Here is a 54,691-nt window from a genome sequence, read left to right as displayed (position 1 = left end):
GTGATCGGCGCGAGGTTGAGCACGAGGTCGACCGGCTCGCCCACCGCCTCGACCACCTCGGTGGCGGTGTGGTCGACGACCTCGTCGGCCCCCCAGTCCCGGACGCTCTTGCCGCTGCGCGGACTGGCCGTGGCGATCACGTGCGCACCGGCCCACTTGGCCAGCTGCACCGCGTAGCCGCCGACCGCGCCGCCCGCGCCGTTGATCAGCACGCGCTGCCCGGCCGCCAGCCCGCCGTGGTCGAACAGCGCCTGCCACGCGGTCAGGCCCACCAACGGCAGCGCGGCGGCGTCGGCCAGCGGGACGCGCTTCGGCGCAGGCGTCAGGAGTTCGGCCGACATCACGATGTGCTCCGCGGCAGCGCCGTCCTCCATCATCGGCAGGAAGCCGACGACCTGGTCACCCACTTCCAGGCCGTGCACGCCCTCGCCCAGCGCGTCGACCGCGCCCGCCACGTCGCGACCGGGGGTGTGCGGCAGGGCCACCGGCATGACGTCGCGCCTGCTGCCCGCGCGAACACCGGCGTCGATGGGGTTGAACGACGTCGCGGCCACGCGGATGCGGACCTGCCCGGCACCGGGGGCGGGCTGCTCGGCGTCCTCGAAGCGCAGGACCTCGGGCTCGCCGTACTCGTGGAAGCGCACTGCCTTCATCTCGGGGCTCGCTCTCGTTCTCGGGGGAAGTTGCTTCGAATTTGAAGCAACTGGGACTACTGTAATCTTGCTTCGAATTTGAAGCAAGTGATGCCGGTCACCTCCGCGCGCGACCAGCACCGACGACCCTGCGCCACACCACTGCTCGATCCCCGCGCCCTGTGGTGCTCACCCGCGCTCAACACTGCCCGCACCGCGCGCCACCGCCCGGTCCGTGAACGCCCGCGCCGAGCGCGCCCGGCTGGGCCGGGGCGGGCGCTCGCGGGCACAGGTGGGCACTGCCGCTGCCCGTGCTCTCCGGAACCAGAGACCTCGCCCTCCTGCGAAGGTCTACATCTCCGGTGCGTCCTCGGGTGTCTTCGACGAGGTCGGCGGAGAAGGCGCGAGCGCCTCGACCTGCCGCCGCAGCAACTGCTCGACGAGCCGTTGCCTGGCCAGCGCCAGGTGGCGCCGGTAGGTGCCGTAGGGCACCCCGAGCCGTCGGGCGGCTGCCTTTTGGGTGCGGGACGCCGAGATGTAGGTGGTGGTGAGCGCTTCGTAGGCCTTGACGCCCGCGGGATCGACCCGCAGGGCGTCGAGGGCGGTCGTGATGGTGCCGCGCAGGTCCGCGACCGGGTCGGCCGAACCCCGCGGCACCAGGCGCGAGCGCAGCAGGACGCTGGTCGCGAACTCGCGGGGAGCGCGCCACGTGCGCAGCGCCTCGACCACGCCCGCCTCGAACGCCGAACGCGGCAGCTCGTCACCGGGGGCGGCGGACGCGGACCACGCGACCACGGGCGCGGTCGCGGCGCGGGCCCGGTGCTCCACCCACTGCTCCACCGTCTGCCGCCGCCAGTCCCGACCGAAGACGTGCTGCTCGCGCCCGTCGAGATGCACCGCGACGATCTCGTGCAGCCCGGCGTCGGCGAGGTAGCGGCGCCACCGCTCGGCGTCCTGGAACACGGTGAAGGTCAGCGCGCGCCCGCGGGTCCTCATCTCCTCCGCGATGGTGCGCCTGCTGATGAGGTCCATCAGGGGTGAGGGACGCTGGTGCCAACCCGGTTGCACCGCGAAGCGGCGGATGCCCAGGTGTTCGCCCTGCCTCAGCGCGCCGCTCGCCCCCACGTGCTCCCACAGCCGCGCGATCACCGGGTCCGCGGCCCGGTCCTCGGGCAGCGGCGCCTCCAGCCGCAGCATCGCCATGAACGCCACCGGCGCGGACGAACCCGCGTAGCGGTAGACGCGGAAGGCCCCCGGCTGGCGGCGCGCCCAGTGCGCGACCGCGACCGCCGACGTCGGCCCCTCCGCCTCCTCGGCCATGCGCAGGACGTCGGGCACGTCGCCGGGTCGCAGCGGGGTGTCCTCGACGTGGGGATGCGCCCGCCAGTCGTACAGGGCGTCCGGGCCGTCGCGGTCGCGGAAGAGGAACATCCACTCCGCGACACGCGGCAGCGCATCCTCCTCGGAGGCGCGGCGCACCGCCTGCAAGCACGCGACCGAGACGCGCACGCGCACGTCGTCGTAGCGCTCGGGGTCGCGCCAGCGCAGGTCGGCCTCCAGGGTCGCCCGCACCGCGTCGTGCGGCTGCAGCCCTTCAGGGGTGGCCTCGATGTAGGGCAGCCGGCGCAGCCAGGGGAACACCGCCGCGCTGTCCTCATCGCCCAGCACCGCGCGCAGCAGTGGTTCGCGCGTGACGTAGGACTGGGCGACGACCTCCAGGGCGCGCCGGTGCGCGGCGCTCGGCAGGTCCCCCACCAACCGCTGCACCAGGGTCGTCAGCGCGTCCCCGGTGGGCCCCCACGGCGCGCCCGGTGTCGCCGGGGGCGCGGACGCGGCGAGGGAGAGCGCGAGCGGGCTGCCCCCGGCGAAGGCCACGAAGGCGGCCCGCTGCTCGGCGGCGACACCGCGGGCGGCGAGCAGGGCGTCGGCCTCGGCGGGGTCGAGGGGGCGCAGTGCCAGGTCGGCGAACAGCCGCGCCCAGCCGGGGTCCAGCGACCAGTCGGCGTCGGGGGCGCCCCGCCCCGCGAGCACGACCAGCGCGCCCTCGGCGAGCCGGAGCAGGAAGGTGTCGCGCAGCCACGGCTCGAGTCGCCCGCCCTGCTCGAAGGAGTCCACGAGCAGAGCCGTGCCGGGCTCGACGCAGGCCAGGGCGGCGGCTTCCTCCAGATGCCGCGGGTTCCCGTCGAGGAAGCGAGCGTCGACGTGCACCACGCTGCGGCCCGCGAGTTCCGCCTGCCGCGCGGCGTAGCGCACCAGCGAGGACTTGCCGATGCCGCCGGGGCCGTGCAGGTAGGCCACCACCGGGGCGTCCGCCGCTCCCGACACCATCCGGTCGAGCACCGCCCGCTCCGGCCCCCTGCCCACCAGCGCGACGGCCCGCGCCGCCGCCAACCGGTCCGCCAGCCCGGTCCTGCCCAATGCGCACTCCTCCTGCCCGCTCGGCTCGCCGCCGATGATCCGACGGGTGCTCAGAGGATTGCTCCCACCGGCTCAGTCAGCCTGGGCCGGCTTGGCCCACCCTGATGACGGGCTGCTCGTCGGAGGCGCTGACGACCTCGCCCAGCCGCGCCGCGTCGGCCGAGCCCGGTGCCGCGGTGAGGACCACCAGCATCAGGTCGTCCTCCGGCACTTCGAGCAGGTTGCCGTCCAGCGTGATGGCTTCGCCGTCCGGATGGCGGAACACGGCGCGGTTGTCGTAGCCCGCGACCGGTCTGGAGGCGCGCCACAGGGCGTCGAACGGCCTGCTCTCGCTCCGCAGCTCGTCAACGAGTTCGGCGAGTCGCTGGTCAGCGGGATAGCGCAAGGACGTGTCGCGCAGCCGGGCGGCGAGCATCGCCTGGAAACCCACCGCGTGCTCCTCGGTCCGGCTGATCCCGCCGAGCGGGTTGCGGAACGTGCGCCACGCGATGTTCCAGTCCAGGGCGTGCCCGGTCGGCGCTCCGCAGCCCAGCGCTGCCCACGTGGCGTTGACCGCGACCGCGTTCCACGCCGCGTCGACCAGGAACGCGGGGGTGTCCGCGAACCGCTCCAGCAGCCGCAGCGCGGCCACCCCGGCCTCGCTCGGCACCTGTCCGTCGGCCGCGGCGTACCCGGCCAGGGCGCACAGCCGCTCGTACTCCGCCCGCTCCAACCGCAGCGCGCGGGCGATGGCGTTCACCACGCCGGCGGACGGGTGCCTGCGCCCCTGCTCCAACCGCCGCACGTAGTCCGCCGACACCCCGGCCAGCTCGGCGAGCTCCTCCCGCCGCAACCCGCGGACCCGCCGTCCACCGCCCGGCAGTCCGATCGCGCTGGGCTCCGCGTTCTCGCGCAACCTGCGCACCGCCGCCCCAAGATCGTGCAACATCACGGCGCAAGTGTGCCCGACGTGGAACATCCGCTTTCGCGTGTCGATTCGCGGGCGCTGGATGTCGCCGGGACTACTCGCGGACCTGGGCGTTCACCGCCTGCTGCACGTCACCGCTGTCCGCCCCCAGGCTCGCGAGCAGACGCAGCCCGTCCTCGGCGGGGCTGCCGGGAGGCGCGGACAGCACGACCAGTTCCACGCCCGATTCATCCGGCAGCGCGAAGTTCTCCTGGTGCAGTTCCAGCCGCCCGACCAACGGGTGCCGGTAGCGCTTGCGGCCGTGCGTGCGAGCGCGGACGTCCGCGCGCGCCCAGAGGCGGCGGAAGCGCTCGCTGCCCATGGCCAGCTCGCCGACGAGCGAGGTGAGCCGGGGGTCCTCGGGGTACTTGCCCGCGGCCAGGCGCAGGTGCCCGACCGCGTCGAGGGTGCAGTGCTCCCAGTCCGCGTAGAGGCCGTGCGGGCCCTCTTCGAGGAAGACGTGCCGGGCGATGTTCAGGCCCGGTATCGGCTTGCCGAACAGCAGGCGGGCCATGTGGTTGCCCGCGAGCACCTGCAAGCGGTAGTCCATGATCATCGCGGGTGCGCCCGCGACCAGGTCGAGCACGCGCAGCAGCTCCGGCCTGACTCGTCCGCTCGGCACCTTTGCGCGGCGGTGGCGCTGCCGGGAGAGCCGGTGCAGGTGCTCGCGTTCGGTCTCGTCGAGACCGAGAACGCCTGCCAGCGCGTCGAGGACCTGCTCGGAGGGCTGGGTCGCGCGGCCCTGCTCCAAGCGCACGTAGTAGTCGACGCTGACACCGGACAGGTGCGCGACCTCCTCGCGGCGCAGCCCCGCGACCCGGCGACGCCGGTCGGTGGGGATGCCGACCGTCGCCGGGTCGACCCGTGAACGCCTGGTCCGCAGGAAGCCCGCGAGATCGTCCATGCCCACCAGTATGGCCCCGGTGGCGCGGGCGAAGGTGGTCCTGCCATTACCAGGAAGTCCCGTCCGACGGTGGAAGCGTCCCTGAACACCGGGTGCCGCGACGCCCAGGATCGGGAGCACCCGATCTTGAGGAGTTCCCATGAAGGTGCTGATCGTCTACGCCCACCCCGAGCCGAAGTCGCTCAACGGCTCGTTGAAGGACCTCGCGGTGTCCACACTGGAGTCCGCCGGGCACGAGGTGCGGGTGAGCGATCTGTACGCGATGAACTGGAAGGCGGTCGTGGACGCCGCGGACTACGGTCCCTACGCTTCGAGCCCGTTGAAGATCAACAGCGACTCGGGCCGGGCCTTCGACGCCGGGGCGCTCACCCCGGACGTGCTCGCCGAGCAGGAGAAGCTGCTGTGGGCCGACACGATCATCCTCCAGTTCCCGCTGTGGTGGTACACGATGCCCGCGATCCTCAAGGGCTGGGTGGACCGGGTGTTCACCTGCCACTTCGCCTACGGCGTCGGCGAGCACAGCGACACCCGGTACGGCGAGCGCTTCGGCGAAGGCACCCTGGCGGGTCGGCGGGGCATGCTGGTGGTGACCACCGGCGGCCCGGAGGCGCACTACGCCCCTCGCGGGATCAACGGCCCCATCGACGACCTGCTGTTCCCGATCCAGCACGGCATCCTCTACCACCCCGGCATCGAGGTGCTGCCGCCGTTCGTCCTCTACGCCGTGGACCGGATGACCGCCGACGAGTACGCCGACGCGGCCAAGGCGTGGGAGCAGCGCCTGCTCACCCTGGAGTCGACCGAGCCGATCGCGTTCCGGCGGCAGAACTCCGGTGACTACGAGATCCCCTCGCTGCAGCTGAAGGAGGGGCTGGAGCCCGCGGGCCGCACGGGTTTCAGGCTGCACGTGCGCGACTGACCGCAGGAGCAGCAGGGAGATCCGGGGTGTCCCGGCGGCGGGTGGTGCCCGCCGCCGGAACCCCGGTCAGCAGGGCTTGCGGAGGATGGCCCCGGAGGTGCCCGCCAGCGAGACCGAGGAGACCGTCGCGCCGCGCTCGTCGACCTGCCCCTGCTCCAGCCGCACGGTGGTCGGCGGGCTGTCCGTGCGGTTGGCGTTGACCAGGACCGTGCCGCAGGAGAAGTCGCGGCGGAAGACGTTCGCGGCCACCGACCGGTAGGGCCCGGTCGGCGTGCCGAGGTCCCAGTCGTACTCGGCGTGCCACGGCGAGGGGTCGCCGTAGCCGTCGGTCCGCTCCACGCCGGCGATCGCGGTCCGGTCACCGGCGGCCATCAGGTAGCTGGCCAGCGCGTACCGGCGGGGCCGCTCCGCGCCCGCGCTGTGGTGGGGCTGCACCCAGGTGATCTTGCCGCGGGCCTCGTTGGCGGCGATCTGGTCGACCTGCCTGCTCCAGCCCTCGGGGTACTCCGAGAGCAGGTTGGTGTCGTCGAAGGTCAGCCACCACTCGTCGAACCCGCCGTCGAGGTGCTCGGTGTAGGCGTCCCAGGCGCCCGCGTGCAGCCGGGCGTTGGACAGGTTGGCCACCGTCTTCAACCCGGCCGCGGTGAACCGGTCGCGGGTGCCCGCCAGCATCGACTCGTAGGCGTCCTGGAAGGCCGCGTCGGTCGGGTACTTCGCCGGGCAGACCCCTTCGTGGTAGGCGTCGCACGGGAACAGCGCGTTGTCCATCAGCACGCCGTCGAACCCGGCGGCCTTGCTGCTGCCGACCACGTTGGCGGCCCAGGCGTCCTGGTAGGCGGGGTTGCCGACGTCCATCTGCCAGTGCCCGGCGTAGCCGCTGTACTCGAACCGGCGACCGCCCTGGTCGAGCAGGAACCACTCGGGGTGCTCCCGCTCGGCCTGGCAGTACCCGACGCCGGTGGGCAGCTGCGCGTCGTCCACGCCGCCGCGGCAGGCGTAGCTGCGCGTGGAGGACAGGTCCTTGTAGACGAACACCTGGACTTCCGGGTTCGCCGCCTTCAGCTTCGGGACCAGCGCGCCTTCCCAGGCGTTGAGCACGATGTAGGCGCGCCTGCGCGCTTCGGTGGCCAGCACCTCGTCCGACACCGGGGTGCCGTTCCAGTGCAGCCAGAAGGACTTCACCGCTCCGCCTCCGCCCGCCGAGGACTCGACGGCGCTGGTCGCGCCCGACGGCGCGGCCAGCAGCGCCGCCGCGACACCGGCCACGACGCTGAGCAGTATGCCGCCCCGGCTGCGGCGCGCAAGCCGGTGGCGGACGCGGTGGCGGCGGTCGAACAGGGCCATTCCGGACTCCCCGGTTTACCGCAGGCGGCACCCACCGGTGCGCGCGACAAAGATGTCGAGCACAACGGGGAATGGGCGCGCCTGCCCTCGTACCATTAGCACGGAGATCACCTACCAGCCGGTAGGACAACGTGCGGAGGCAGTAAAACCGGCGCTCTTCAAATAAGTCAAGCAACGTGCGCCACACCACGCGGAAAATGCGCTCCCATATTGATCGAAATCATTCTTGTCAACCGCTGGAGCGATCAGGCGCGAGCCCGTCCCGTCCGGTGGGAGCCGGTCGCGCCGGGGGCTTGGGCGGGCGTCAACCCCGCAGGAAGTCGACGGCCGCGGCCCGGAAGGCCGGGCTGCCCACGACGCCGTGGTCTCCCGGCAGCAGGCGGAGGCGGGCGTCGGGGATGGCGTCGGCGAGGACGTGCGGGCGTTGCGCCAGCGGATCGACGTCACCGGCGATGACGAGGGTCGCAGCGGCGATGGCGGCCAGGTCGATGCGCCCCCGGTGCGCGGAGCGGGCCTGCGCGGCCAGGGAGGGCAGGTCGGCCCCCACCGTCTCGGCGAACGCGCGCATGGCCGCGACCTCGGGCGGCAGGGTGCCGGGGGCGTCGGCGAGGAGGGCCAGGGACAGCACGTCGTTGGGCAGCACGCGGGTGTCGACGCCGCCGAGTTCGACGACTCCGGCGCCGACGCCGCCGATGACCAGCCTGCGCACGGCGGGTTCCTCGGCGGCGGTCAGGAGGGCGACGACCGCGCCCATCGAGTAGCCGACGAGGTCCACGGCGGGCACGCCCAGAGCGGCGATGACCGCGCGCAGGTCGCGGGCCATGCGGCGCTCGCCGTAACGGGCCGGGTCGGGCGATTTCCCGGACCGGCCGTGGCCGCGGGCGTCGACCCCCACGACGCCGCGCCCGGCGGCGGTGAAGGCGGCCACCGTGCCGCGGTCGGCCCACTCGACCGCGGTGTTGGCGGCGAAGCCGTGCTGGAGCACGACCGGCACCGGGTCCGGGTCGGTGCCGGGGTCAGGCTCCCAGCGGTGGTAGGCGATCCCGGTGCCGTCGTCGACGACGAGCGTGGCGCTGAGCGGCTGGTCCACGGCGGCTACGGCTTGTCCGCGACCTTGATCGAGCCCTGGATGATCTGGGCCTTGAACCCTTCGAGGATGCCCTGCAGCTTCGCGTCGATCCTGCCACCGGAGGTGGCGTAGCCGACACCGTCGACCTTGAGGTCGAAGACCTTCGGCAGCGAAGCCAGGTCGTTCCTCGCGGCGGCCTTGAAGAAGTCGTAGACCGCCACGTCGACGCGCTTGAGGCTGGACGCGACGATGACGTCCCTGCTGTCCGCCAGCGACGGCTGGTTGTACTGGTCGGCGTCGCACCCGACCGCCAGCACGCCCGCCTGCTTCACCGCGGAGAAGACCCCGATGCCGGAAGCACCCGCGGCCGGGTAGAGGACGTCCGCGCCCTCGGCGATGAGCCCCTTCGCGGTCTCCAGGCCCTTCGCCGGGTCCTGGAAGCCGCTGAAGTCGGTGGCGGGCGTGATGTACTTCTTGTCGACCACGACCTTCGGCGCGGCGGCCCTCGCGCCCTGGGTGTAACCGGCCTCGAACTTCCGGATCAGCGGGATGTCGACGCCGCCGACGAAACCGACGTGGCACTTCTTGCTCTGGTACGCGGCCACGACGCCCGCCAGGAACGCCCCCTCCTGCTCGGCGAAGACCAGCGGCGTGACGTTGGCCGCGCCCTCCACCGCCGAGTCCACCAGACCGAACCGGACGTCGGGGAACTCCGGCGCGACGACCCGCAGCGCCTCGGTGTAGGCGAAACCGACGCCGACGATCGGGTCGAAGCCCTCGCGCGCGAGCTGGCGCAGCCGGGACTGCTTCACCGACTCGTCCTCGGCCGGGGCGGCGGAGACCTCGCGGGTGTTCTCCTTGCGCACCCCCATGTCCTGGATCGCCCGGTCGAACCCGGCGGCGGCGAGGTCGTTGAACGAGGCGTCACCACGACCACCGATGTCGTAGGCCAAGCCGATCTTCAGCGCGCTCCCGTCCACCTGCTCGCCCTCGGCCTCCCGGCGACCCGCGGCGCTGGTGGTCGCGGCGGCTGGCGCGGCGGGCGGGGTCGCGAACTCGCAACCGGCTCCGACGACGCCGGTCGCCGCGGTGGTGCCGCCGGAGTCCTTCGCGCAGGCGCTCAGCACCATGAGGCCGGTCAGCGCGAGCGCGGCGACAGCGGTGCCGGACACAGGACGACGCACAGTTGGTCTCCCTCCCTGCTCGTCGAGCAGACGACAGCTCCCCCGATGAGCCCCATCAGGGCTTGCGCGACGGACCGTACCTTCCGGCCGCGATCTTGCGTTTCGGCGTTCACCTGCTGGGAACCGGGGGAAACGCCCGCGCTCCGACCGCTCGGTTGAGCCGATCGGGCCGCCACCCCGAGCCGTGGCTCCGCGATGAACCGGTGAGCGCCTCCTGGGGCACAATGACCGGCCGTGGGTTCTGACTGGTGGTGGTCGTTGTCCCTGCCGCCCGGCTCGTTGACCGCCGACCTGGTCGAGACGGTGCTGGCGCTCGCGGGGAACGCGGGACTGTCACCGCACCGGCCGGACGGGGCGATCAACGGCTTCCAGCGGGAGGGCGACCTACTGCTGCTGGACCACCGCGAACTGGTCGCAGGGTTGGCCGCGGGGACGATCGCCACGAACCTGTGGAACTCCGAAGGGGTGGACATCTGGCTGGCGACGGACCCGGAGACGAGCGCCGTCGTCCTGTCGCTGGACTCCTGCTGGACCTGGCGGTCCCCCGTTCCCGAGGCGGAGCCCTACCGGCGGCTGCACGGCGGCCTGACCGAGTTGTGGGTGGCCGTCGCGGAGCGGACGGGAGCGCTGTTCGGGCGGGTCGAGGACGAGTGGTCGCTGGAGCAGGTGTACCCGTCGCTGACCAAGCCCGTCTCCGACGCTCCCCCACCACCCGGCCGCAGGCCCGAGCGGATGGGGTGGTGGACCTACGTCACCGCCGAGCTGTACCGGCGGATGCCGCCGTTGCCGCCGGGGATCGACGCGACGGTCCGCCGCACGGCCAGCGGCGCGGCGGTGATCGCCCTGCTCGACGATCCGGCCGCGGTCGACCCGTTGGCGTTCGAGCGCTTCCACCTGCACCACGGGACGCAGACCCGGCTCGCGGGCATCGACCCACCCGGCGGGTCCCGGCGGTGAGAGGCTTCTCGTTGTCCCGCAAGCCGATACTGCGCATCGGCGACGGCCGCGAGCAGTGCGGTTGCCCTCTGGTCGAACCGGTGACCATCCACCTCGGACGCACTAAGCTGTCGCTGTGGCGCAATCATCGTCGTTCGACCGGATCGCCAAGCAGTACGACAACTCGCGGGGCGGGTTGGAGCGCGGCCAGACCGCCGCGGCCATCATCGCCCGCCACCTGGTGCCCGGTGCGGTGCTGGAGGTCGGCATCGGCACCGGCGCCGTCGCGGCAGGGCTGCGGGAGTTCGGGCACCCCGTGGTCGGCGTCGACATCTCGGCCGAGATGCTGCGCGAAGCGGGCGACCGGTTCCCCGGCGCGGTGGCGCGCGCGGACGCCGTGGCGCTCCCGGTCGCGGACGGCTGCCTGCCCAACGTCGTGTGCGCCCACGTGCTGCACGTGGTGAGCGACATGGGTGCAGCGATCTCGGAGGCCGCCCGCGTGCTGCGCCCCGGCGGTCGGTTGGTCGCTCTGCACGGCAACACGGTCAGCGACCCCGACCCGGTGAGCGAGGCGATGGCTGCGCTGGAACCGCTGCGGGCGCGTCCGGACAGTCCCGAAGGCGTGGCCGCGGCGGCGGCGGCCGCGGGGTTGCGGGTGGTCGCGCAGTCGTGGGCCGGGCCGTACGAGACGGCGTTCAGCCCCGAGGACTTCGCGAAAGCGTTGACCGGCAAGCAGTACCCGTACCTGTGGCGGGTCGACGACGCCACCTGGGTCCGGGTGGTCGAGCCGGTCATCGCGGCGTTGCGGGCGCTGCCCGACCCCCAGCGGGCCAGGCAGCAGTCCTGGCGCGTGCCGCTCACCGTGCTGGTCAAGGGCTGAGGGTCAGCCCTTGACGGTGATCGCCCCCGAGGGGCACAGCGACGCCGCTTCGCGCACGGCGGCCCGCAGCTCCGGCGGCGGTTCCGCGACGAGGAGCACCACGGTGCCCTCCTGCTCGGACTGGGTGAACGCCCCGGCCGCGGCCACCACGCACTGACCGGACGCGACGCACCTGTTCACGTCGACCCGCACCCGCATGTCGTTCCTCCTCACCCGTCCGCGAACCGCACGCGCAGCACGCGCTTGAGCGGCTTGCCGTTGTCGCCCCGCGGCAGCGAGTCGACGACGAAGACGCGCACGGGCACCTCGGCGCCCGTGAGCTCCGACCGCGCGAAGTCCAGCAGGTCCCCCTCCGGCACCGGGGAGTCGAGCACCACCGCCGCGGCCACCAGGTGGCCCGCCTCGATGTCGGGGATGCCGAACGCCGCGGCTTCGACCACGTTCGGGTGCCACAGCAGGGCGTTCTCGACCCGCGCGGAGGACACCAGCGCGCCCGCGGTGCGGATCGCGTCGGGAATCCGGTCGAAGAAGTGGAGGTGGCCGTCCTCGTCCAGCGAGCCGTAGTCGCCCATCCTGGTCCACCCGTCCGCGAACACCTCCCGGTTGCGGTCGGGGTCGCCCAGGTACCAGCGCTGCGGTGCGGTGGTCCGCAGGCGGATCTCGCCGACGACGCCCGGCGGCACCGGTTCGCCGCGCTCGTCGACCACCGAGACCTCGGTGCCCGCCGCGGGCCTGCCCTGGGACGCGGTGCGCGGGAGCCGGTGGTAGGCCGGGTCCGCGTGCTCGTTCCAGGCGGCCAGCGCGTGGTGCACGGACGCGGGCACCGCCTCGGTCGACCCGTAGCCCAGGAGCACCCGCACGTCCGGCAGCGCGCGCGACAGGGCGCTGATCGTCGCCATCGGGACGGCGGTCGAGCCGAGCATCAGGACGCGCAGCGCGCCGAGGTCGCACCGGTTCGGCACGTCGTCGGCGAGCCAGCGCTGGATCGCCCACGGCGACACGACGGCGGCGCCGATCCGCGAGCGGGCGATGGCCCGCGCCGCCGAAGCCGGATCTGGATCGCTGAGCACGTGGGTCTCGCCGGAGGAGGTCAGCGCCAGCATGGTGGCGCTGTGCCCGGCGTTGGTCCCGATCGGCACGGCGCACAGCAGTCGCGGGTTGTCGCCGAGGAACGCGCCGCGCGCCCCGCGGCCGTGGGTCAGGTTGGCATGGCTGACCGCCACCGCCTTGGCCTGCCCGGTCGTGCCGGAGGTGTGCAGGATCTCCGCGATCTCGCGGGGGTCCACCTCGACCGGCAGGCCGATCGGCTCACCGTCCACTTCGGACGTCAGAGCGGTCCAACCGGGGGAGGTGGGCGGCTGGACCGCCGCGGTGTGGACCAGACCGGTCACGCCGCAGCGGTCAAGCCGCCGCGCCAGCTCCTCCTCCGGCAGGTCGGGTGACAGGGTGACCACCGCGCCGCCCGCGAGGTGCACGCCCATCACCGCCACCACGTGGTCGATCCAGTCGCCGTGCCCGCACAGCACGGCGATCCGGTCACCGGGGCGCACTCCCCTGGCGACCAGTCCGCCCGCGATCCGGGCGGCCCCGCTCGCCCACTGCCCCCTGGTCAGGGCGCGCTCGCCGTCGACGACCAGCGCGACCGAGTCGGGCTGCCGCGCGAGCAGCGAGTGGACGAGCCGGGACATGGTGGCCGTGGTCCGGGCGTGGGTCATCTCCGCTGTCCTCCCCGTCCGACTGGCTGGACGGGAACGACGCTAGGGAGACCGGAGCCGGGCCACCGCCCACAATTGCGCGCGGGTCAGGAGGTGCGGCGCCAGTACACGCCGAACTTGTCGACAGTGACGATCTCCTCGGTGATGCCGTGGGCGTCGCGGTAGTCGTGCACCGCTTCCGCGCACGTGCGCAGGCCGTAGTCGTCGATGATGACGTAACCGCCGACGGACAGCTTGGGGTACAGGTTCTCCAGGACGTCCATGGTGGACTCGTAGAGGTCGCCGTCCAAGCGCAGCACCGCGAGCCGCTCCACCGGGGCGGTGGGCATCGTGTCGCGGAACCAGCCCGGCAGGAACTTCACCGACTCGTCGAGCAGGTCGTAGCGCCGGAAGTTCTCCCGCACCTGCTCCAGGGGGATGCCCAGCACATCGTTGAACTCGTGCATCTTCATCCGGTGGTCGCGCGGCCTGCCCTCGGGGCCGACCTGCGGCATCCCCTGGAACGAGTCCGCCACCCACACCGTCCGGTCGTGCACCCCGTGCGCCTTGAGGACCCCGCGCATGAAGATGCACACGCCGCCGCGCCAGACCCCCGTTTCGATCAGATCGCCGGGCACGTTGTCCGCCAGCACCCGCTCCACGCACTCCTGGACGTTGTCCAACCGCTTCAGCCCCACCATGGTGTGCGCGGTCAGCGGCCAGTCCTCACCGCCTGCGCGGCGGGTCGGGTCGTAGTCCCCGTGCGGCCGCGGGTCGGCGGGCCCGGTGGGGTAGGCGGGGTTCGACGGGTCCTCGTAGATGACGTTGGTCAGCGTCTTCTTGAGCAGGTCCAGGTAGAGCTGCACCCCGTTGTCCATTGGTTTCCTTCCCACGTCGGCGCGCCGACCGCGGCTCGGGGCCGACACGCCGACGGCGGCTTGCTCACTTGCCGGGTTTGGGCGGCGCCTTGAGCGGCACCTCGCTGAGCAGCAGGGTGGCCACCAGGCCGATGGCGGTCAGCACGGCCCCGACCAGGAACACCTGGTGCATCGCGCCCGCCAGCTCGGCCGGTGGCACGGCGGTGGTCCCGTCGGCCTGGACACCGCTGCCCAGGAAGGCGCCGAGCACGGCGATGGACACCGGCGCCGCGACGGTCCGCCAGAACTGGACCAGGCTGGTGCCGACGCCGAGCCGCTCCGGGGGGACGGCGCTCTGCACCACCGTGGTCGCCAGCGGGAACGACACTCCGATGCCGATGCCCACCAGGACCATCGCGACCACCGGCAGCACTCCTCCGCTGCCGGGGTCCACCAGGGTCAGCAGCAGCAGCCCGCCGACCATCGCGGCGAAGGCCGCGGTGCCCAGGAAGCGGTACCTCGGCACCGACGGGAGCAGCTTGCCCACGACCGGCGGGACCAGCATCATCGCGGCCGCGATCGGGATCAGCAGGCCGCCGGACGCGGTGGCGCTGACCCCGAGCACGCCCTGGTAGAGCAGGGGGACGTAGAAGGTGGTGGCGGCCATCGCGAACGACGAGAAGAACGCCACCACCGACAGCACCGCGACCTGGTTGACCCGGAACAGGCTGAAGTCCAGCACCGGGTGGGTGGCCACGCGGGTCTCGACCAGGTAGAACAGCACGAGCACGAGCACACCCGCGACCAGCGGCACGAGCACTTCGGGCGCGCCCCAGGAACGCCCCTCCCCCGCCAGGGAGACCGCCGCCAGGAGCGGGCCGATGCCGCACAGCAGCGTGAGCACGCCGAGGAAGTCGATGTCGCGCCAACTGGCCGCCGACCGCGCCAGCGGTATCCCGAGCATGGCGACGAACGCCAGCGCGCACAGCGGGGCGTTGATGTAGAAGATCCACCGCCAGCCGAGGGCGTCGGTGAGCAGGCCGCCCAGCGGCGGCCCGATCACCATGCTGAACCCCGAGGCGCTGAAGAACACGCCCTGCACCTGCGCCCGCCGCTCGGCCGAGTACATCTCCCCCAGCAGGGCGAAGACGTTCGCGGTCAGCACGGCCGCGCCGACGCCCTGCAGGGTGCGGCCCGCGACGAGCACCCCCATGTCCCGCGCCACGGCGGCCAGCAGCGACGAGAGCACGAAGGCCAGCAGGCCCGCGAGGATGAACGGCTTGCGGCCGAACATGTCGCCGAGCTTGCCCGCCACCGGGATGAACGCCGCGGCCACCACGCCGTAGGACACCCCGACCCACGGGTACAGCTCCAGGCCGCCCAGCTCGTCGATGATGTCCGGCATGGCGGTGGCCACGATCATGACGTCCACTGAGGCGAGGACGACCGCGATCAGCGCGCCCGCGGTGGCCATCGAGCGCACCCGCGGCGACAGCGGCCCACCGACCCCCTCCGCTGTCGTGCCCGGTCCGGTCCGCCCCATCGACATCGCCTCCTCAACTGGTGCGCGGGCACGCGGTGCGAGCTTCGCGGCGGCCCCCACATGATCACTCAGAGTCACCGGATGGTATACCAGGGTGGTCACCCGGATGAGGAAGTCGGACCTCCTGCCGCGCCCGCGTTCGGCGCGAAGGCCTTTCTCGGGATGTACAAGGGGATTCCGCCGTCGAGGTTGACGCCCTTGTCGATGAAGGCGATGTTGCGGTACACGTGCAGCCCGGCGATGCCCGCCCCCTCGGCGAACCGCTCGCCGCGCAGGGCGGGCGGGTGCTCCTCGTGGTGCAGCGCGTCGACGAGCCGCTTGACCAGTCCCAGGCCGGTTCGCGGTCCGGCGGTGGTGGAGTCGTCGCCGCCGTAGCCCGACAGGTACGAGGTCCACAGATCCTCGATGACGTACAGGCCCCCGGTGCGCACGTGCGGGAACAGCGCGGCGAACGAGGTGAGGATGTGCTCGTTGACGTGGCTCCCGTCGTCGATGACCACGTCGAAGGGGCCGTGGCGGCGCGCGATCTCCGTCAGCGTGGCGGGGTCGTTCTGGTCTCCTCGCAGGGTCGTCACGCGCGGCCTGTCCAACGGCGACTTGTCGAACAGGTCCACGCCGAACACCAGGCCGCGCGCGAAGTAGCGCCGCCACATGTTCAGCGAACCCCCGCCGGACTCGGCCCCCTGGAAGCCCCCGATGCCGATCTCCAGCACCCGCACCGGCTCGTCGCGCAGGCCGCGCAGGTGCCGTTCGTAGTGGGGCGTGAACCAGTGCAGCCCGCCCCACTTGTCCGAGTAGTACCTGGCGGCCAGCGCCCCCAGGTCCGGTGGGCGGGAGTCGATGCCGCTCAGCACCGCCGCGGTGGCCTTCTGCATGGCCAGGACCGATTCCAGCGAGGGCCGGTTCTTGCCGGGGATGTTGGCCACCTCGAAGCGGGACTTGAGCGCCCGCCTGCTCGCGTAGTGCTCGCGCGCGCTGCCGAACAGCTCGCGGACCAGGTCCGCGCAGGAGTACGCGACGCTCTGGGCGATCCGGTCGCCGACCCCCTCCGACACCCGCACCGGCTCGTGCGGCCGCACCGTGAACGTGAACGAGGTCGTCGCGCCGCCGTGCTCGACGTCCAGGCCCACCTCGGTGAGCCGGTCCACGTCCGGCAGGTCGGCGCGGAAGGCGATCTCGTCGACCAGCACCCGGTTCACCCGGTCCGCGCCCAGCTCGGTCACCACCTCGTCCAGCGCGCGGTCCGGTCCGCCCGCGGCGGCGATGAGCCTCTCGAGCTCCTCGGTGTTCAGCAGATCGGTCACGCCGTTCCTCCCCGTACCGCTGTGCTCGCACCAGCCGACGTCCGGCAGGTTAGGCAGCGGTCGGGGGGCGGACTGCTCAAAGCTGAGCGGCGTCGGCACTGCGCCCGATTGAGCAGAACCGGAGCGGGAGCGCGGCGACCATCGCGGTCATGCGAATACTGCTGACCAGCTGGGCGTGGGCCACGCACATGTACCACATGGTGCCGCTGGGCTGGGCCTTCTGCGCGGCGGGCCACGAGGTCCGGGTGGCGAGCCAGCCCGCGCTCGTCGAGGCCATCCGCAGCACCGGCCTGACCGCGGTCGCGGTCGGCGAGGACGTGGACTTCCTGTCGGCGCGGGCCCGCGACCGGGTGCAGCCGGTCGACCAGCTGCCCCCGCCGGGGTCAGTGCCGGACTACCGGCGGATGTGGCGCAACACCACCACCCGGATCACCGATCTGGCCGACGCGATGGCTCCCGACCTGACCGACTTCTGCCGGGCGTGGCGACCGGACCTGGTCGTCTGGGACTGGATGACCTTCGGGGGCCCGATCGCGGCCCGGCTGACGGGGGTGCCCAGCGCGCGGTTCCTCTACGGCCCGGACCTGCTGACCCGGCTGGGGCGCGCCGCCGAGGAGGCCGACCCCGGCGGGCGCGACCGCTGGCTGTCCGACCTGTACGGCCGCTTCGGCGCCGAACCCGGCGGCGCGGGGGCCGAGTGGGGCGGGACGGCGCTGCTGGACACCTGCCCGCCGAGCGCGCAGCTGCCCGGCGTGGACGGGCTGCGGATGCGCTACATCCCCTACAACGGACCGGCCGAGGCTCCCCGGTGGACGGTCGAGCCGCCGCGGCGCCCCAGGGTCTGCGTCACCATGGGGCTGCTCACCCGCAACCTGCGCAACCAGGACTCGGTCCTGCTGCCCGAGCTGCTGCGCGAGCTGTCCGGCGCGGACGCCGAGGTGGTCGTCGCGGGCACGCCCGCGCAGCGCGCCGAGCTGACCGACCTGCCCGCCAACGCCCGGTTCGCCGAGCTGGTGCCGCTGCACGCGCTGCTGGGCGGCTGTTCGGCGATCGTGCACCAGGGCGGCGCGGGCACCGCGATGTCCGCCGCCTACTACGGGGTCCCGCAGGTGGTCGCCGCGGCGATCGCGGACCAGCCGTTCAACGCCGAGCGGTTCGCGCACACCGGCGCCGTCGTCCCGGTCCCCGCGGTGGCGGGCAGCGAGGGCGCGGTCCGGGCGGCGGTCGACGAGGTGCTCACCAAGCCGCAGTACCCCGCGGCGGCGCGGGCGCTGCGGGACGAGGTCATGGCCCAGCCGTCCCCCGCGGCGGCGGTCGAGGCGTTGAGGGAGGCGGTCCGATGATCCACGGCGATGTGCCGCACGTGCCGTTGAAGGTGTCGCGCTGCGTGCTGGGCACCTCGGGGTGCCGCGACGCCGGCGCGTACGCCCTGCTGGACGCGTACCTGGAGGCCGGGGGCAACTGCCTGGACAGCGCCCACGTCTACGGTGGCGGCCGGTCCGAGGTGACGGTCGGCGCGTGGCTCGCCGAGCGGGGCGTGCGCGAGGAGGTGGTGATCGTGGGCAAGGGGGCGCACCCGCCGGACTGCCGCCCCGAGGCGATCGGGCCGCAGCTCACCGAGTCCCTGGACCGCCTGGGCACCGACCACTTGGACGTCTACCTGCTGCACCGGGACGACCCGGAGGTGCCGGTGGACGAGTTCGTCGACGCGCTGGAAGCCGAGGTGCGTGCCGGGCGCATCCGCTGCTACGGCGGGTCGAACTGGAGCGTGGAGCGGGTGCGGGCGGCCGACGAGCACGCCGCCCGCGTGTCCGGGCAGGGCTTCACGGCGCTGAGCAACCACTTCTCGCTCGCCGAGCCCGTGGAGCCGCTGTACCCCGGCTGCGTCGCGGTGGACCGGGCGGGGCGGGAGCACCTCGCCGCCACCAGGACGGCGCTGTTCCCGTGGTCCTCGCAGGCGCGGGGATTCTTCTCCGGCGTGGACCCCGCGCTGCTGGACCCGAACATGGTGCGGTGCTGGGACACCCCCGCCAACCGCGAGCGGCGCGAGCGCGCGGCGGTCCTGGCCCGGCGCCACTCGGTCGAGGTCATCAACATCGCGTTGGCCTACGTGCTCGCGCAGCCGTTCCCGGCGTACCCGATCATCGGCCCGCGCTCGACCGACGAGCTGCGGACCGCGCTCGCGGGCGTGGAGGTGCGGTTGACCGCGGCCGAGTGCCGCTGGCTGGAGAGCGGGGCGGGAACGCCCTGATCCGCGAGCTTCCCGGTGCCCCGCCGCGCGGTGGGGCACCGGGAACCGGTCGGTCAGGCGCCCGAGGCGATCGTCCGCGCGATGGCCGAGACGATCGCCTCGACGTGCCGGTCGGTGATGGCGGGGTGCACCGGCAGCGAGAAGGCCTGCTCGGACAGCATGTCCGCCACCGGGAAGGAGTCGCTGGTGTTCACCACCTTGGCGAACACCGGCTGCCGGTGCAGCGGGATCGGGTAGCGCGGCAGCACCGGGTAGCCCTCGGCGAGCAGCCTGCCGGTGAACTCGGCCGCGGTCATCCCGGTCCGCTGGCGGTCGAGCACGCACGTGTACTTCCACCAGCAGGGGTCCGCGGCCGGGGACGGCTGCGGCAGCAGCACGCCCGGCACGTCGGCCAGCAGCCGCGCCAGCAGGTCGCTGTTGCGCCTGCGGCGCTCGTCGTACTCGGCGATGCGTCCCATCTGGACCGAGCCCACCGCGGCCTGCGGCGCGGTGAGCCGGTAGTTGTACCCCAGCACCGAGTGGTGGTAGAGCCGCCGGGGGCCCGCCACCGGCTCCTCCCCGTGGCTGCGCAGCAGCCGCACCGACTCGGCCAGCGCGTCGTCGTCGGTCAGCACCGCGCCGCCCTCGCCCGCGGTGGTGATGATCTTGTCCTGCCAGAAGCTGAGGCACCCCAGCGCGCCGAAGCCACCGACCGGCTTGCCGTCGTAGCGGGTGCAGTGCGCCTGGGCGGCGTCCTCGACCAGGGCGACGCCGCGGCGGTCGCAGACCTCGCGCAGTTCGGCCAGGGGGGCCGCGCAGCCGTTGAGGTGCACCGCCACCACGGCGCGGGTGCGCGGGGTCACCCGGCGCTCGACCTCTTCGGGGTCCAGGCAGTAGTCGGTGGCCCGGACGTCGGCGAACACCGGCGTGGCGCCCTGGTAGAGCACCGGGCTGGCCGATGCGACGAACGTGTGCGCGGGCACGATGACCTCGTCGCCCTCGCCGACCCCCAGCGATGCCAGGGCCAGGTGCACTGCGCTGGTGCCCGTGTTGACCGCCACGGCGTGCCGCACGCCGTGGTGCGCTGCGAGCTTCTCCTCGAACTCCTCGACGAGCCTGCGGCCGACCAGCTGGGACATCTGGTTGGCGGCGACCGCCTCGCGGGCGGCCTCCGCTTCCTCCGGCCCCATCTGCGGCCACGTCGGGAATTCGATCGCGGGTCGAACGTCTTCCTGAGCCATGGCCACGAGCTTGCTCGCGCGCCGGTTCCCGTGCTGCTCAACACTGATCAGGTGGGTCGCGGCCGCTCAGCCCGCGAGCACGACCTCGCGCTCGGCGCAGCCGGGGTGCAGGAACTCCAGCAGCCGCTCGCCCTGCGCGGTCAGCGCCCGGCGGTCGGCGGCCTTGACCGCGGCGAACGGGGTCAGCGTCAGCACCGCCGTGCGGCGCTTGGCCGTCGAGGACCACAGGCCCGCCACCACGCCGTCCAGCAGGAACGTCGGCTTGATCTGGAGGTTGGCCCGCACCGAGACCGCGTCGCGGTGCGCCTCGGGCAGGACGCGCTCGCGGCGCTGCGCGTGGTAGGCCAGCAGCGCGCTGTCGAACGCGGCCAGGAAACGGGGCCCGACGCGCACCCCCTCGTCGGGGCGCGGCGCGTCCACGAGGTCGTGCACCTGCCTGCCCGCCTCGTCGGTGAAGCGCACCAGGGTGTCCCCGAGCCGCTCCAGGGACTCGCGGACACCCGGTGTGCTCCAGCCCGTCCAGTACGCGACGTCCTCGACCGTGGCGGGCCCGAAGGCCCGCAGGTGGTGGCTCACCACGGCGTCCAGCGCGGCCTCGGTGGCGCGCTGCCCGACCGGTGGCGCCGCGCGGTAGTGCTTGGGCTCCTTGGCCCACCGGCCGTCACCGGGAACCCGCACCAGGAAGGGCCCGGTGCGCAGCGGTCGCCACTTGTGCTCGCGCTGGAACGCCAGCTCCTCCGCCCCCACGACACCCGGCCGGGCGGCGGCCCACTGCTCGGCGAAGGCCGAGATCTCCTCGACCGACCGCGGCTCGTCGGCGGCGAAGGCCGCCACCGCCGGGCGCAGGGCCGCCGAGTCGGGATGCGGCTCGCCCTTCGCCCGCCGCCAGTCGCACGCGCCGGACCGCTCGGCCACCACGGCGTAGTCCGGGTGCTGGGCGGCGCTGACCACGTGCAGGGTCGCGCGCAGCAGCGTGCCCGCGACCAGCTCGCCCCCGGCGAGGGCGGCGTGCAGGTCCTCCGCGCGGAAGCCCGCGAGCCGGGACCACAGCGCGACCGGCGGCGCGGCCCACGACTGGGCCTGGATGGCGCCGATCGCCTCGACGGCCGCCACGACCGGCAGCGCCAACGGCTCCAGCAGGCCCTGGCGGGCCAGCAGCGCCCGGTTGAGCGCGCGGGTGGTGATGGGCTTCCCGCTCACGGTGGGTGGCCTCCTCGACTGGACGTGGCCGTGGCCGTGGCGCGCCGGACGGCTCAGGCGATGTCGTACTCCAGGGTGATCGCGCCCACCCGCGTGCCCTCCGACCGGTACTCGCCCGATCCCGACAGCCCGCTCAGCTCGTTGGTGCCCGATCCGGAGACCACGGCGAGCTCGCCCTGCACCGCGCCCCCGCTGAAGGTCAGGTGGGCCCGCAGCACGAACGAGCCGAACCGGCCGCCGACGGCCCCGGTGACCCGGAACAGCCCGACGATCTCGGCCTCGGACTCGGTCGGGTGCGCCATGAGGAACTCCGCCATGGCCTCGCCGTCGACGTCACCGGTCAGCCGGTGGCGCGACGTGGTGCGGGTGACCATGACGCCGTCGCCGTCCAGCGGGTTCTGCTCCCACGTCAGCACCTCGAACCCGCTCTTCGCCTGTGTGCCCACCAGTCTCTCCTGACCTCGTGCGGTTCCGGTCGACTGGCAAGGTAGGGCGACCGCCGGAGGCGGGCAGCTCAACAGTGAGCACATCAACGGTGAGCACGCGACGACGAGCGCGCGGCCCGCCGCGCGGGGTCAGCTGCCGCCGAAGCGCGCCAGGCAGAACGGGTGCCCGGCCGGGTCCAGCATCACGCGCCAGCGCTCCGCGTTCGGCTGGGGCTCCGGCTTGGTGCCGCCCAGCTCCAGCACCTGCCGCTCCGCCTCGTCGAGGTCGGCGACGTCGATGTCGAGGTGGATCTGCTGCGGCACGTCCTGGGTGGGCCACTGCGGCGGGCGGTAGTCGGCCACCCGCTGGATGGCGATGGCCACCCCGCCCTCCGGCCCGGACAGGTAACACCCGTCGTCGTCGTTGTGCACGATCTCCAAGCCAGTCAGGCCGCGGTAGAAGGCCGCGAGGTTCTTGGCGTCGGCGCAGTCCAGGGTCACCGCGGCCAACCGCCCCACTGCAGTCATCGTAGAACTACCTCCAGTTACGTGTCGGATACCGAGCGGAACAGTACCAACAGAGTTCTGGAGGTACTACCCACCCGCACCGGGGATTGACTGCGGATGAGCGAACGTCGCAAACCGCCCAACGCGCGTCGGGTCGTTGACATCGGCCAATACGGAGTGGTAGCCATGGGGGAGCCCATTTTTGGGGAATCTACCGGAAAATTCTTGCAGACCAGGTTGCGAAATCGGTAGAGGTTCCGTCTGCCGTTGGCAACCTCATCTCCGCCGCACACATGGGGGAAATACCAGCGATGGAACCGCGATGTCTGCAGCAACAGCCCGGCCGGGAGGACCGCGACGGCGGCTTCCTGATGCACCTGCTCCCCGGCTCCAGGGGTACGACGGCCTCGCTCACCCTGGAGTCCTATCCGCAGAATTCCCTGCGGTGCGGCGACATGCACGTCGTCGGCCGACTCGACCACCTGGAGTCGTTCACCCCCGACCCGACTGACGACGGGACGCTCCCCGGCGTGCCGCTGCCCAGGGTGGCGCCCGAGCGGCTGGCCGGGTGCGCCCCCGCGCAACGACCGACGCGGACCCCCGCCGGGAGGTTGGCCGAACGACTGCGCGCCACGGGCCTGCCCACGCCGACGCTCCGACTGCCGCAGCACGACAGCCTCTACAACTGCGGCGAACCGGGCGATGCGCTCTACACCATCGAATCCGGGTGCGTCAAAACGATGACCTACTCCGCCGTCGGGAAATTCTGCCTGCTCGACATCCACACCGCGGGCGACTTGATCGGGGAGTCCTGCCTGCTCGGCCGCGGGCGAACCGAAACGGCCACCGCGATGTTGCCCACCGTGCTCCGCACGGTGCGCCGCGATCATTTCGTGGATTCACTGTCCGACGGCTCCCTGCGGGCGGAGGTGCTGCGCTACCTGGCCGACCGCATCGCCCAGCAACAGAAAACGATTTCCCTTTTCGTTACGCTGGACAGCGAGCGCAGGCTGGCGGCCACTCTGCTGCGCCTGGGCCGCAAGCTCGGCGTGCGGCGCGGCGAGCTGCTGCTGCTCCCCCACCGGATCACCCACGAGGAGCTGGGTGGCCTCGTCGGCACCACCCGCTCCAGGGTCGGCTACTTCCTCAAGCGGTTCCGCGACATCCGGCTGGTCGAGGCCACCGGTCCGTGGCCGCTGGCGGTGCACGAGCGCCGGATCGCCGACTACGTCGAGGACCCCGACCTCTGAGTGGGGACCGCGCGGACCCGTGAGCGCTTGTGCCGATCCCCGGCACAAGCGCTCACGTTTCACCGCGCGTAGAGCTCCAGGGCGATGGCGGGGCGGTCGCCGAACCTCTTCCCCACCTGCCGGGCGAACCCGGTCATCGGACCGCGCACGTCGGTGATCGGGGGGTTGAGCCCGGCGAGGTAGCTGCGGTGCGCCTCCAGCGAGGCGATGCCCGCCTCCAGGGTGTCGGTGACGTCAACCGCGTGGGTGGGGTGCGGCGACTGCGCGATGGCGACGTAGCGCACGTGCCACGGCGACGGGCCCGCGTCGGGGAACACCCACCGGTTGCCCGCGTCGCCCACCGCGTCGATCAGCGCGCGGCCCGCGTTGCGGTGGTCCGGCGAGTTCCACTTCCCGCTGATGGTCAGCTCGTGGTGGTTGAACCCGATGACCAGGTCCGGCCGGTGCTTGCGCAGCGCGGCGGTGATGTCGCGGCGCAGCGCCACCCCGTACTCCAGCACCCCGTCGGGGTGGTCGAGGAACTCCACGTCCTTGACCCCGACCAGTGCGGCGCTGGCGCGCTGCTCCTGCTCCCGCAGCCGGGCCGCCTCGGCGGGCTCGACCCCGTCGATGCCCGCCTCGCCCCTGGTCAGCAGCAAGTAGTGGACGGCCTTGCCCGCCTCCGTCCACGCCGCCACCGCGGCGGCCGCCCCGAACTCGATGTCGTCGGGGTGGGCCACCACCGCCAGGGCCCGCTCCCAGTCCTCCGGCATCGGCTGCAACTGGTCCGACATCTCTTCCTCCCGTGACGCCTGCGCGACTCACCCGGCCGGCCTGGTGAACACGACCGCCGAGTTGAACCCGCCGAAACCGAAACTGCTGGACAGAGCCACCTCGACCGGCATCGACCGGGCCACAGGGCCCGCGAACCGCACCTCCGGGTCGATCGGGTGGTCGAGGTTGGCGTTGGGATGGGCGAAACCCCCGTCGAGCTGCACGACCGCGGCCACCGCCTCCACCACGCCCGCGGCGGTCAGGCAGTGCCCGGTCAGCCCTTTGGTGGAGTTGACCACGGGCACGCGGAAATCCACCCCCAGGGCGGCCCTCAGCGCGCGGACCTCCGTCGCGTCGCCCAGCGGCGACGCCGAGCCGTGACCGTTCACATAGGACAGCTCGTGCGGTCGGACGCCCGCGCGCCGCAGCGCCCCTGCGATGACGGCCGCTTCGACCTCCTCGTCGGGATCGGCGAGGTTGTTGGCCGCCAAGCGGGTCACGCCGCCCGCGAAAGCGGCGACCGCCGCCACGCCGCGCCGCCGGGCGGTGGCGGCGGACTCCAGCACCAGGCAGGCGCTCCCCTCGCCTGGGACGAAACCGCGGCGGCCCGCGTCGAAGGGGCGGCACATCGCGGTCGGGTCGCCTCCCGGCGGCGCCATGGCGCCCAGCGCGGTCAGCGCCCGCCGCTCCAGAGGACCGAGTTCCAGCATCGCACCCACCACGAGGCAGGCGTCCACCTCGCCGGAGGACACCAGCCGCGCCCCCGCGACCAGGCCGACCGACCCCGACGCCGACGCCCCGCCCACGGTGCAGCCCTCGCCCGTGGTGCCCAGGACCGCGCTGAGCGTGCCGACGTGGTCGGTGTCCAGCGCGCGGAGGGCGAAGCTCGGGCGCAACCGCCCCGGCCGGGTGGCGCACTCGGCCTGGGCGTCGTGGCAGTACCGCGCGGTCAGGTTGCTGCCCGCCACCACCAGGCCGACCCGCTCCGGTGGCAGGGGGCGGTCGTGCAGCTCCGCCGACGCCCACGCCTGCAGCGCCGCGACGACCGCGACCCTCAGCGGCAGCGGCGACCGCGCGGCCACGCGGGTCGCGCGGTCGCGCAGCCGCGCGGGCAGCTCGCGCAGGCGGTGGACCTCGTCCGGGAAGGACCACCCGGTGATCCGCGCACCCGCCGGGTCGGTGATCCCGGTCCGGCCGCCGCGCAGCGCCTCGGTGAAGGACGGCACGTCCCGCCCGATCGCGCTGACCACGCCCATCCCGGTGACCACGACCCCCGGCGGCATCAGCAGTGCCTCACCAGCAGCCGGACCAGGTCGCCGATGTCGGCGACGCCGCCGAACTCGGCGACGGGCACGGTGATGCCGAGGTCGTCCACGGTCATCGCCGCCACGTCCGCCCGGTCGATGCTGTTGCAGCCGAGGTCGGCCAGGGACCGATCCGGCGTGATCAGCTCGGGGTCGAGGTCCGGCACGACCGCCAGGACGTTGCGCCTGACCGCCTCCAGGACCGCCGACTCGTCCACCGCGCCGCCCACCGCGCCTCCCCGATCAGCCGTTGGCCGCGCCCACACCGGACGCGCGCGTGGTGAACGGGTGCCCCAGCGTGGTGTGCGTGGCGATGCGGTTGTGCCCGTGGGTGTCCTGCCCGGACACCAGCACCGCGCCCCACTTCTCCAGCGACACCGAGCCGCCGTACTCCTCGACCACGTCCGTGTCCGGGTACACCCGCACCGAGGTCGGCACGTACCGCCCCGCGAAGCCCAGCCGCATCTCGTCGGTCTTGCCCGCGTGGGGCAGGGAGGCGTGCATGAGCGTGGACCAGAACATGATCGCCTGCCCTGGTCGCATCACCATGGACACCGCCTTGGACTCCTCCGGCTTCCAGTCCGGGTCGATCTGGAGGTCCCGGTAGTCGTAGCCGAAGAACCCGCGGCGAACCCCGTCCTTGTCCACCTTGTTGATCTTGTCCGGGTCGTAGTGCATCCGCTTGGTCTCGTCGTAGAACATGCTGCGGTGGGTGCCGGGGATGAACTGCAGGCAGCCGGTCTCCTCGTTCGCCTCGGTGAAGGCGGTCCACACCGTCAGCGTGCCGCCGAAGTCCTCGCCCTCGCCCGGCCACAGGATCTGCGGCTTGCCCGAGGCGTTGGCGAACGTGTCGGCCTGGTGCCAGTCGGTGCCCTCGTCGCCGGGGTACTTGGGGAAGAACTCGCTGCGCCAGCACAGCACGTCGGGGCCGAGCACGCTGGCCACCCGGTCGACGATCTCCGGCCTGACGATGTGGTCGGCCAGGAACGCGTTGTCCATGTGCCGGTCGTAGTTGGCGATGTTGGTGTTGCCGGACTCGGCGGCGTCGCCCTGGTAGATGGCGTGGCTGCGGTCCATCAGCCGCATCCGCTCGCGCCGCCAGCGCGCCTTCATCTCCTCGACCTCGTAGACCTGGAAGGGGCCGAAGTAGCCACGGCTGTGGAAGCTCGCCAGCTCCTCCGCGCTCAGCGCGAAGCTGTCACCGGACATGTCATCCTCCTACCTGTTGCAAGTCGGCCCGCCGGGTTCGCGCGGCAACGCAGCCGGCCAGGCAGGTGATCGTGGGCTCCTCCAGCTCCGCACCGGTCAGCCCGGCGCGGAACCGGTCGTTGACGGCGGCGATGATCCGCGCGAACGCCAGCGAGGTGACGCCGTGCTCGAACAGATCGTCGTCCGGGCCGATGGACGGGCGGCCGGTGATCTCCGCGACGATCGCGCGCACCACCGCCTCGTCACCGCTCGCGCCGTCGCCCGGCACCGCGCTCGCTCCGGTCGCCGCCGACCGCAGTGCCGCGCGGTCGAGCTTGCCCTGCGGGGTCAGCGGGAGGTCGGTGACGACCCGGTAGTCCGAGGGGCGCAGGTGGGCGGGCAGCCGGGCGGCGAGCCGGGCCAGCTCCCCGGCCAGGCGGTCGACGTCCCGGTCCGGCCGGTCGACCGCGGCCGCCACGACGGCCAGCAGGCGCACGTCGCCGTCGCCGTGGTCGTCGTCGACCACCACCGCGGCGGTGATCTCCGGGTGCTCCAGCAGCACCGCCTCCACCTCGGCGGGTTCGACCCGGTAGCCGCGCACCTTCAGCTGCCGGTCGGTCCGGCCGAGGTAGCGCAGCTCTCCGCCGACCCGGACGGCCAGGTCGCCCGAGCGGTACCAGCGCACGCCCCCCAGCTCGACGAAGCGCTCCGCGGTCAGCTCCGGCCTGCCGAGGTAGCCCGAGGCCACGCCCGGCCCGCTGACCAGGATCTCGCCCGGCGTGCCATCGGGGACGGGACGGCGGTCCTCGTCGAACAGCTCGACCCGCACCAGGGGCAGCGGCGCGCCGAGGGGGCTGACGTCGGGGTGGTCCAGGTCGGCGGCCTCGATGCGCCGCAGGGTGGCGTGCACCGTGACCTCGGTGATGCCGTACATGTTGACCAGCTGCGGCGACCGGTCGCCGTGCCGGGCGATCCACGGGCGCAGGACGCCCATGTCCAGCCGCTCACCGCCGAACACCACCAGCCTCAGGCTGTCCGCCCCGTCGACCTGGTCCACCAGTCTGCTGAACGCCGACGGGGTCTGGCTGAGCACGGTCACCCGCTCGGCCGCCAACAGCTCGGCGAAGCGGGCGGGTGTCCTGGCCACGTCGGTGTCGACGACGACCAGCCGCCCACCGTGCAGCAGGGCTCCCCACATCTCCCAGACGGAGAAGTCGAAGCTGATCGAGTGGAACAGCGTCCACACGTCCAGGTCGTCCAGCTCCAGCGCGGGGCCGGTCTGCTCGAACAGGCCGATCACCTGCTCGTGGGTGATGGGCACGCCCTTGGGCACACCGGTCGACCCCGACGTGTGGATCACGTAGGCCGGGTCCGCGGGCCCGGCGGGCTCGTCCTGGACGGGCTCGTCACCCGAGGGCCACTCCTCCTCGCGGTCGAGCAGCAGCACCCGGCGGCCGGGGCCGTCCACGGCGGACGCGACCGCGGACACCGAGACGATGAGGTCCACACCGGTGTCGCGGAGCAGGAAGTCGATCCGCTCGACCGGGTAGGCCGGGTCCAGCGGCACGTAGGCGCCGCCCGCCTTGAGGATCGCGAGCACGCCGACCACGAGGTCGGCCGAGCGGTCGACGCACAGGCCCACCAGCGAACCGCGGCGCACGCCCGCCCGGCGCAGCGCCGCTGCGGCCCGGTCGGCCGACGCGTTGAGCTCGCCGTAGGTCAGCTGCCGCTGTCCGCTGACGGTGACCGCCGCCCGGTCCGCGAAACGGGCGGCCTGGCGTTCGAAGAACGTGTGCAGGCATCGCGCAGTCATCTAGCACCTCTCTGTCGGGGCCGGGGTGCGGGCGACGCGGCGGACCGGGATCCCCTTGCGTCGTCAGGACGCTAACCACGTCCGGCGACCGCCTCTGCTCACTTTTATTCAGCGCCGGGAGGTCGCGCCGGGGCGCAGTGTTGAGCAGCACCCCGGCAGGCCGCCTCCTACGGTCCGGGCGACGGAGGAGGTGCGATGAGGGCGTGGCTGTACCCTGGGCAGGGCTCCCAGCACCGCGGGATGGGGGCGGGGCTGTTCGAGCGGCACCCCGATCTGGTGGCGGTCGCCGACGCCGTGCTCGGCCACTCGGTCACCGAGCTGTGCCTGGAAGACCCGCACGACCGGTTGGGCGACACCCGCTACGCGCAGCCCGCTCTGTTCGTGGTCGGGGTCCTGAGCCACCTCGCCATGGCCGAGGACGAACCGCCGCCGGACTTCCTGGCGGGGCACAGCCTCGGCGAGTACGTCGCGCTGTTCGCCGCGGGCAGCTTCGACTTCCCCACCGGTGTCGAGCTGGTGCGGCGGCGCGGTGAGCTGATGTCCCTGGCGACCGGGGGCGGCATGGTGGCCGTGGTCGGACCGACGGCCGGGACCGTGTCGGCACTGCTGGCCGAGGGCGGGTACGACGACGTCGACATCGCCAACCACAACGCGGCCGATCAGGTGGTGCTCTCGGGACCGCGGTCCTCGCTGGAGGCCCTGCGGCGGGAGATCCGCGCTCGCGGAGGGCGGTGCGTGCCGCTGAAGACCAGCGGCGCGTTCCACTCCCGCGCCATGCGGCCCGCCGCCGAGCAGTTCGCCCGGCACCTGGCCGGGGTGGCGGTGGCCGATCCCGCGCTGCCCGTGCTGTCCAACGTCACCGGGCTCCCCTACCCCCCTGGCTCGGTGCGCCGCCTGCTGGCCGAGCAGGTCCACCGCCCGGTCCAGTGGGCGCGGTGCATGGCGCACCTGCTCGACAGCGGGGTGACCGAGGTGGCGGAAGTCGGTCCCGGCACCGTGCTGACCGGCTTGTGGCGGTCCGCCCTGCGGTCCGCGCGCCGCCCCGCCCCGGTCGGCGACGCCGGGGGCGGCGGGGCGACCGCCGCGGCGCGCCCGGCCGCGAGCACCGCCGAACCCCGGCCCGAACAGCTCGGCTCGACCGCGTTCCGCGCCGACTACGGCCTGCGCTACGCCTACCTGGCGGGGTCGATGTACCACGGGATCTCCTCTACCGACCTGGTCATCAGGATGGGGAGGGCCGGGCTCATGGGCTTCTTCGGCGCGGGCGGCCTGCGCGTCGAGCGGGTCGACGAGGCGCTCGGCGAGATCCAGGCCGCCCTCGGGCGGGACGGCCGGTACGGCGCGAACCTGCTGTCCACACCGGACCGTCCGGACGCCGAGGAAGCCGTGGTGGACCTGTACCTGCGCCGCGGTGTCCGGCACGTGGAGGCCGCGGCCTACACCAGGATCACCCCCGCGCTGGTGCGCTACCGCTACGCGGGCGCGCACGTCGACCGGACCGGGCGACCGGTCGCGGTCAACCGCGTGCTGGCCAAGGTCTCCCGGCCGGAGGTGGCCGCGGCGTTCCTGCGACCGCCGCCGCGGGCGGTGGTGGACCGCCTGGTCGACCAGGGCCGCCTCACCGCTGCCGAGGCCGCGGTGGCGGCCTCGCTGCCGGTGAGCGAGGACCTCTGCGTCGAGGCCGATTCCGGCGGCCACACCGACGGCGGCGTCGCCCTGGCGCTGCTGCCGTCGGTGCGGCGGCTGGCGGACGAGGTCGCCGGTCGGGGCGCGGTCCGGGTCGGCGCGGCGGGCGGCCTGGGCACGCCGGAAGCGCTGGCCGCGGTGTTCCTGCTGGGAGCGGACTTCGTGGTGACCGGGTCGATCAACCAGTGCACCCCGGAGGCGGGCACGTCCGAGGCGGTCAAGGACATGCTCGCGGCGCTGGACGTGCAGGACACCGGCTACGCGCCCGCGGGCGACATGTTCGAGGCGGGGGCCCGCGTGCAGGTGGTGCGCAAGGGCACGCTGTTCGCCGTCAGGGCCAACCGGCTGCACCAGCTCTACCGCGGCTGCGGCGGGGTGGAGGAGATCGAACCGGGAACCCGCGCCGTGCTGGAGCGCGACGTCTTCGGCAGGCCGCTGGACGCGGTGTGGGCGGAGGTGCGCGACCACCTCGCGGCCCGCAGGCCCGACGAGCTGGTCCGCGCCGAGCGCGACCCCAAGCGCAAGCTCGGCCTGGTGCTGCGCTGGTACTTCCGCCACTCCACCGCGGTGGCGCTGCGGGGTGTCGAGCGGGAGCGGGTCAACTTCCAGGTGCACTGCGGCCCCGCCATGGGCGCGTTCAACCGGTGGGTCGCGGGGACCGACCTGGAGGACCGGCGGCGCAGGCACGTGGACGTGGTCGCGGAGCGGCTGATGACCGCCACCGCGCGGTACCTGCGGGAGCGGCTGGACGCCGTGGCGGGCGGACCGCTCGCCGAGCGGGCGCCCTCACCCGCCGTCGGGGTCGGCCCGTCGTGACCGGCGACTGGATCACCGGGTCCGGCGCGGGTGGCGACGCGCCGGTGCTGCTGTTCTGCGTCCCGCACGCCGGGGGCGGGGGCGGATTCTTCCGGCCGTGGGCGGAAGCGCTGCGCCCGGACGTGCGGGTGCTCCCGGTCGTGCTGCCGGGCCGGGAGCGCAGGCTGCGCGAGCGGCCGCTGACCCGCGCCGAGGACATCGTCGGGCCGCTGGCCCGCGCGGTGGCGCGGCGGGTCGACCGGCCGTTCGCCGTGCTGGGTCACAGCATGGGCTCCGTGCTGGCCTACGAGGTGGCGCGCAGACTGGAGTCCGAGGGGCACCACCCGCTGTGCCTGTTCGCCTCCGGCAGGCGGGCGCCGCACCTGCCCGCGCGGCGCCCGCCGCTGCACCCGTTGCCCGAGGCGGAGTTCCTCGACCAGGTGGGTCGGTTGAACGGCACCCCGCCGGAGGTGCTGCGCGACGCCGGGCTGCGGGCGCTGTTCACCCCGTCGCTGCGCGCCGACTTCGAGGTCAACGAAACCTACGCGCCGCTGCCGGGGCCGCCGCTGCGCTGCCGGGTCTCCGCGCTCGTCGGGGGCGCCGACCCCGAGGCCGACCTGGAGGAGGTGGCCGCGTGGCGGCACGCCACGACCGGGGAGTTCACCCTGCGGGTATTCCACGGCGACCACTTCTACCTCAAGGGCGCTCCCGCCGAGCTGCTCGCGGCCATCCGGGCGGACCTGCGGCGCGGTGTCGAGGCGGTGGCCGGTCCCCTGCTCAATCGTGAACAGCGATCCCCCGACCCGCACGGGTAGAACCGGCACCACGGACCTCCCGCCACGCACGAGAAGGGACGCGCGATGACCGCCACCACCCCACCCCGGACCGCCGCGGTGACCAGGGCGCAGGACCAGACCTCGCTCGCCCCGGACCGGCTGCTGCACACGGGCAACGCGGGCTTCGTGATCTACCGGCAGGGCCGGTTCAACTACGAGTTCGCGGAGGAGGGCCGGGGCTTCAGCGTCGACCTGCTGCGCTACATGAACGACAAGCAGGCGGGCGTGGCGAGCACCTACTGCTACGAGGAGGTCTTCGGCGTCCGGGACAGGCTGCACTGGCTGATCCACCTCCGCTCGCCCAACGAGTACCGCAAGCTGCTCGACATGGTCGACCACGACAAGCGGGTGCAGCAGATCAACACCGTCGACCGGCTGCCCGAGAAGGGCCACGGCAACTGGGAGCGCATCTTCGTCGAGGGCAGCATCGAGGAGCGCGTCCTGGTGCCCCAGCACGGCCTCGGCCACCACCACGACGAGGAGGCCGAAGTGGACAACTACGTCCCCTCCGCCCGCAACCAGACCAGCCAGCCGCTGGACGTGCAGCTCAACTCCGCCAACGCGGGCGCGATCGTGCTGCGCACCGCCCACGTGAAGTACGAGTTCCGGGAGGAGGGCAGGCTGTTCGCCTACGACTGGCAGGAGCACGTCAACCGCGAGCTGGCGGGCTCGGTCACGGTGCTGCTGTTCGAGGAGAACTTCGGCAAGCAGGACCGCATCTACTCGATGATCCACCTGCGCGAGCCGGACGACTACTGGCGGCTGGTCGAGCTGGACCGCAGCCCGGCCACCGCGGAGCGCGTCCACCGCAAGCAGCGGATCCACGACTCCAAGGGCGGCGGCACCTGGCAGCGGCTGTTCGTGCAGGACAGCGTGCGGGACACGCTGCTGCTGCCGCAGGCGCCCGGTGGCGGGAAGTCCTGATCGGACGACGAGGGGCGGGGAGGCCCGGATGGCCCTCGGCATCGAGGCGATCAACGCGTACGTCGGCCGCGCCTGCGTGGACGTGCGCGAGCTGTTCTCGCGGCGCGGGCTGAGCATGGCCCGGTTCGACAACCTGATGATGCGGCAGCGGTCGGTCGGGCTGCCGTGCGAGGACCCGGTCACCAACGCGGTCAACGCGGCCAAGCCGCTGGTCGACACCCTGTCCCCGGCCGAGCGGGAGCAGGTGGAGCTGGTGGTGGTCGGCACCGAATCCGGTCTGGACTTCGGCAAGTCCATCAGCACCTACGTGCACCACCACCTCGGGCTGCCCGCGCGCTGCCGGTCGTTCGAGGTCAAGCACGCGTGCTACGGCGGCACCGCCGCGCTGCGCACCGCGGTGGGCATCGTCGCCACGAGCGCGTCCCCGCGGGCTCGCGCCCTGGTCGTGGCGACCGACGCGCCCAGCGCGGTGTCGCGCGGCAGCTACTGGGAGCCGTCGGAGGGCGCGGGCGCGGTGGCGATGCTGGTCGGCAGGCAGGCCGGGGTCCTCCAGCTGGACCAGGGCGCCAGCGGGTTCCACACCTACGAGGTGATGGACACCGCCCGGCCCGCGACCGACGTGGACGTGGTCGACCCGGACGTGTCGCTGCTGGCCTACCTGGACTGCCTGGAGCACAGCTTCGCCGCCTACTCGGCCGCGGTGGCCGGGGTGGACGCCGTGGCCACCTTCGACGGCCTGGTGTTCCACACGCCGTTCGCCGGGATGGTCAAGGGCGCGCACCGCGCGCTGCTGCGCCGGTTCCACCCGCTGCCGCCCGACGAGGTCGAGGCTGACTTCCGGGCCCGCGTCGCCGCCTCGCTGGAGTACCCCGGCGCGGTCGGCAACCTGTTCTCCGCCTCGCTGTACCTGGCGCTGTGCTCGGCCATCGACCACGGGCCCACCGACCGGCCCCGGCGGCTGGGACTGTTCTCGTACGGCTCGGGGTGCGCGTCGGAGTTCTACAGCGGCGTGGTGCCCGCCGGCGCGGCCGAGCTGGTCGGCGGGATGGGCGTGGGCAAGGCCGTGGCGGACCGGTGCGAGCTGGCCGTCGACGAGTACGACCGGCTGGTCGAGGGGCTCGCCGACAGCGCCTTCGGCACCCGCGACGCGGTGTTCGACCCAGCGCGGTACGGCCGGGTCTACGACACCCGCTTCGACGGTCGCGGGCTGCTGGTGCTGGACCGCATCCGCGACTTCCACCGGGAGTACCGGTGGACCTGAGCCGCTCCCGCGCCGTGGCGTCCCCGCTGGTGCGCGAGGTCTGCGTCAACCGGGGCGGCCAGGCAGGCACCATCGACGACGCGCTGGTCCGGCGGCTGCACGACGAGCTGGACGCGGCCGAGGCCGACACCCGGTGCCGGGTGCTGCTGATCACCTCCGAACCGGGGGTGTTCAGCACCGGCATGGACCTGGTGGACGCCGCGCGGACCCCCGGCCCGCAGGAGTCCGGCGGCCGGTTCTTCGACCTGCTGCGGCGCTTCACGCGCACCCCCCTGGTGGTGGCCGCGGTGGTCGACGGCCGGGTCGCGGGCGGCGGTGTCGGGCTGCTGGCCGCGTGCGACCTGGTGCTGGCCACACCCCGCAGCACCTTCGCGCTGCCAGAGGCGCTGTGGGGTCTGCTGCCGTGCTGCGTGCTGCCCTTCCTGATCCGCCGCACCGGCTTCCAGAGGGCGTACGCCATGGCGCTGACCACCCGTCCCCTCGGCACCGCGGAGGCAGCGGCGTGCGGGCTCGTCGACGAGGTCGCCGACGACCCGGCCAAGGCGGTCCGGCGGCTGGTGTTCCGGGCGGGCAAGCTGGACGGGGCCACCGTGGGCGACCTCAAGCGCTACGCGGGCGCGCTGTGGGCGATCACCGACGACACCCGACGGCTCGCGGTGGAGGAGCTGGACCGGCTGATGGCGCTGCCGCGGGTGCGGGACCGGCTGACCGCGTACGCCGCGCACGGCCGCTACCCGTGGGAGAGCTGACCCGACCAGGAGGACGTGCCATGGGCGTCGCGCTGCTGTTCCCCGGCCAGGGTTCCCAGGCACCGGGCATGGGCGCCGGGCTGTTCGACCGGTTCCCCCGGCTGGTCGCCGAGGCCGACGAAGTCCTCGGCTACTCCGTGCGGGAGCTGTGCTCGGCGGAGGCGCCGCGGCTGCGCCGGACCGAGTACGCGCAGCCCGCGTTGTACGTGGTGAGCGCGCTGGCCTTTCTGGACCGGGGCGCGGACCGGCCCGCGCCGGACTACCTCGCCGGGCACAGCGCGGGCGAGTTCGCCGCGCTGTTCGCCGCCGGGTGCTTCGACTTCGCCACGGGGCTGCGGTTGGTGCGGCGGCGCGGCGAGCTGATGGGCCGCGCGCCTGGGGGCGGCATGGCGGCGGTGCTCGGCGTCCGGCTGGAGGCGCTGCTCGACCTGATCGGCGCGGCGGGCGTCGAGGGGGTCGAGGTGGCCAACCACAACACTCCCGAGCAGCTGGTGCTCGCCGGGCCGAGGGAGGCGCTGCGCGCGGTGGCCGACCTGGTCGCCGCGCGCGGCACCGGCAAGTGCGTGCCGCTCAACGTCAGCGTGGCCGCCCACTCCCGCTACATGGCCGGGGCGGCGCGGGAGTTCACCGAGGTGGTGCGCGGGGTGAGGTTCGCGGAGCCGCGCGTGCCGGTGATCGCCAACGTCACCGCCCGGCCGCACCGAAGGGACGAGATCGGCGGCGCGCTGGTGCGGCACCTGACCAACCCCGTCCGGTGGTGGGAGACGCTGTGCCTGCTCGCCGAGCGGGGTGTGGCGGAGGTGGAGGAGGTGGGGCCGGGCGAGGTGCTGTCGAAGATGTGGCGGAAGGCCCGTCCGCACCTGCCTGCGCCCGCTCCCCCGGCCGCGCCCGCTCCCCCGGCCGCGGCACCGCCCGGCCCGGCGCCTGCGCACTCCGGTGCGTTCCTGGGCAGTGCCGCGTTCCGCGACGCCTACGGGGTGCGCCACGGCTACCTGGCGGGCTCGATGGGGCACGGCGTGTCCGGCCCCGTCCTGCTGCGCGCGCTCGCGGGCGCGGGCCTCGCGGGCTTCCTCGGCACCGCGGGCCGACCACCCGAGCGCATCGACGAGGACTTGCGGGCCCTTGACGACCTCCGGGGCCGGTTCGGGATCAACCTGCCCTCCGGCGTGGAACCGCCGGAGCGGGTGGACGCGGTGGTGGAGCTGGCCCTGCGCCACGGGGTCCGTCACGGCGAGGCGTCCGGCGCGGGCGGTGTCACCGCCGAGCTGGTGCGGTGGCGGTTCACCGGTGCGCGCTGCTCACCCGGAGGCCACGCCACCCCCGGCAGGGAGCTGCTGGTCAAGGTGTCCCGCCTGGACGCGGCGAAGGCGTTCCTGCGCCCCCCGCACGCAGGTCTGGTCGACGCGCTGCGCCGGGACGGGCGCCTGACCGAGGAGGAGGCACGCGCCGCCGAGCGGCTGCCCGTGGCGGGCGACCTGGTCGCGGAGGCCGATCCGGCGTGGCTCGGCGGCGGGGCGGGCGGCGCGCTGTTGATGGCGGTCCTCGCCCTGCGCGCCGGGGCGGACCACGGACCCGGCGGGCGCGTGCGGGTGGGCGCGGGCGGTGGCATCGGGAGCCCCGAGGCCGTCGCGGCGGCGTTCCTGTGCGGTGCGGACTTCGTGGTGACCGGCTCGGTGAACCAGTGCACGCGGCAGGCGCGGGTCCCGGCGGCGGTCAAGGACCTGCTCGCCAGGGTGGACGTGGACGACACGGTGCGGGCCCCGGCGGGCGAGCTGTTCGAGCTGGGGGCCCGCAGCCGCGTTGTCCGCAAGGGCAGCATGTTCAGCGCGCGGGCCGAGGCGCTGTACCGCGCCTACCGGGAGCACCCCGGCCTGGAGGAGATCCCGGAGCGCACCCGCCGGTCGCTGGAGACCGCCTGCTTCACCGAGCCGCTCGACGCGGTGTGGGAGCGGGTGCGGGAGCGACTGCCCGCAACCCGGCGCGCCGCGGTGGAGGCCGATCCGAAGCTGCGGATGGCGGCGGTGTTCCGGTCCTACTTCGACCGCTCGCGGCGCGCGGCGCTCGACGACGCCTCCGAGGCGCCGCTGGACCTGCAGATCCCGTGCGGGCCCGCGATGGGCTCGTTCAACACGGCCGCGGCGGGCACGGCGCTGGCGGCGTGGCGGGACCGGGACGTGGACGCGGTCGCGGCGTTCCTGCTCGACGGCGCGGCCGACCTGCTCGCCCGGCGGCTCGACCGGTGAGCCCGTGCCGGCGGCCCCGGCACGGGCCCACCGGTCTCACGCCGCACCGGCGGTGGTCCACTCGTACTGCCGGTGGTAGCCCTTGGTCCCGTTGAACACCAGCAGCTCCCGCTCGATGCCGAACCGGGACAGCAGCGGGGCGCACCGCGCGGCCTCGGCAGGCCGGTCGCGCTCCGGCACCAGGCACCGCGCGTTCCCGGCCAGCAGTTCGGTGTACTCGGCGAAGTCCACCTCGAAGCGGGCGGCCAGGTGGTCGCCGATCCGCGCCTCCCGCACCGCCGCGGCCGACTCGCCGTCCACCACCCCGCTGAAGAACTCCGACGCGCAGCCCGACCCGTAGGAGTACAGGCCGACGCGGGCACCGCCCTCGACGTCCGCCGCGTCCAGCAGGCTGGCCAGCGCCAGGTACACCGAGCCCGAGCAGAGGTTGCCCACCAGCCGGGGGTACCGCAGGGAGGGCTCCAGCCGCCGCGCGAAGTCGGTCTCGACCTCCTGCCGCGACGGCGCGGGCCGCACGTCCCGCATCACCGCCCGGTGCGCCGCCCGCACGATCCCCGCGAACGGCGTGTGCATGGCCAGCAGGTCGAAGGTCTCGGCGAACCCGGCCTCCTCCACGCGGTCGGCGTAGTCGCGGAACGCGCCGCGCAGGCAGTCGATGTAGGCGAACAGCGACCGGTCGGAGTCCGCCACGTCGAAGGTGGGGCCGGGCCGCGCGGAGTCGAAGGTCTCGTAGCTGTGCAGGCCGAACGCGCCCTGGTCCAGCGCCAGCACCCTGGGCCGGTCGCCGACGAGCATGGCCGCCGCGCCCGTGCCCATGGCGGGCTCGGTGTACTCGGCGCGTTCGTCCACAACGGACACGTCCGTTCCGATGACCAGGGCCTTGGCCCCCGGTGACAACCCGCTCGCGACGTACGCGGCGGCCAGCTGCACGCCCGCCGTGGCCGCGTAGCACGCCTGCTTGACCTCGATGGTCCGGCAGCGGCGGCTCAAGCCCAGCTGCTCGTGCACGTAGGAGGCGACCGACTTGCTGTAGTCCACACCGGACTCGGTCGAGGTGACCAGCAGCTCGATCGACGCCCGCTCGACCGGGTCGAGCCGGTCGAGCAGCGGCTTGGCCGCGTTCACCGCGTTGGTCACCGGGTCCTCGCAGGGCAGCGCCACGGACTTCTGGTCCATCATCAGGTTCGGCAGGCGCGCCGGGTCCAGCCCGCGCCCGGCGAACAGCGCGGCCACCGGGATGCGGGCGAGGCCGCAATAGACGTTGAGCGCCTCGATGCCGATCGGCGCAGTGCTCACTTGCCCATCCTCTCGTACAGGAACTCGGTCAGCGCGCCGATGTTCGGCAGGTCGCTGAAGCTCGCCAGCGGCTCGCGCACGCCGAGCCGGTCCAGGACCGACAGGATGATCTCCACGCGGTCCACGGAGTCGGCGCCGAGGTCGCGCAGGTGCTTGTCGGCGGTGATGTCGGCCCGCGCGACGCCCGGCACGATCTCCGCGACGGCGGCGAGGATCGCCCGCTCGACCTCGGCCCGGCCGCCGCGCGGCGGCCGCGGGGCGGTCATGCCGCACCCGCGCGCACGCGCAGCAGGCAGACCGCGAGCAGCGAGCCGTGGCGGCGGTCGCGCAGGACCACCTCGACCAGTTCGTCGGTCTGGTCGTCCCGCTTGCGCCACAGGTCCACCCGCACCCGCACGACGGCGTCGCCGTCGGCGTTGCCCAGGTAGCACACCCGCTGGTCCAGGACCACCCGGTCGAGGTAGTCGCGCACACCGCGGCCAAGGTGCCGCCACAGCCGCAGCAGGGCCCAGTCGACGATCGCGAAGTAGGAGGCGAAGTACAGCAGGCCCACGCCGTTGAGGTCGCGGCCCGCCTCGACCGGGTAGTCCGCGGTGAACCCGCGCACCGCAGGCCACCGGTCCGGCGGCGGTTCGGCCAGGAAGCTGCCGCGCCTGGCGTTCGCGCACGCCAGGCGCGGCGAGTGCGCCGGGGGCGGGGCGGGCAGGTGGTCGTGCCGGAAGCCGACGGGCGAGGCCCGCGCCAGGTCGCGGTTGCTGTGCTGCCTGGTGCGGGTGATCCAGCGGTTGAAGTTCTCCACCAGCAGGTCACCCGGTCGCGGACCGCCGTAGAAGGCGTCCGGGTCCAGCGGTTCGGGCGCCGCGCCGGTGTCCACGCGGATGCGGTGCACCGTCAACACGGACTCGCTGCCGCAGTCGAGCACACGGGACACCACCTGCAGCCGGTCCCCGAACGCGATGCCGGTCGGGTGCAGCTCGCGGCTGCCGCGGATGCGGTAGTAGTAGAACGACAGGTACGTGGGCTCGCCCCGCTCGTCCACCGCGCGGTAGGCGTCCACGCCGCACAACGCGCTCACCGCGTCCCACGTCCAGTCGCCCACCCGACCGGCGAACAGCGAGACCGGTCCGCACATGCCGGGGCTGGCGGTCTCGGTGCGGACCAGCGAGCCGTCCGCCATCGGCCGCGGGTGGGCGGCGGGGACCGGCGCGCTCATCGCGCCGCCCCGCCGTCGCTCGCCGCGCTCCCAGCGGTGAACTCCACCAGCAGCCGGTTGACCTCCTCGGCGTGCGTCAGGCACGGGAAGTGGCCCGCGCCGGGCAGCTCGACGTACCGCGAGTCCGGTATCGCGCCGTGCAGCAGGTGCGCGGTCTTGAGCGGGATGACGGTGTCGTGGCTGCCCTGGACGATCAGCGTCGGCGCGGCCACGTCGCCCAGGCGCGCCGCCAGGTCCGGCCGGGCCGCGAAGACGTCGAGGTAGCGCAAGCCGGTCTCCGGGTCCATGCTCTCGCAGCGCAGCAGCGTGCGTTCGAGTTCGGCGCGCCGCTCGGCCAGCCGCTCCCCGCCCGGCGCGGTGAGCACGTGGTCGAAGTCCTGGCGGGCCACCGCTTCCAGCCGGTCGAGCCCGCCGACCCGGTTGCCGATGCGGTACGAGCTGCCGATGAGGGTCAGCGTCGCGCAGTCCTCGGGGTGGTCCAGGGCGAACGCCAGCGCGGTGAGGCCGCCGAAGGACGCCCCCGCGACGTGCACCGGTCCGGTCACGCCTAATCCGCGCAGCGCCGCGCGGGTGAGCGCGGAGATGCCCGCCAGGGTGATGTCGGCGGCTCCCGCCGAGGCCCCGACGCCGGGGTGGTGCGCGCATACCACGCGGTGGCTCCCGCTCAGCGCGGCGAACTGGCGGGCGAACAGCCCCGCGCCGATGTTGAACGGCGGCATGAGCAGCACGGTCGGCCCGTCGCCCGCGGTGAACACCTCGACCACGGCGCCGCCGTCGACGGGGACCAGGTGCCGCTGGACGTCGGGGTGGTGCTCCCGCAGCACGGCCAGGTTGCCGTCGTCGGGCGTCCCGGCTGCCGGTGCGGCGCTCCGCGCGGGGTTTCGCGGCCGCAGCACCGGCACCAGCCGCTGACCCGCGCGCACCGCATCGTCGACGGACCACCCCAGTGGCACCGCGAGCCGCACGCACCGCCGCAGTTCCGGCGTGTCGCCCAGGTGCGGGGCACCCCGCACACCGGCGGTGAACATCCTGGCCACCACCTCCCGGACCGGGTCGGCGACGTCGCCCGCGACCCGCGCGGCGTCGACCAGGACGCAGTGCCCGCCGGGCGGCCCGGCCAGGGGCACGCCCGCACCGTCGAGCACCTCCCGCAGTGCGCGGACCGCCGCCACGCGGGTGCGGACCAGCGCGGCCACCGCGTCGGTGTCCGCGAGCGCGGCGGCGGCCAGCTTGCGGCCCGCCAGCGGCAGGTCGCGCCCACCGGCGGCCAGCTGCGCCGAGACCGCGTCGGCCAGCGCCCCGTCGCCGGTGGCCAGCAGACCACCCGCCGTGACCCCGAAGTCCTTGGTGAGGCTCATGGTCACCGCGTCGGCGCACGAGAGCAGGCTGTGCACCACCTTCCACGGGTCCTTCCCGCCGTCGCCCTCCTCGGCCCCGGCGACGAGCAGGGCGTTGTCCACGACGCGGGTCGCGTCCAGCACGACCGGCACGCCGCGCCGGTCGGCCAGCGCGCGCACGGCGGTCAGGTTCGCCTGCGAGACCGGGAGCCCGCCCGCCGCGTTGACCCCCAGCTCCAGGGACACGAACGCCACGTCCGGCCCGGACCGCTCCAGCACCTCGGCCAGCTCGTCCACGTCCACGTCGCCGCCGGTCGCGCCGCCCGCCCGGCGGACCGGGACCGGCGTGAAGCCGGCGGTCACCAGCGCCGCGAGCAGGGTGGGGAACAACCCGTTGTGCGGCACCGCGCCGCGCGGGCCCGGCCAGTTCGCGCACAGCAGCGCCTCCGCGGACCGGCCCGAGCCGACCAGCGCGGAGTACCCGAACGGCAGCCACGACGCGGCGACCTCCTCACCGCCCGCGCGGGCGGTGAGGTCGGCCGAGCGGCGGCGGATGACCTCGCCGTCCAGCTCCGCCCACGAGTCGGTCGCCAGGTCCAGCTCCACGGCGTCGTGCGGGAGCGCCAGCGGGTCGGGCGGGGTGGCGGGCGCGACGGCCGACGGCGCGCGCAGCTCGGGGTCGGCGATCATGAGGATGATCTCGGAAACCGGCGTGGGGTCGTCGGCGGGCCTGCACAGGTAGATCGGCAGGTTCACCGGCCGGAACTTGTTCTTGAACTGGAAGTTGCCCTCGCCGAAGACGCCCATCGAGCGCAGCTCGGCCAGTTCCCGCTCGATGCCGGGGTCGGCGTTGGGCGCGTCGCCCAGCTTGACGCCGAAGCTGGCGCCGAGGCTGAACGTGGTGCAGCCCTCGGCCACGATCACCCGGATGATCTCGGTGATGGCGTACTCCAGGCCGCCCAGCGGAGCTTCCGGCGGGTAGAACTCCAGGTCCAGCAGGTAACCCGGAGTGGACGGGATGCGGGTGACGACGATGGCGTTTGCCAGCTCGCCGTCGACACGGGTGAGGAACAGCCGGTGGCGGTCGGTCAGGCTGCCGGAGCGGATCTCGTCGCGCACCACCGCCACGTAGGGGTTGACCATCTGCTTGTTGCGCGTCCAGCGGTCGAGCATGGCCGCGACCTCGGCGTCGGTGGCCGGGTCGCTCCCGGAGCGGTACTCGACCGTCCGACAGGCGCCCTGTCGCTCGAAGCGGCGCACCATGTACCGCAACCGCGACATCCGGCTGCCGTCGAGGCCGAACGACGGCAGGTCCTCGATCCGCTGGAGCGCCCCGAACGGCGTGGCGGTGAGCGGTTGGCCGTCCACCTGCTCCAGGGGCGCCAGCGACAGGAAATTCGGTCGCAGCCCGTGCTCCCGGCAGTGGCGGACCAGTTCGGCGGCCAGCTCGTCGAACCGGTCGGCCGGGCCGACGTAGCTCCAGGCGAACAGCACGCCGTTGCGGACCGAGACGTTGAAGTAGCCCTGCTGCCGGGCCCCGATGAGGGCGAACGGGGCGATGTCCCGCCCGGCCAAGCCGCCCTCCATGCCGTGCGCCCGCTCCAGCTCGGCCACCGCGCGGGCCAGCTCCGGCCTGCCGGGCAGGTCCCGCTTGAGCACGACGATCGTGCCGCCCCGCTCGGCGACGGGTGGCGCGTCCGGCCGCCCGCCGCCGTCCGGGGTGGTGGTCAGGCGCTCCAGCGCGCTCGGGCCGTAGCGCTCGACCAGCTCCTCGGTGACCTCCGCCGTGGTGGGGCGGTCGAACAGCAGCGTCTTGCGCTGGGGGCCGAACCGCTTGTCCAGCTCGTTGACCAGGCGGAGCATGTCGAACGAGGTGAACCCGTTGTCGGTGAAGGTCAGCGCCGGGTCGACGGGTCTGCCGACGGTGGCCACGACCAGCTCCTCCAGCCGCCGCCGGACCTCCGCCGTGTCGATCACCGTGTCAACCGCCGTGTCCGCCTCGGCGTCGACCGCCGTGCCTGTCCCGACGTCGGCCGCCGAGGGGTCGCCCGCGCGGGGCGCCGACCGGCGCACGAAGCGCGCCAGCGCCTCGATCGAGTCGTGCTCGTAGAGGTCCGCGGCCTTGAGGTCCACCCCGTGGGCGTCGTTGAGCCAGCGGACCAGCTCCATCCGGAAGATCGAGTCGAGGCCAAGGTCGGCGAACGAGCCGTCCGGGCTCAGCCAGTCCGCGTCGACGCCGAGGATCACGGCGAGCCTGTCGCGGATGGCCGCCTCCACACCGTCCGCCTGCCCGGCGAGGGGGTGCTCGGCGGTCGCCGAGGATGGCTCCGGGGCGGACGGCGCTCCGGCCCGCCGGGGCACGGGGACGGGCCCGCCCGCGGCCGGTCCGGTGCCGCCGCGACCGGCGGGCCGCGCCAACCGGACCTTGGCCCGCGGCGCCTGCCTCGGAGTCTCGTCCCGCACGGGGTCGTCCTGCACCGTGTCCTCCTCGGGAACGTCGGTGGTTCGCTCGGTGAACCAGTGGGTGGTCTTGGCGAAGGGGAAACCGGGCAGGCCGGGCAGCCTGCGGACCGGGGCGGGCCACCGGGCCGCCCAGTCGACGCGCCGCCCGGCGACCCAAGCCGCGATCGGGTCCTCGTCGGGGTCCGCCGGGTCCGCGGCCTCCGCTTTCCGCCAACTGCCCGGCACCAGGCCCCGCACCAGCCCCGGCGCCGGGCGGTCCTCGGCGACCGCGCGCAGCGTCCGCAGCGCCTGCTCGTGGTCCTCCGCGAGGAAGCCGCACCGGTGGGGCAGCGCCTCGCGCCCGACCTGGAGCGTGCGGGCGACCCTGGCCAGCGGCAGGTGGGGACGCCGCGCGAGCAGGTCGGCCAGCCGCCCGGCGTACTCGGCCAGCGCCCGCGGGCTCGGCGCGGACAGCACGAACGCGTGCGGGCCGGGCGGCGAGGCGTCGTCCTCGGGCTCGACCAAGCCCTCCAGCACGACGTGGGCGTTCGTGCCGCCGAAGCCGAACGAGCTGATGCCCGCACGCCGGACCGGGGTGCCGTCGGGCAGGGTGGCCGCCTCCCAGTCGCGCAGCTCCGCGTTGAGGTAGAAGGGGCTGTCCGCGAGATCGAGGTACCTGTTGGGCCGCTCCAGGTTGATCGACGCGGGCAGCTTGCGGTGGTGCAGGCACAGCAGCACCTTGAGCAGGCTCGCCATGCCCGCGGCCGTCTCGAGATGGCCGGTGTTGGTCTTCACCGAGCCGATGCCGATCCACGGCGGCCCCTCGGGCGCGCCGAGTTCGGCGAACGCCTTGCGCAGCCCCTCCACCTCGACCGGATCGCCCAGCCGGGTGCCGGTGCCGTGCGCCTCGACGTAGCCGACCGTGCGCGGGTCCACCGCCGCTTCCCGGTGGGCCGCCACGATGACGCGGGCCTGCGCCTTCGGGTTGGGAGCCGTCAGCGACGTGGCCCGGCCGCCGTGGCCGACCGCGCTGCCGCGGATCACCGCGTACACGTGGTCGCCGTCGGCGAGCGCGCGGTCCAGCGGTTTGAGCAGGACGACGCCCACGCCCTCGCCGCGGCCGTAGCCGTCCGCGGCCTCGTCGAACGCCTTGCACCGGCCGTCCGGGCTGAGCATCCCGGAATCGGCGAAGGCGACGAACAGGCCGGGGCTCAGCAGCAGGTTCACGCCGCCGACCAGCGCCGCGTCGCACTCCCCCGACCGGATGGCCCGCACGGCCCGGTGCAGCGCCACCAGCGAGCTGGAGCACGCCGTGTCGACGGCCTCGCTCGGACCGCGCAGGTCGAGCAGGTGCGACACGCGGTTGGCCAGGATGCACGCGGCGATGCCGCTGGCCGAGTGCGCCTCCACCGGGACGCCGTGGGTCCGCAGCAGGTCGTCGTAGTCGCAGGCGGACACCGCGGCGAACAGCCCGGTGGCGGTGCCCGCGAACGACGACGGCGCGTAGCCCGCGTCCTCGACCGCACGCCACACCGTCTCCAGGAACAGCCGCTGCTGGGGGTCCATCAGCGCCGCTTCGCGGGGGGAGATGCCGAACAGCGCGGCGTCGAAGCGGCGGACGTCGTCCAGGAAGCCCGCCCGGACGTCCCTGGTGCGGTGGTCGGCGAGCAGGTCGGTCCGGTCCGGCGGGACCGGGCAGATCAGGTCGTCGCCGTCCACCAGGTGCTGCCAGAACCGGTCGACGTCCGCCGACCCCGGCAGGACACCCGCCATGCCCACCACCGCGACCGGCGACGGCCTGTCCGGCGCGGGTTCCGGGGTGGGCCTGGGGGCGGCCACCCTCACGTCCGCCGGGGCCGGTCCGCGGACCTCGCCCACTTCCACGTCACCGACTCCCTGGCCTGCCTGCTCCGCGTCACCGGCTTGCCGGCCCTCCGGTCCCGCTTCGAAGGCGGGTGCGGCGACCGGGGTGTCCGCGTTCACCGGCACGTCCGGCATCGCCGCGGTGGTCGCCCTCGCGGCCACCGCCGGGCCGTGCTCCTCGACCAGGTACCGGGCGAACGCGGCCAGGTTCACCGACTCGAACAGCACGGTCGGCAGGAGGTCCAGGTCGTAGCGCTCGTTGACCGCGCCGATCAGCTCGGTGAGCGAGATCGAGTCGAAGCCCGCGTCCATCAGGTCCGCGTCCAGGTCGACGTGCTGCTCCTCGACCAGCAGGAACCGCGCCGCGATCGACCTCAGCTCGGTCCGCACGAACGCCGCGGCGTCGGCCGGGGGCGGCACGGCCGCCTCGACGCGCTCGTCGGCGGGACGGGTGCCGCCCCCGGTGGCCACCACCAGGCAGTCCGCCCCGGCGGACAGGGCGCGGGCGAAGGCGGCCATGCCGTCCGCGGTGCCCAGCGGTGTGCTGCCCCACCGGCGGGCGAACAGCCGCCTGGTCGCGTCGGGGACGGTCATGCCGCCCTCTTCCCACAGCGGCCAGCAGATCGACACCGCCCGCCCCTGCCGCCGCCCCGCCGCGAGCAACCCGTTGCGCAGCGCGGCGAACTCGTCCAGGAAGGCGTTGGCGTAGGCGTAGTCGACCTGCCCGAGGTTGCCGGTGCGGCCCGCGACCGACGAGAACAGCACGAAGAAGTCCAGCGGTTCACCCGCCGTGGCCGCGTCCGCGTGCACCGCGCCGAGCACCTTGGCGCCCAGGACCTCCGCGACGTCCTCGGGCGACTTGCGCACGGCCAGCGAGTCCCGCGTGACCCCCGCGGCGTGGACCAGACCGCACAGCGGTCCGTGCTCCCTGCGCACCTCGTCCACGAGCCGCCGCACGTCTCGCTGGTCGGCCAGGTCGACCCGCCGGTACACCACGGTCGAACCGGGCCCCGCCAGGCCGCGCGGGTCCGGCGCGCCGGGGTCCGAGCGACCGGCCAGGACGACGGTGATCGGGGCCTGCCCGCTCAGGTGCTCGGCGAGCTTGCGCCCGAGCGCGCCCGCACCGCCGAGGACCAGGTAGGTGCCGCCCGCGCGCAGCGGGACGGCCGGGACCTCGCCGGGCGGGTCGACCGGTTCCAGGTCCGCCTCCCACCGACCCTCCCCGGTGCGGCGCACCTGCCGGACGCGGTCCTCCGGCGGCCCGGACGGCGTGGTGCGGCGCAGTTCGTCCACCAGCAGGCCCGCGGCGTCGGCGACGTCCTCGAAAGCCGCCGACACGCCGGTGAACCCGCTGTGCTCCAAGGCCAGCGTGCGCAGCATCGCGTGCAGCGCGGCGGGCACGGGCCGGTGCTCTCCCGGCCGCCGCTCGAACCCGGCGGCCACCCGCAGCGGTTTCCGCCCCCCGGCGGCCAGCACGGCGGTGGTGGCCCACAGCAGCGGGTACACCGCGGTGTCGAGTTCGACGGCGACGTCAGCGCCGTCGGTGGCGGGCGCCAAGTGCACGACGGCGTCGGGCAGCAGGTCCCGTTGCGCGAGGTCGGTCACCGCGGCGGTGAGGTCCGCGCGGCCGCCTGACGCCCGGACGCACCGGACCCCGGCCTCGGTCAGCCGCGCGGCGGTGGCTTCGGCGCCGAGGTCGTCGCCGAGCACCAGCGCGGTCCGCGGCAGGGATGCCGGTGGCGCGTCGACGCGCCGCCACACCGGCCGCGAGTACGTCAGGGACGCGTCGGAAGCCGCGCCGCCCCCTGCGGTTCCAGCGGGCGCGGGAGCGGGTCGGGGCAGCCAGAACCTCCTGCGGTCGAACGGGTAGGGCGGCATGGCCACTCGTCCCGGTGAGCCGCCGGGCCACAGCGCGCGCCAGTCGACGGGCGTCCCGCCGACCCACAGCTTCGCCAGCGCGCGCAATCGGCGCCCGGCGACCAGCTGGGCGACCAAGCCGTCCTCGTCCGCGGCCTCGCCGGGCCGTTCCGCCGTGCCCAGCACGACGCCCTCGGCGGACCGCCCGGCGCTCGCCGCGCGCAGCCGCTCCACCAGCTCCCCGCTGCCCCCCGCGACCACGGCGAGCCGCTCGCCGAACTCCGCGCGGCCCACCTGCGTGGTGTGCGCCAAGGCGGCGAGCGACAGGTCGAGCCGGGCGGCCACCGCGTCGGCCAGGTCGGCCGCCGCGGTGCGCAACTGCTCCGACGTGCGCGCGGACAGCAGGAACACCTGCTCGCCCTCGGCGGGCGCGGCGGCGGGTGGCCGGGCGTAGCCCTCGACGACCACGTGCGCGTTGGCCCCGCCCGCGCCGAACGAGCTGATCCCGGCCCGGCGCGGCGCGGCCCAGTCGACCGGTTCGGTCGGCAGGACGAACGGGGTGGACCGCAGGTCGATCTTCGGGTTGACCCGGAGCAGGTTCGCGCACGGCGCGACCACGCCGTGCCTGAGCTGGAGCAGCACCTTGGTCAGCCCGGCGATGCCCGCCGCGCCCTCCAGGTGCCCGATGTTGGCCTTGACCGACCCGACCAGGCACCGCTCGGGCCCGCCGACCTCGCGCAGGGCCTCGGACAGCGCGGCGAGTTCGATCGGGTCGCCCAACGACGTGCCGGTGCCGTGCGCCTCGACGAAGCCGATGGTGCGGGGGTCCACACCGGACTCGCGGATCGCCTCGGCCACCAGCCGGGCCTGCGCGTTCGGGTTCGGCACCGTGTACCCCGCGGTGCGCCCGCCCGCGTTGACGCGGGTGCCCTTGATCACCGCCCAGATGTCGTCCCCGTCCGCCTCGGCCGCCGCCAGCGGCTTGAGCAGCACCGCGCCGACGCCCTCCCCCGGCACGATGCCGTCGGCCCGCTCGTCGAAGACCTTGCAGGCCCCGTCCGGGGACAGCATCCGCATCGACGACAGCGCGACCAGGTGCGCGGGGTGCAGCACGAGGTTGACCCCGCCTGCGATGGCCATCCGGCACTCGCCCCTGCGCAGGCTCTGCACGGCCAGGTGCACCGCGGTCAGCGAGGACGAGCAGGCGGAGTCCACCGCGAAGCTCGGCCCGCGCAGGTCCAGCGTGTACGACACGCGGTTGGCGATGGACCAGTACGGCGAGTGCCCGTCGGTGAACCGGCCCGCCCGCCACCCGCCCGCCGCGGCCAGCTGGCCGTAGGTCCCGTACATCGTGCCGACGAACACACCCGTGGACCGCTCGCGGGTGGTGTCGGCGAGGTGACCCGAGTCCTGCAGCAGCGTCCACGCGGTCTCCAGGAACAACCGCTCCTGGGGGTCCATGGTCGCCGCGTCGCGGGGCAGGATGCCGAAGAAGCCGGGGTCGAACCGGTCGACCCCCTCGATGAACCCACCCCAGCGGCCGTAGCTGCGGTTCGGCTTCCCCGGTTCCGGGTCGTAGAGCTCGTCCCAGTCGAAACCGGCCCAGTCGAACCGCTCCGGCGGCACCGCGGTGACCGACCGCTGCCCCGCGCGGAGGTTGCGCCAGAACGCGTCGAGGTCCGGCGCGCCGGGATACCGGCCCGTCACGCCGATGACGGCGATGTCCCCCGAGGTGTCCCCCGAGGTGTCCCCCGGGAGGGCGTCGGCCGGAGCCTCCGCTGGGTCCTCCGCGGCGGGTGCGGCGGCGACGCGGCCGGGTGCCGCGTCCCGCCGCGATGGCGTGAGCACCGCCGCCAACCGGTCGCCGCAGTGCCGCTCGAAGTGCTCGGCCAGCTCCTCGATGGTCGTGCGCTGGAACAGCAGGGTGGCGGGCAGTTCGCCCAGGTCCCGCTCGAACCGGTCCACGATGGACAGGCTCACCAGCGAGTCCACCCCGAAGGTCTCGAACGTCGCCCGCTCGTCGAGGTCCGCCGAGCGGAACTTGAGCACCTCGGCGAACACCCGCCGGACGTAGTCGACGACGGCGGCGCGGGTGAGCGGTCCCGCCGGGACCGGCGGTCCGGCGGGTTCGACCCGCTGCCGCTCGGCCACCACGACGCACTGCGCCAGCCGGTCCTCCGGGGTGCCCGGCACGCCGCGCACGCGCCGCACCGCCAGTCCTGCCCCGGTCAGCGCGTCGCGCCACTGGGCGGGGCCGAGCAGCGGCGAGCGGTCCAGCCGCGCGGCCGGGTCGCGGAACCGCCACCAGCCGGGCGTCAGGCCGAACGTCGCGGTCAGGAAGTCGGTGGCCAGGGTGGCCTCGTTGACCACCAGCAGCCCGCCGGGGCGCAGCAGCCCGGCCACGGTGGCGAGCGCGCGGCCGATGTCGGCGGTGGCGTGCAGGACGTTGGCCGCGACCACGACGTCGTAGCCCGGCGCGGCCAGCCCTTGCGCCATCGGGTCCTGCTCGACGTCGAACAGCCCGAAGGTCACGTTGGGGTGCTCGACGCCGAAGCGCTCGCGCGCGCGGTTGAGGAACGCCGGGGACACGTCGGTGAAGTGCAGCCGGGGCAGCGGGTCGAGCCCGGCGCAGGCGTCGAGCACGAACGCGGTGCTCGCCCCGGTGCCCGCACCGACCTCCAGGACCTCCGCGGGCCGCCCCGTCGCCCGAGCGACCTCGCGGACCGCGGCCACCACCTCCTCGGCGACCAGCCGGTGGTGGAAGTCCGCGCCGGTGTTGCCCCGGTACACCTCGTCGAGCAGTTCCGTCGAGCCGCCGGGAAACAGCACCTCGACCCCGCGCCGGGTCCCCGCGAGCACCTCGGGCAGCGCCGCCGCGCAGGTGCGCAGCAGGCGCAGGTGGCCTGCCAGCTCCGGGTACCGGGCGGCGACTTCGGCCGTGGTGTCCTCGGGCACCGCGCCGGTGACCTCCACCCACCCGTCGCCCAGCCGGACCACGCCCGCGCGGACCAGCGCGTCCAGCACCGCGTCGAACAGCCTGCCCTGCTCCGGGGCCACGGGGAGCCGCTCGGCCAGGCAGGCGAGGTCCACCCGCTCGCCCGGTGCGGGCGCACCGGGCATCCCGAGGAACACGCGGGCCAGCAGCGCCCGGCTGCACTCGTCCAGCTCGGCGTATCCGGCGACGGCGCCCGCGATGTCGGGGTCCGGCCGGGGGCCCGCGCCCAGTCTCGCCAGCCCCTCCCCGGTGCCCTTCACCACCAGGGCCTGTGGCAGGCCTGCGCGCAGGACGCGCTCCAGCGCCGCGATGCCGTCGGCCGGTTCGAGCGGGGCGATGCCCAGGGCGGCGAATCGCTCCCGGTGCTCGGGTGTGGCGACGGCGCCGACGCTGCCCCAGTAGCCCCAGTCGATCGCGGTCGCGGGCAGGCCCGCGGCGCGCAGCGCCAGGGCACAGGCGTCCTCGAACCAGCTCGCGGCCGCGTAGTTGCCCTGGCCCGCGGCGTCGGTGCAGGTCACGGCGGAGGAGAAGTAGGCGAGGAAATCCAGCGGTTCGCCCGCCAGCGCCTCGCCGAGCGCGACGGCGCCTGCTGCCTTGGGCGCCAGCACCTCCAGCAAGTCCTCCTCGCGCATCGTGGCCAGCGCGCGGTCGCGCAGCACCATCGCGGCGTGCACGACCCCGTGCAAGGCCCCGAAGCGGGTCTTCGCCACGTCGACTGCGGCGCGCAGCGCGGCCGGGTCGCCCACGTCGCCCCGCAGGTAGGCGACCTGGCCGCCGAGCCGCTCGACCTCCGCACGGGCCGCCCGGACGCCGTCGTCCTCGGGGCGGCGGCCCAGCCAGACCAGGCGGGCCCCCACCGTGCGCGCGAGGTGCGCGCTGAAGGCGCGGCCGAGGCCGCCCGCCCCGCCGACGACCAGGTACGTGCCGCCGGGGCGGAACACCGCCCTGGCCGCCCCCTCCCCCGGCGCGGGGACCAGCCGCCGGACCAGCCGTCGCTCCCCGCGCAGCGCGACCACCCGCTCGGTGTGTTCCTCGCCCGCGATCCGCGCCGCGAGCAGCGGGTCCGCCGCGGCCGACCCGACGTCGACGCACCCGGCCCGCCAGCGGGGGTGCTCGGCCCGGATCGCGCCGACCAGCCCGACCAGCGCGGCGGCGGCAGGGTCGGGCACCTCCTCGCCGGACACCGCCACCGCGCCGCGCAGGACCACCGACAGGGTCAGCGGGTGCCTGGCCCAGCCCGCGTCAATCATGCCCCTCACCAGGCGGAACAGGTCGAGCACGGCCGAGTGCCCGGTGCGGTCGTCGGGCGCGGCGACCACGTGCACCACGTCGAACGGCCGCCGCGGGTCGCCCCACAGCGCGTCGGCCTCGGCGGGGGACACGCACACCGCGTGCTCCGGCTCCCCGTGGGCCAGCAGCGCCAGTGCGAGGGGGTCGTCGGGGGCGGCGACGACCGCCACCCTGCCCCGCGCCCGGCCCCGCGCCGCTGCCGTGGCCGGGGCCGGCTCCCACCGGGGCACGAACACCGTCTCCGGGACGAGATCCGCGTCCTCCGCCAACGGCCCGTCGGTGCGGGCGGGCTCGGGCGCCGCACGCAGGCGCAGGCCGTCCAAGCGCACGCAGACGTGCCCCGCGGCATCGGCGACGCGAACGGAGAACCGGAAGTCGCCCTCCTTGCGCACGTGGGCGTAGCGCGGTGCGGCCCGCCGGTCGAGGACGTCCACGCGCTCCACCGCGAAGGGCAGCAGCGGCCGGGGGTTCGCGCCCTCGGCCACCAGCACCACGGCGGCCTGGAGAGCGGCGTCGAGGGTGGCCGGGACCAGTGCGGCGCCCGCCGGGTCCACCCGGTCCGCCGCGCGCAGCACGCCGATCGCCTCGTCACGGCCCCGGCGCAACTCCTCCAGGCCCCGGTGGTCGCCGCGGTAGTCCAGACCGGCCGACGCGAAGCGCCGGTACACCTGCTCGACCGGGACCGGCTCGGGGCAGCGCTCGCTCACCGCCGCCGCGTCGAGGCGCTCGCCGTCGTCGGTGAGCGGGTGGACCGCGCCGTGGGCGCACTCCCCCGACTCGTCGGCCAGGGTCACGGCGACGCCGTCGCGCTTCGGCCGCACCACCAGCGACACCGTGCGGGGAGCCCGGACCACCAGCGGCCGGGACCACCGCAGACCGCGGATGGCCACCGCCCCCTCGACCGGGGCGACCGAGGCCAGCAGCAGGACCGAGGCGGTGGCGGGCAGCACTGGCGCCCCGCCGACGTGGTGGCAGGCGACCAGCCAGTGGTCCGGGGTCAGCCGCAGCTCGTGGGTGGTGGTGTCACCGGACCGGGTGGTTCCGCTCAGCAGGGGCGCGTCGTCCGCCCGCACCCAGTGCCGCTCGCGGGCGAAGGGGTACGGCGGCAGCGGCACCCGGCGCACCGGGCGGTCCCGGTGGTGCTCCGCCCAGTCGGGGTCCTCGCCGCGGGCGTAGGCCAGCGCGAGGTCGCGCAGCGCCTGCGGGGCCGTCCGGTCCGCGGCGGGCGGGGTGCGGCCGTCCGCCACGGCGCGCAGCCACGCCAGCAGGGCCGCGCGGTCGGCCACGACGACCGCGGCCCGCGCCCGCAGGTGGCGACGCCCCACCGCCAGGGTGTGCGCGACGTCGGCGAGGCGGTGGCCAGCTCCCGGTCCGTCGAGGTGGTCGGCCAGGTCCGCCGCCCGGCGGCGCAGCCCCTCCTCGTCGCGCGCGGAGAGCACGACCACCTCGGCGCGGGAGTTCGGCGCGCCCTCCGTCCGCGCGGGCGGTTCCGCCACCACGACGTGGCAGTTGACCCCGCTGAAGCCGAAGCTGCTCACCGCCGCCACCCGCCGCCCGGACGGCCCCGGCGGCCACGGCTCCAGCTCGCGCACCACGCGCAGCGGCCCCGCGCCGAAGTCGATGTGGGGGTTGGGCACCTCGTAGCCCGGCGTGGGCGGCAGCTGGCCGTGCCGCAGCGCCAGCAGCACCTTCAGCAGGCCGGCGATCCCGGCCGCCACGGTGGTGTGCCCGATGTTGCCCTTCACCGACCCGAGACCGCTGCTGGTCCGGCCGTCCGCCGGGCTCAGCGCCGCGTTGAGCGCCTTCACCTCGATCGGGTCGCCCAGCTCGGTGCCGGTGCCGTGCGCCTCCACGTACCCGACGTCCGCGGGCCGGACGCCCGCGAGGTCGTGCACGCGCCTGATCAGGTCGGCCTGCGCGCGGGCGCTGGGCGCGGTGATGCCGTTGGTCTTGCCGTCGCTGTTTACGCCGCTGGCGAGGATCACGCCGTGGACGTGGTCGCCGTCGGCCAGCGCGCGGTCGAGCTTCTTGAGCACCACCACGCCGACGCCCTCGCCCAGCACGATGCCGTCGGCGCCCGCGTCGAACGGGCGGCAGCGGCCCGTGGGCGACAACATGCCGGTCCTGCTGGTCCAGACGTGCATCTTGGGCGTGCACATGACCGCGACACCGCCCGCCACCGCCGCGTCGCACTCGCCGCGCAGCAGGCTGGCGCAGGCCAGGTCCAGCGCCACCAACGAGGACGAGCACGCGGTGTCCAGGGCTACCGCGGGACCGCTGAAGTCGAGCAGGTACGCGATGCGGGCCGCCAGCACGGACGGCGCGTTGCCCAGGAACGCCTGGGCGGACAGCCCCCGGCCCGCCGCGTCGAGCAGGTCGGTGTAGTCCCCGGCGGCGCACCCCGCGAACACGCCCCAGGGGCGCCTGCCGCGGTCGCCCGCGTAGCCCGCGTCCTCCAGCGCGGCCCACGCGTGGCGCAGGAACAGCCGCTGCTGCGGGTCCATCGCCTCGGCGTCGAGCGGTGACAGGTTGAACAGCTGCGCGTCGAACACGTCGACGTCGTCCAGCATCGCCGCCCACTTGCTGTAGGTGCGGTCCGGCGCCCGCCGGTCGGGGTCGAAGTGCTCGCCCACGTCCCACCGGTGCGGTGGCACCTCGCGGATGCTGCACCGGCCCCTGGCCAGGTTGTCCCAGAACGCGTCGAGGTCAGGGGCGTCGGGGAAGCTGCCCGACATGCCGATGACCGCGATCTCCCGCCCCGTGGTGGGCGGCTCGGCCGCTCCCCGCGCGGGAGCGGGCGGTGCGACCACCGGCCGCGGATCGGTGGGCAGGGGCGTCAGCCTCACCTGACCGGCACCCGGAGCGGGCTCCGGGTTCTTCTCCAGGACCGATTCGGGGACCGATTCGGGGACCGATTCGGGGGCCGATTCGGGGGCCGATTCGGGGGCCGCCACCCGCGCGGAGGCGACCGGCGGTTCGGGCGCGGGCTGCGCCTCGACGCGCCGGGGACCGGGATCGGTCGCGGCGGCGCGGAGGGCGGCGGACCGCGTCAGGTCCTCGGCCACCGCCTCGGCGAGCGCGGGCACGGTCGGCCGGTCGTACACGGCGGTGGAGTCCAGATCAGTGCCCAGGCGGCGGTTGAGCTTGCCGATGATCTCCACCGCGCCGACCGAGTCCAGCCCCATCTCGGCGAACGTGCGGTCCGAGTCGATCTCCTCCCGGTCGAGGTAGAGCACCTCGCCGAGCACGTCCTCCACCTCGGCGCGGACGTCCTCGGCCGTCACCGCCACCGCCACCGGCACCTGCGCCGGTGCTCCAGGCGCGACGGGTTCGGGCGCGACGGGTTCGGGCGCGACGGGTTCG

At 74.3% G+C, this 54,691-nt stretch carries 37 protein-coding genes; 12 read left to right on the top strand and 25 right to left on the bottom strand.

The window, feature by feature from the left end; genetic code table 11:
• The 4 genes from IEZ00_RS34175 to IEZ00_RS34160 form a co-directional block, all read right to left on the bottom strand.
• The coding region (locus IEZ00_RS34175; RefSeq protein WP_189227493.1) for an NADP-dependent oxidoreductase at nt 1–653 on the bottom strand (653 nt) is incomplete at its 3' end.
• A 330-nt stretch (nt 654–983) separates the two neighbouring features.
• Nucleotides 984–3,050, bottom strand: coding sequence for an ATP-binding protein (locus IEZ00_RS34170; protein ID WP_229795531.1), 2,067 nt, complete (start codon nt 3,048–3,050; stop codon nt 984–986).
• Nucleotides 3,051–3,126: 76 nt separating this feature from the next.
• Nucleotides 3,127–3,978, bottom strand: coding sequence for a helix-turn-helix domain-containing protein (locus IEZ00_RS34165; protein ID WP_229795704.1), 852 nt, complete (start codon nt 3,976–3,978; stop codon nt 3,127–3,129).
• A 73-nt stretch (nt 3,979–4,051) separates the two neighbouring features.
• Nucleotides 4,052–4,900 (bottom strand): helix-turn-helix transcriptional regulator, encoded by an 849-nt coding sequence (locus tag IEZ00_RS34160; RefSeq protein ID WP_189223388.1) that lies wholly within the window; start codon nt 4,898–4,900, stop codon nt 4,052–4,054.
• 139 nt (nt 4,901–5,039) lie between these two features.
• On the opposite strand from IEZ00_RS34160, the gene IEZ00_RS34155 reads away from it, so the two are divergent.
• A complete protein-coding gene (locus IEZ00_RS34155) occupies nt 5,040–5,819 on the top strand; it encodes an NAD(P)H-dependent oxidoreductase (protein ID WP_189223387.1) in 780 nt (259 codons plus the stop codon).
• Between the two features lie 66 nt (nt 5,820–5,885).
• On the opposite strand, the gene IEZ00_RS34150 is transcribed toward IEZ00_RS34155, so the two are convergent.
• From IEZ00_RS34150 to IEZ00_RS34140, 3 genes are all read right to left on the bottom strand, one after another.
• Nucleotides 5,886–7,163 carry a putative glycoside hydrolase family 15 protein gene (locus IEZ00_RS34150; protein ID WP_189223386.1) on the bottom strand — a complete coding sequence of 426 codons (1,278 nt, stop codon included), beginning with the start codon at nt 7,161–7,163 and terminating at the stop codon, nt 5,886–5,888.
• Nucleotides 7,164–7,467: 304 nt separating this feature from the next.
• On the bottom strand, nt 7,468–8,253 hold the full coding sequence (locus IEZ00_RS34145; RefSeq protein ID WP_229795529.1) for an alpha/beta fold hydrolase: 786 nt from the start codon (nt 8,251–8,253) through the stop codon (nt 7,468–7,470).
• Nucleotides 8,254–8,258: 5 nt separating this feature from the next.
• Complete coding sequence (locus IEZ00_RS34140; protein WP_189223872.1) at nt 8,259–9,404, bottom strand: BMP family lipoprotein; 1,146 nt, start codon at nt 9,402–9,404, stop codon at nt 8,259–8,261.
• A gap of 246 nt (nt 9,405–9,650) precedes the next feature.
• Between IEZ00_RS34140 and IEZ00_RS34135 the strand changes: the two genes are divergently transcribed.
• A complete protein-coding gene (locus IEZ00_RS34135; RefSeq protein WP_189223385.1) occupies nt 9,651–10,373 on the top strand; it encodes a hypothetical protein in 723 nt (240 codons plus the stop codon).
• Nucleotides 10,374–10,488: 115 nt separating this feature from the next.
• Complete coding sequence (locus tag IEZ00_RS34130) at nt 10,489–11,232, top strand: class I SAM-dependent methyltransferase (protein ID WP_189223384.1); 744 nt, start codon at nt 10,489–10,491, stop codon at nt 11,230–11,232.
• A gap of 3 nt (nt 11,233–11,235) precedes the next feature.
• Here IEZ00_RS34130 and IEZ00_RS34125 read toward each other — a convergent pair whose 3' ends face one another.
• The 5 genes from IEZ00_RS34125 to IEZ00_RS34105 form a co-directional block, all read right to left on the bottom strand.
• Nucleotides 11,236–11,430 carry a ferredoxin gene (locus IEZ00_RS34125; protein WP_189223383.1) on the bottom strand — a complete coding sequence of 65 codons (195 nt, stop codon included), beginning with the start codon at nt 11,428–11,430 and terminating at the stop codon, nt 11,236–11,238.
• A gap of 11 nt (nt 11,431–11,441) precedes the next feature.
• The gene (locus tag IEZ00_RS34120) at nt 11,442–12,947 is read right to left on the bottom strand and encodes a class I adenylate-forming enzyme family protein (RefSeq protein WP_189223382.1); all 1,506 of its coding nucleotides are present in this window, start codon (nt 12,945–12,947) and stop codon (nt 11,442–11,444) included.
• A gap of 86 nt (nt 12,948–13,033) precedes the next feature.
• A complete protein-coding gene (locus IEZ00_RS34115) occupies nt 13,034–13,804 on the bottom strand; it encodes a TylF/MycF family methyltransferase (protein WP_189223381.1) in 771 nt (256 codons plus the stop codon).
• 64 nt (nt 13,805–13,868) lie between these two features.
• Nucleotides 13,869–15,332 carry an MFS transporter gene (locus IEZ00_RS34110; RefSeq protein ID WP_189223380.1) on the bottom strand — a complete coding sequence of 488 codons (1,464 nt, stop codon included), beginning with the start codon at nt 15,330–15,332 and terminating at the stop codon, nt 13,869–13,871.
• Nucleotides 15,333–15,424: 92 nt separating this feature from the next.
• The gene (locus tag IEZ00_RS34105) at nt 15,425–16,630 is read right to left on the bottom strand and encodes a class I SAM-dependent methyltransferase (protein WP_229795527.1); all 1,206 of its coding nucleotides are present in this window, start codon (nt 16,628–16,630) and stop codon (nt 15,425–15,427) included.
• Nucleotides 16,631–16,779: 149 nt separating this feature from the next.
• On the opposite strand from IEZ00_RS34105, the gene IEZ00_RS34100 reads away from it, so the two are divergent.
• Nucleotides 16,780–17,973: a nucleotide disphospho-sugar-binding domain-containing protein gene (locus IEZ00_RS34100; protein WP_189223379.1), complete on the top strand. Its 1,194-nt coding sequence runs from the start codon at nt 16,780–16,782 to the stop codon at nt 17,971–17,973.
• Nucleotides 17,970–18,881: an aldo/keto reductase gene (locus IEZ00_RS34095; RefSeq protein WP_189223378.1), complete on the top strand. Its 912-nt coding sequence runs from the start codon at nt 17,970–17,972 to the stop codon at nt 18,879–18,881. Before IEZ00_RS34100 ends, IEZ00_RS34095 begins: the two co-directional genes overlap by 4 nt.
• A gap of 53 nt (nt 18,882–18,934) precedes the next feature.
• On the opposite strand, the gene IEZ00_RS34090 is transcribed toward IEZ00_RS34095, so the two are convergent.
• From IEZ00_RS34090 to IEZ00_RS34075, 4 genes are all read right to left on the bottom strand, one after another.
• Entirely contained in the window at nt 18,935–20,101 is a 1,167-nt protein-coding gene (locus tag IEZ00_RS34090) for a DegT/DnrJ/EryC1/StrS family aminotransferase (RefSeq protein WP_189223377.1), read from the bottom strand.
• 66 nt (nt 20,102–20,167) lie between these two features.
• Entirely contained in the window at nt 20,168–21,301 is a 1,134-nt protein-coding gene (locus IEZ00_RS34085) for a winged helix DNA-binding domain-containing protein (protein ID WP_189223376.1), read from the bottom strand.
• Nucleotides 21,302–21,354: 53 nt separating this feature from the next.
• On the bottom strand, nt 21,355–21,747 hold the full coding sequence (locus IEZ00_RS34080; protein WP_189223375.1) for a DUF3224 domain-containing protein: 393 nt from the start codon (nt 21,745–21,747) through the stop codon (nt 21,355–21,357).
• Between the two features lie 129 nt (nt 21,748–21,876).
• A complete protein-coding gene (locus tag IEZ00_RS34075; protein ID WP_189223374.1) occupies nt 21,877–22,254 on the bottom strand; it encodes a VOC family protein in 378 nt (125 codons plus the stop codon).
• Between the two features lie 290 nt (nt 22,255–22,544).
• Here IEZ00_RS34075 and IEZ00_RS34070 point away from each other — a divergent pair, with 290 nt between their 5' ends.
• Nucleotides 22,545–23,483, top strand: a complete 939-nt coding sequence (locus IEZ00_RS34070; protein ID WP_189223373.1) for a Crp/Fnr family transcriptional regulator — start codon at nt 22,545–22,547, stop codon at nt 23,481–23,483.
• 59 nt (nt 23,484–23,542) lie between these two features.
• Here the strand turns inward: IEZ00_RS34070 and IEZ00_RS34065 are convergent, their stop codons facing one another.
• Genes IEZ00_RS34065 through IEZ00_RS34045 form a run of 5 tightly spaced genes read right to left on the bottom strand, consistent with a single transcriptional unit; the run spans nt 23,543 to nt 28,541 of the window.
• On the bottom strand, nt 23,543–24,256 hold the full coding sequence (locus tag IEZ00_RS34065; protein ID WP_189223372.1) for a PIG-L deacetylase family protein: 714 nt from the start codon (nt 24,254–24,256) through the stop codon (nt 23,543–23,545).
• Nucleotides 24,257–24,283: 27 nt separating this feature from the next.
• Complete coding sequence (locus IEZ00_RS34060) at nt 24,284–25,519, bottom strand: beta-ketoacyl synthase N-terminal-like domain-containing protein (RefSeq protein ID WP_189223371.1); 1,236 nt, start codon at nt 25,517–25,519, stop codon at nt 24,284–24,286.
• The gene (locus tag IEZ00_RS34055; protein WP_189223370.1) at nt 25,519–25,770 is read right to left on the bottom strand and encodes a phosphopantetheine-binding protein; all 252 of its coding nucleotides are present in this window, start codon (nt 25,768–25,770) and stop codon (nt 25,519–25,521) included. Before IEZ00_RS34055 ends, IEZ00_RS34060 begins: the two co-directional genes overlap by 1 nt.
• Before the next feature lie 13 nt (nt 25,771–25,783).
• Nucleotides 25,784–26,749 (bottom strand): chlorinating enzyme, encoded by a 966-nt coding sequence (locus IEZ00_RS34050; RefSeq protein WP_189223369.1) that lies wholly within the window; start codon nt 26,747–26,749, stop codon nt 25,784–25,786.
• 1 nt (nt 26,750) lies between these two features.
• Complete coding sequence (locus IEZ00_RS34045; RefSeq protein ID WP_189223368.1) at nt 26,751–28,541, bottom strand: non-ribosomal peptide synthetase; 1,791 nt, start codon at nt 28,539–28,541, stop codon at nt 26,751–26,753.
• Nucleotides 28,542–28,736: 195 nt separating this feature from the next.
• Here IEZ00_RS34045 and fabD (IEZ00_RS34040) point away from each other — a divergent pair, with 195 nt between their 5' ends.
• Genes fabD (IEZ00_RS34040) through fabD (IEZ00_RS34015) form a run of 6 tightly spaced genes read left to right on the top strand, consistent with a single transcriptional unit; the run spans nt 28,737 to nt 37,035 of the window.
• The gene (gene fabD, locus IEZ00_RS34040; protein ID WP_189223367.1) at nt 28,737–31,043 is read left to right on the top strand and encodes an ACP S-malonyltransferase; all 2,307 of its coding nucleotides are present in this window, start codon (nt 28,737–28,739) and stop codon (nt 31,041–31,043) included.
• Nucleotides 31,040–31,837, top strand: coding sequence for a thioesterase II family protein (locus IEZ00_RS34035; protein ID WP_229795525.1), 798 nt, complete (start codon nt 31,040–31,042; stop codon nt 31,835–31,837). The genes fabD (IEZ00_RS34040) and IEZ00_RS34035 overlap by 4 nt, the downstream gene beginning before the upstream one ends.
• Before the next feature lie 45 nt (nt 31,838–31,882).
• On the top strand, nt 31,883–32,782 hold the full coding sequence (locus IEZ00_RS34030; RefSeq protein WP_189223366.1) for a DUF6039 family protein: 900 nt from the start codon (nt 31,883–31,885) through the stop codon (nt 32,780–32,782).
• A 28-nt stretch (nt 32,783–32,810) separates the two neighbouring features.
• Nucleotides 32,811–34,043: a hydroxymethylglutaryl-CoA synthase family protein gene (locus tag IEZ00_RS34025; protein WP_189223365.1), complete on the top strand. Its 1,233-nt coding sequence runs from the start codon at nt 32,811–32,813 to the stop codon at nt 34,041–34,043.
• A complete protein-coding gene (locus IEZ00_RS34020) occupies nt 34,034–34,792 on the top strand; it encodes an enoyl-CoA hydratase-related protein (RefSeq protein ID WP_189223364.1) in 759 nt (252 codons plus the stop codon). The genes IEZ00_RS34025 and IEZ00_RS34020 overlap by 10 nt, the downstream gene beginning before the upstream one ends.
• A gap of 20 nt (nt 34,793–34,812) precedes the next feature.
• A complete protein-coding gene (gene fabD, locus IEZ00_RS34015; protein ID WP_189223363.1) occupies nt 34,813–37,035 on the top strand; it encodes an ACP S-malonyltransferase in 2,223 nt (740 codons plus the stop codon).
• A gap of 36 nt (nt 37,036–37,071) precedes the next feature.
• Here fabD (IEZ00_RS34015) and IEZ00_RS34010 read toward each other — a convergent pair whose 3' ends face one another.
• The 4 genes from IEZ00_RS34010 to IEZ00_RS33995 are packed head-to-tail and all read right to left on the bottom strand — an operon-like array spanning nt 37,072 to nt 54,630.
• Nucleotides 37,072–38,331 carry a hydroxymethylglutaryl-CoA synthase family protein gene (locus IEZ00_RS34010; RefSeq protein ID WP_189223362.1) on the bottom strand — a complete coding sequence of 420 codons (1,260 nt, stop codon included), beginning with the start codon at nt 38,329–38,331 and terminating at the stop codon, nt 37,072–37,074.
• Entirely contained in the window at nt 38,328–38,597 is a 270-nt protein-coding gene (locus IEZ00_RS34005) for a phosphopantetheine-binding protein (protein ID WP_189223361.1), read from the bottom strand. The genes IEZ00_RS34010 and IEZ00_RS34005 overlap by 4 nt, the downstream gene beginning before the upstream one ends.
• Nucleotides 38,594–39,544 carry an LnmK family bifunctional acyltransferase/decarboxylase gene (locus IEZ00_RS34000; RefSeq protein ID WP_189223360.1) on the bottom strand — a complete coding sequence of 317 codons (951 nt, stop codon included), beginning with the start codon at nt 39,542–39,544 and terminating at the stop codon, nt 38,594–38,596. The genes IEZ00_RS34005 and IEZ00_RS34000 overlap by 4 nt, the downstream gene beginning before the upstream one ends.
• The gene (locus IEZ00_RS33995) at nt 39,541–54,630 is read right to left on the bottom strand and encodes an SDR family NAD(P)-dependent oxidoreductase (protein WP_189223359.1); all 15,090 of its coding nucleotides are present in this window, start codon (nt 54,628–54,630) and stop codon (nt 39,541–39,543) included. The genes IEZ00_RS34000 and IEZ00_RS33995 overlap by 4 nt, the downstream gene beginning before the upstream one ends.
• Nucleotides 54,631–54,691 lie beyond the last annotated feature (61 nt).

The organism is Saccharothrix coeruleofusca (genome assembly GCF_014648515.1).
GTDB lineage: Bacteria > Actinomycetota > Actinomycetes > Mycobacteriales > Pseudonocardiaceae > Actinosynnema > Actinosynnema coeruleofuscum.
Note: the sequence above shows the minus strand (reverse complement) of the source record. Positions and strands in the feature narration are given on the sequence as shown.

Bases quoted from the DNA above. Each gene is read 5' to 3' on its own strand.
- IEZ00_RS34165 (WP_229795704.1), bottom strand. From the start codon at position 3,978: ATGTTGCACGATCTTGGGGCGGCGGTGCGCAGGTTGCGCGAGAACGCG.
- IEZ00_RS34160 (WP_189223388.1), bottom strand. From the start codon at position 4,900: ATGGACGATCTCGCGGGCTTCCTGCGGACCAGGCGTTCACGGGTCGAC.
- IEZ00_RS34155 (WP_189223387.1), top strand. From the start codon at position 5,040: ATGAAGGTGCTGATCGTCTACGCCCACCCCGAGCCGAAGTCGCTCAAC.
- IEZ00_RS34150 (WP_189223386.1), bottom strand. From the start codon at position 7,163: ATGGCCCTGTTCGACCGCCGCCACCGCGTCCGCCACCGGCTTGCGCGC.
- IEZ00_RS34125 (WP_189223383.1), bottom strand. From the start codon at position 11,430: ATGCGGGTGCGGGTCGACGTGAACAGGTGCGTCGCGTCCGGTCAGTGC.
- IEZ00_RS34120 (WP_189223382.1), bottom strand. From the start codon at position 12,947: ATGACCCACGCCCGGACCACGGCCACCATGTCCCGGCTCGTCCACTCG.
- IEZ00_RS34115 (WP_189223381.1), bottom strand. From the start codon at position 13,804: ATGGACAACGGGGTGCAGCTCTACCTGGACCTGCTCAAGAAGACGCTG.
- IEZ00_RS34110 (WP_189223380.1), bottom strand. From the start codon at position 15,332: ATGTCGATGGGGCGGACCGGACCGGGCACGACAGCGGAGGGGGTCGGT.
- IEZ00_RS34100 (WP_189223379.1), top strand. From the start codon at position 16,780: ATGCGAATACTGCTGACCAGCTGGGCGTGGGCCACGCACATGTACCAC.
- IEZ00_RS34095 (WP_189223378.1), top strand. From the start codon at position 17,970: ATGATCCACGGCGATGTGCCGCACGTGCCGTTGAAGGTGTCGCGCTGC.
- IEZ00_RS34090 (WP_189223377.1), bottom strand. From the start codon at position 20,101: ATGGCTCAGGAAGACGTTCGACCCGCGATCGAATTCCCGACGTGGCCG.
- IEZ00_RS34075 (WP_189223374.1), bottom strand. From the start codon at position 22,254: ATGACTGCAGTGGGGCGGTTGGCCGCGGTGACCCTGGACTGCGCCGAC.
- IEZ00_RS34070 (WP_189223373.1), top strand. From the start codon at position 22,545: ATGGAACCGCGATGTCTGCAGCAACAGCCCGGCCGGGAGGACCGCGAC.
- IEZ00_RS34065 (WP_189223372.1), bottom strand. From the start codon at position 24,256: ATGTCGGACCAGTTGCAGCCGATGCCGGAGGACTGGGAGCGGGCCCTG.
- IEZ00_RS34060 (WP_189223371.1), bottom strand. From the start codon at position 25,519: ATGCCGCCGGGGGTCGTGGTCACCGGGATGGGCGTGGTCAGCGCGATC.
- IEZ00_RS34050 (WP_189223369.1), bottom strand. From the start codon at position 26,749: ATGTCCGGTGACAGCTTCGCGCTGAGCGCGGAGGAGCTGGCGAGCTTC.
- IEZ00_RS34045 (WP_189223368.1), bottom strand. From the start codon at position 28,541: ATGACTGCGCGATGCCTGCACACGTTCTTCGAACGCCAGGCCGCCCGT.
- fabD (WP_189223367.1), top strand. From the start codon at position 28,737: ATGAGGGCGTGGCTGTACCCTGGGCAGGGCTCCCAGCACCGCGGGATG.
- IEZ00_RS34030 (WP_189223366.1), top strand. From the start codon at position 31,883: ATGACCGCCACCACCCCACCCCGGACCGCCGCGGTGACCAGGGCGCAG.
- IEZ00_RS34025 (WP_189223365.1), top strand. From the start codon at position 32,811: ATGGCCCTCGGCATCGAGGCGATCAACGCGTACGTCGGCCGCGCCTGC.
- fabD (WP_189223363.1), top strand. From the start codon at position 34,813: ATGGGCGTCGCGCTGCTGTTCCCCGGCCAGGGTTCCCAGGCACCGGGC.
- IEZ00_RS34005 (WP_189223361.1), bottom strand. From the start codon at position 38,597: ATGACCGCCCCGCGGCCGCCGCGCGGCGGCCGGGCCGAGGTCGAGCGG.
- IEZ00_RS34000 (WP_189223360.1), bottom strand. From the start codon at position 39,544: ATGAGCGCGCCGGTCCCCGCCGCCCACCCGCGGCCGATGGCGGACGGC.